Here is a 53,831-nt window from a genome sequence, read left to right on the forward strand (position 1 = left end):
GATCGCCTCAAGCGCGACCTTGGCCTTGAACTCGGCCGTAAACCGTCTGCGTGTCTTCATGCTGGATCGTCCTTTTCATCGGTCGATCCACCTTATGCCCCTGTCTCAGAAACCGGCACCACCTCAGATTTCCAGATGTGGCGCGAGACGGACCGCTGTCAGGAATATCTAGACAGGCTGAGGGAGTGGGAGGATACTACAGGCAGGGAGGTTGTTCCTTTCCTGTATGGTTAGAGGAGGATACACGAGGGGGAGGATTCTTTGTATATTCTTCCTGTTCCTTCCTTCTTCCTCCTTCCCCATACTTATACATATCGATGGGTTAACCCCTACAGCCACCAATGCATCAAGGTAGATTGTGACATCACATCCTCTGGCTCTGCTTTCTACGGCAGACCGATTCCCTAAGCTGCACTTCCTTGGCTCCGTGCTGTTTTTGTGCATTCAGGCATTCGCGCTAATGTTAGTCTTTGAGACGCTAATAGCTACCCTCGTTCCGCTTCCGGATGTCGATCATGCCATGCACCCATTCTTACATCATCGATCTATCCTGACTCACTCGATCCTAGTGCCGGGATGTCTTGCTTTGGTACTATCTCGTCTTTGGTTCATGAAACCTCTTTGTGCATTGTTTTTGGCTGCCACGGCCATAAATCTACTTTCTGATGCTCTTTCCCCTTCCATCGGGTATGGTGCTGTTTGGTTGCCCCCAGGCGCGAATGTCAGCTTGGGTGGTGCTTCCCCTTGGTGGCTTGGTGTCAATGGATTGGTATGTGCTATTGCAGCGATCAGAGTGATGAATGCCTCTTGGAGAACAGAACTTGTTGCCGCCATGTTCATCTGTGCCGCCCTTTATGGATTGGCCAACGAGCAAAGTGTGGCTTCGGCAGCCTTCATCATCGGTGTTTTGCTGATCTGCGCTGGACTGGCGTGGGCAAAAGGATGGCTCAGCCAGAATCCTAAGGTAAAATTTAGTGCGCTTAAAGTAACACGTGATGATCGCCTCCGAAATGCGAAGTTTCATGCAGAGACCGTCGCTATGAAACGTAAGGAGGCCAAGCTTGAAGCTGAGCGGATCAAGGCCGAAGCCTCTGCGGCTTGGGCACGCCGTAGCTGGTTCAGCCGCACTTTTATTCGTATCGGCCGCATGTTCCGAATGATTTGGTATAGCCTGAGAGCGGGCGTTTATGTGTGTCTCTGGGCGATCCAAAACCCAAAGAAAACTCTTGGTTCAACGGCTGCCATTGCGCTGGTGGTCGTATCACTTTACTTTCTTGGCGCATCGGTTCCCGAAACTGCGGAAGGCGTGGCCTCCGCGACAGGCCGAGGAGCCTTAGTGGCGCTTAAGACAGGAGCCGAAGCTGTCGGTGGCGGCGTTTGGGTGCTTCATTCCTCGGGCGGCTACATCCTGAACAGGGGAGGGAAATACGTCGGAGGTACCCTACGCTCGGCCCCGCCCTAACCCTGATGCGGCCTTTGCCCGAGGCACTGACTGTCTCGGGTAACATTGCCATCCCAAGCCCTTGGGGCATCTCTTGGGGCATAACCCCCTCCGTCGCCCAACCGCCATCACGAGGCAGGTCACGAGCCGATCTAGGCTATCCCGTCGAAAAGGCTCGGAGAGATCCCGTCCCTGAGGGAAGAAAATCCCATCTACTCAAAGATTTAGGTGATTTGGCTGGGGCGGTAGGATTCGAACCTACGGTACACGGTACCAAAAACCGTTGCCTTACCACTTGGCCACGCCCCAACTTGTGGAGGCGTATCTAGCCAAGGCGGCGGGGTGGTGCAAGAGGCAAAAGGAAAAATCTTGTGGCTTCCCCGCGGGAGTTTTATGCGCCCGGCATGGAACAGGTTGATACAGTCATTCTTGGTGCCGGAGCGGCCGGACTCTTTTGCGCCGGCTCGATTTTACGGCAGGCGGGAGACCGGGCGGGCAGGGTCGTGGTCCTGGATCACGCCCGCGCACCGGGCGAAAAGATTCGCATCTCTGGTGGCGGGCGGTGCAACTTCACCAATCTCGCGACCGGGCTCGACCGCTTCGTTTCCGGCAATCCGCGCTTTGCGGCTTCGGCCCTGGCCGGGTTCTCGCCGGCGGATTTCGTCGCCATGGTCGATCAGGCGGGCATCGCCTGGCACGAGAAAACCCTGGGCCAGCTTTTCTGCGACGGCAGTGCGCGGCAGATCATCGACATGCTGCTGCATCGGATGCGCGGGGCCGAGTTGCGGTTGGGCACCGCCGTCGAAAAGGTCGAGCCCGCCGAGCGAGGGTTCCTGGTCGCCAGCTCGAAAGGGCCGCTGGCCGCGCGTCGCCTGGTGGTGGCCACGGGCGGCAAATCGATCCCCAAGATGGGCGCGACGGGGATCGGTTACGACATCGCCGCCCGTTTCGGTCTTGCGTTGGTCGAGCCCAGGGCCGGGCTCGTGCCGCTGACCTTTGCCGAGCAGGACCTGGACCTTTGCCGGCCGCTTTCGGGCCTGTCCGTCGCGGCCGAGGTCAGCCATGGCGCCGGGCGGCGGCGCACCCGGTTCCGCGACGGGCTGCTGTTCACCCACCGCGGCCTGTCGGGCCCCGCGATCCTGCAAATATCGAGCTTCTGGCGGCCGGGAGAGGAGATCATCGTCGATCTGGCCCCCGATGCCGAGATCGCGGCGGGCCTGCGCGAGATCCGCGGGCAGGGCGGGCGCATGACCGTGGCCTCGGCCCTGTCGCGCTGGCTGCCCGCCCGGCTGGCCGAAGCGATCGCCGCCGAAGCGGGGCTGGCTGGCGCGCGGCTGGCCGACCAGGGGAATGCCGTGCTCGACCGCCTGGGCGGGCGGGTGAATCGCTGGGTGCTGCGGCCGGTCGGCACGGAAGGCTGGCGCACGGCCGAGGTCACGGTCGGCGGCGTCGATACGCGCGCGCTCGATTCCAGGACCATGCAGGTGAAATCGGTTCCCGGCCTTTATTTCATCGGCGAGGTCGTCGATGTCACCGGCTGGCTCGGCGGCTATAATTTCCAATGGGCCTGGGCCTCGGCCCATGCCGCGGCCCAGGCCATCGCGGCCGGCTGATCAGCCCATCACCGGATCGGATTTCGCCAGCGCGTCGAAGCGCATCAGCGAGGTGATCAGCGCCGGCATCCGGTGCAGATGGATCATGTTCGGCCCGTCCGAAGGCGCGTTGTCGGGGTCCTGGTGCGTCTCGATGAAGACGCCGGCGACGCCGAGCGCCACCGCCGCCCGCGCCATGACCGGCGCGAATTCGCGCTGCCCGCCGGAAGAGCCGCCCTGTCCGCCCGGCTGCTGCACGGAATGGGTCGCGTCCATGATCACCGGCCAGCCGGTCCGCGCCATGATCGGCAGGCTGCGCATGTCCGCGACCAGCGTATTGTAGCCGAAGCTGACGCCACGCTCGGTCAGCAGGATGCGTTCGTTGCCGGTCGAGGCGACCTTTTCGGCGACATTCGGCATGTCCCAGGGGGCAAGGAACTGACCCTTCTTGATGTTCACTGCCGCCGGGGTCTCGCCCGCGGCCAGGAGCAGGTCGGTCTGGCGCGACAGGAAGGCGGGGATCTGGATCACATCGACCACGGCGCCCGCCAGCCGCGCCTGCTCGATGTCATGCACGTCGGTCAGCACCGGGCAGCCGATGCGGCGCCGCACCTCGTCCAGCATGCGCAGCCCCTCGTCGATGCCGATGCCGCGGCGCCCCTTCAGCGAGGTGCGATTGGCCTTGTCGTAGCTGGCCTTGAAGACGAAACCCGCGCCTGCCTTCGCGCAGGATTCGGCCACCGTCTCGGCAATCATCAACGCATGATCGAGGGTTTCAAGCTGGCAGGGCCCGGCGATCAGCGCCAGGGGCTGATCGTTGCCGACGGTGACATTGCCGATCTGGAATTTTTTCATGAAGATACCTGTTCGCGCAGGATCGAGGCCGTCAGCGAGAGCATCAGGTAGATGCCCGAAAACACCAGGAAGGCCACGATCGTGTTCTGGAAAGCCTTGGGATAGGTCGCTTCGTCCGGGGGCACCGGCGCGACCGAGAGCGAGAGATAGCGGACCTGCTTGTTGGCCTCGATCCGCGCGGTCTCCATCTGCGCGGCGGCTGTGGCCAGCAGTTCCTGCCGGGTCATGAGGTCGGATTCGGCGATGCGGATCTCGCCCGAGATGGTGGCCAGCGAGCCGCGGGCGTTGTTGCCCTCGGTCAGCTGGCTGCGGGTCTGGGCCAGCATCTCCTCGAGCCGGCCGATATCGCCCTCGACGCCGGCGACGCGGCTGGCATTGGGGCGAAGGTTCGATTTCAACTGGCCCAGTTCCAGCTTCTTTTCCGCCAGCTGGCGCTCGAGCTCGGCGATATGGCCCATGATGACGCTGCCTTCCGCCGCCGGGTCGAGAACGCCCAGCTTCTGCTGCAATTCCTGCACCCGGCGCTGAGCCAGCAGCACCTTTCTCTCGGCATCCTGATAGCTCTCGACCGCACCCTTCATCTGGTCCTCGCGCAGGCGCGCGGTCATCTGGTCCACCTGGCCCTCGGCATATTTGATCAGCGCCAGCGAGAATTCCTGGCTGAGCTCGGGGTCGGGGGCGATCACTTCCATGTTGATCACGCCCTCGGTCGGATCATAGCCGATCTTCACCGAGTTGCGATAGAGCTTGTAGGCCTGTTCGTTCGTCGCATCAGGCGGCAGGCGCAGGATGGGGTCCATGGCCGGCTCCTGGAAGGCGCGCTTGAAGCCCAGATCCTTGTCGAGCCGCAGCATCGCGTCGCGCGAGGTCAGATAGCTTTGCACCGAGACCGAGTCGGTATTGGTGGCCAACTGCGTTCCACCGAACAGCCCGCCCAGGCCGCCCGGGCTGGATTGCTCGGCCTGCTGGATCTGGAACTGCGAGACGGTGGCGTAAAGCGGCGTGGCCACCGAGGAATAATACCAGCCCGCGATCAGCGTCGGCAGCACGACGAAGGCCGCAAGGCGTGCAAGCAGCATCAACAGCCTGCGGCGGCGACGGCGGGCGATGTCCTGCTGGATGCGGATGATCTCGGCGGCGCGGCGATCCTCGGTCAGCGCCTCGCGCGAGGGCAGGCTGGTGGTGCCGGGCGACAGGGGCATGATCTCGGTGCCGCGGCTGCGGGGGGGCGGGCCGTCACGGCGCGTCGGCACCGGCATGTTGGCGCCGTTGGCGGATGCCGCAGCCTGGGCGCGCGCGCCCTCTTCCGCCAGGATCTTGCCGACCGCGGCGCGGTGGAACGGGTCGATGCCGCGGTCGCGCAGCAGGACCACCGCCTCATGATCGGAAGCGGCCTCGATCTCGTGCATGGCGGCGATGCGGCGTGCCATGCGCAACTGGCGGTCGGTCAGGTTCTCGGCCCGCACCGCGGCGATGCGTTCGGCCATCGGCGGCTTGCCCTGCGCGGCCTCGGCAGGCTTCTTCGCCGCGCCGGGAAAGCGCATGTCGCCGAAACCGTCCTCCTCGGTCGAGAAAAGCTGCTCGGGGTTCTGGCCCGGGCGCGCGGATTCGATGCGCTTCTGGACCTCGACCTGCACTTTTTGCGCCGTGCCGGCTGCGTGCGGGCCCTCGCTGGCTGCCAGCACCGACTCTTCGCGGCTGATGCGATAGGCGCGCGCCTTAGGCGGTGTAGTCATAATATTGCTTGGCCTCTTCGAGGGTTTCGAACTGATATAGCTTGCCATCGCGAAGGACGGCAGCAGAATGGCAGAACTTTTCAATGGTTTGCGCCTGGTGCGACACCACGATCACGGTCGCCGACTTCAGGCGTTCGTAAAGCACCGTTCCCGCCTTGCGGTTGAATTCGGGATCCGTCGTGGCGGGCATGCCTTCGTCGATCAGGTAGATGTCGAATTCCAGCGCCAGCATCAGCGAAAAGGTAAAGCGCGACCGCATGCCGGCGCTGTAGGTGCCGACCGGCATGTCGAAATATTCGTCGATATCGGTCAGCCAGCGGCAGAAGGCTTCGACATAATCCGGGTCGAGCCCGTAGATGCGGGCGATGAAGCGCGCATTCTCGTTGGCGCTGAGCGACGGGGTGATGCCGCCCATGAAACCCAGCGGAAAAGAGACCCGGCATTCGGTGCGGATCGTGCCCTCGTCCGGCTTTTCCAGGCCGCACATCATGTTGATGATCGTGGTCTTGCCGGTACCGTTCGGTGCGAGAATGCCCATCGACCGCCCCAGTTCGATGCGGAACGACGCGCGATCGAGGATCACCTTGCGTTGGGTTCCGGTCCAGAACGACTTGGAGACATTGTCGAATTCGATCATCTGGCCGTCCTGATCCACGCGCATGCGCGGGCTGGTAATGGTTACGAGATACACAATCACTGCCGCAGCCTGAAACCCGCGCCGCGGCAGGCCGGACAATATGCCCGGGGGCCCGCGCTGTCCACCATGGCGATCAATGCTTGACATATCGTGAATGCCCGCCCTTTTCCGCCGGCCCGGATATGCCTATCTGCCGGACATGCCCGCCTCGACCAGCCTTCTTCGCGAGATATCGGCCTGCCGCCTTTGCGAGCAGCGCTTTGCATCGACGGCGACCGGGCACAGTCCGCGCCCCGTGGCCTGGTTCCGGCCCGGCGCGCGCATCCTGGTCGTCGGGCAGGCGCCGGGCATGCGCGTCCATCTGGCGGGGCGGCCCTTTGCCGATCGCTCGGGCGACCGGCTGCGCGACTGGATGGGCGTGTCGGACGCCGAGTTCTACGACCGCTCGCGCATTGCCATCGTGCCGATGGCCTTCTGCTTTCCGGGCTATGACGCCAAGGGCGCCGACCTGCCGCCGCCGCCGATCTGCGCCCGGACCTGGCGCGAACGCGTCATGGCCGAGTTGCAGCCGCAGCTGACGCTGCTGGTCGGCGGCCATGCGCAGCGCTGGCACCTGGGTGCGGCGGCGCGCGGCGGGGTGACCCAGACCGTCGCCGACTGGCGCGCGCATGGGCCGCGCATCTTTCCCTTGCCTCATCCGTCCTGGCGCAATACCGGCTGGTTGCGGCGCAATCCCTGGTTTCAGGCCGACCTGCTGCCGGAATTGCGCGCCGCCGTTGCCGCCCTGTTGAGAGAAGCCGATGACCCCGCTGGATGAACTTTGCCAGGTGCCCTTTCACGAGGCCGATGCCCCCGCCCGCGCGCGCATCCTGTCGCGCCTGGCCGATACCGAGCTTTTCGCCGCGCTGCTGGCCGAACCGGCCGACGACCGTGCCGAGCTGCGGCTGTTCGACCTGCCCGAGGGGCGCTTTGCCCTGGCCTGCGACCGCGAGGAACGGCTGGCCGGTTTCGTCGGCGGCCCGGTCGCCTATCTCGCCTTGCCGGGCCGGGTGCTTGCCGCGGCGCTGGCCGAGGAGGGGCGGGGCCTGCTGGTCAATCCGGGCCATGCCTCGCAGCTGATGCTGGATGCGGGCGTGCTGGGCTGGCTGGTGCAGGCGCTTCAGGCGCGCCCCAGCATGGTGCCGGACGAGGCGGCGCGGCGGCTGGGCGCGCCGTCGCCCGAGGCGGTGGCGCTTCTGGCCGAGCCCCTGGCGCAACGGCTGGGCGACATGGCCGGGCTGGTCGCGCGGCTGGCGCTGGTCGCGGCCGAATGGCAGGACGGGCGACAGGGCCACGCGCTGATCCTGGCCGGCGTCGAGCCGGCCCATGAGGACGCGGTGGCCAAGGCGCTGGCCGAGCTGCTGGCCTTCCTGCCCGAACTGCCCGGCGGCGTGGACATCGGCTTTGCCGGGCCGGATCTGCCCGCCGGGGCGCTGGTCCTGGAACCGCCGCCCCCGCCCCCCGCGCCCGAACCGGCGCGGCGCGATCCCTCGGCCCCGCCGCGACTGCGCTAGAGCGGAGCGGACAAAAGCTTGGCCCGGACAAACGAAAACCCGCCCTTGAGGGCGGGTCTTTGCGTGATCACCGTGAGTTGATCGGTCGCGAGTCAGGCGCCCCAATGGCGGATCGGGCCACAGTCCATATGGACGAAGTTCGAGCGCGAATATTTGCCGACGCCGCCTGCATTGCAGGCCGCCGCGGCCTTGTACATCTGCGAGACCGAGCGCGATTTCAGGCGCAGGTCGGCAGCCTTGCCCACCATGTGGAGCGAGTTCCTGGCCACGCCCGAAGAGCGCGAACGCAGCATGGCGTTGGTCTGCGGCGAGCGATAGCCCGACAGCATCATGTAGGGTTCGTTGGTCTGCAGCAGCCGGTGCGAGGCTGCGGCAATGTCGATCGCGCGCGGGTCGAACCCGATCGCCTGGCCCGTCCGCCAGTCGCGCATGAAGATGTTGATTTCATTGAGGGCATCCCGGATATACTTGCCTTCGACCCAATAGACCGTGTCGATGCTTTCGCCCGTGCGCCCCGAATACATGCGAATGCGGCGGATGTCGCCGGCGCCCCGCAGAAGTCCGAAGGCATTGGCCATAACCGGCGCTGCGGCCACCGTGGTCGCCGCGAAGACGCCAAGGATGCCCCGACGCGAGAGTGATTCAAACGTCATGTCAGATCGCCTGTCCTGCTTTCGTTGTTTTTGCCGCCCGTTGAAACGGCCCGCCCCGGTTTAGCCGGAGCCGGTTAAGAATATGTCACCAGCGCGCGAGCCGAGGGAAGCTTTTCGTTTCGCTTGCAGCAAAGATCCGCCATTCTCGGCAAAAATCCGCCGATATCCGGGTGATTCGGAACCAAATCCGATGTTTTTGCGCAGCCGTGTTTGCGCTGCATCAGTGATGCAAGAAAAAACTTGCCTCGCTGGACCGGAATCGGCGCAAATGCGAAGATTTGCCGCAGACGCAAAGGAACCTTTCAAGTGCGCTTTACCGGGTTGATTCGTGTGATGGTTGTTGCGGCCGCTCTGGCGGCCATGCCGCGCGTTGCGGCGGCGCAGGCCTTGGATGTGGCGCCGGTCGCCGCGCTTCCCGCGCCCAGGCTAAGCTTTTCCGAGCAGGAAATGCAACTGGCCCAGCAGGTTGCCGACCATCCGGGCTTGGCCGATTTCTATGGCACGAACGGGCTGAAGCCGGTCTTTACCGGCGCCGAGGGGGCCGCGCGCCGCGCTGCGCTGATCGAGGCGCTGGGGCAGGCGGCCTCGCACGGGTTGCCGCCCACGCGTTATCGCCAGGCGGCGTTGCGCACCCTCGACCGCGAGGGCGCCGACACGGTCGAGGAAGAGATCCGCTTTGCCCGCGCCTTCGCCGATTGGAGCCGCGACGTGTCGGGCGGGATCCTCGATCCGCGCCGGGTCGAACCCGGCATCAAGCGCGAGGTGCAGCGCCCGCGCACCGGCGATCTGCTGCGCGCCTTTGCCGCCGCCGCCGATCCGGTCGCCATGCTCGCTGCGCTGCCGCCGCAGGATGCGCGCTATGAGGCGCTGCGCCAGGCGCTGGCGCGGCAGTCGCAACTGGTCGCGCCCGGCGATGCGCCGCGAGTGCCCGAGGGGCTGTGGCGCGAGGGGACCAGCGACCCGGCGGTCGCGGCGCTGCGCGTGCGCCTTGCCTCGGTCGGTTTCGCCGCGGTGCCCATGGGCAGCCCGCTGACCTATGACGGGGCGCTGGCGCAGGCGGTCGCCGCCTATCAGAAGGCGGCGGGCCTGCCGGCGGACGGGGTGGCCGGGCCGCGCACGGTGGCGCGGCTGAACCGCGGCACCGGCCCCGAGGCCGAGGCGATCCTGGTCGCGCTGGAGCGGATGCGCTGGATGCGCGGGCACGACCTGAACGCCCGCCATGTCTGGGTGAACCTGCCCGAGTTCAACGCCCGCATCTACGAGAACGGCCGCGAGGTCTTCGAGACCCGCGTGGTCATCGGCAAGGCCAATCGCGAATTCGAGACGCCCGAGTTCAGCGAGACGATGAAATACATGGTCGTCAACCCGCGCTGGAACGTGCCGCGCTCGATCACCGTCAAGGAATACCTGCCGCGGCTTCAGGCCAACCGGCATGCGGTCGGGCATCTCGACGTGGTGGACGGGGCCGGCAATGTCATTGCGCGCGACCGCATCGACTTTCGCAAATACAGCGCCAAGACCTTTCCCTATCGCATGCGGCAGAAACCCAGCGACGACAATGCGTTGGGGCAGGTCAAGTTCATGTTCCCGAACCCGTGGAACATCTATCTGCACGACACGCCGACCAAGCATCTGTTCAACCAGTCCAGCCGCGCCTATTCGCATGGCTGCATCCGCGTCGGCCGCCCGGTCGACCTGGCGCATGAGCTGCTGAAGGGCCAGGTGGAAAGCCCCGAGGCGGTTTTCTCCAAGGCGCTGAAATCCGGGCGCGAGACCTATCTGAACCTGCGCCCGCCCGTGCCGGTGCATCTGGTCTATTTCACCGCCTTCCCCGACGAGAGCGGCCAGATCCGCCGTTTTCCCGACATCTATGGCCGCGATGCGCTGGTGCACGCGGCGCTGGTCAAGGCCGGGCTGGATTCCGCGGCCGCGGATGAATAGATGAACCCCAAGCAAAGGGGAGCCGCATGACACTGACCATCGCCGAACTGGCCCGCGCACTCGATGCCCGCCTCTGGGGCGATGGCAGCCTGATCGTCAACGGCGCGGCCGAGGCCGGCCAGGCAGGAGAGGGCCAGATCGCGCTGGCTACCTCGCCCGCCTATGCCGAGAAGCTCGGCCCCGGCGGCATGGCCCTGCTGGCCGAGGGGGCCGACCCCGAGGCGCTGGGGCTGCGCGCCGCCATCCTGGTCGGCCGGCCGCGGCTGGCCATGGCCGGGCTGACCCGTGCCTTCGATCCCGGCCCCGGCATCGCGCCCGGCATCCATCCCAGCGCGGTGATCGACCCGACGGCCGAACTGCCCGAGGACGCCGCCATCGGTCCCTTCGTGGTCATCGGCCCGCGGGTGCGGATCGGGGCGCGCGCGCGCATCGCCTCGCATGTCTCGATCGGCGCGGATACGGTGATCGGCCGCGACGCGCTGATCCATGCCGGCGTCCGCATCGCCCACGGCGTGACCATTGGCGACCGGGTGATCCTGAACCCCGGCGTCTCGCTGGGCGCGGACGGGTTTTCCTTCGTCACGCCCGAGAAGTCCGGCGTCGAGGAAATCCGCCAGTCCCTAGGCGAGCGGCAGGAGATTCGCCAGCAGCACTGGACCCGCATCCATTCGCTGGGCGGGCTCGAAATCGGCGACGATGTCGAGATCGGCGCCAATTCCACCGTGGACCGCGGAACCATCCGTGCGACCCGGATCGGGCGCGGCACCAAGATCGACAATCTCGTGCAGGTCGGCCACAATTGCGTGGTGGGCGAGGATTGCCTGCTTTGCGGCCTTGTCGGCATCGCCGGCTCGGCCCGGATCGGCAATCGCGTGGTGCTGGGCGGGCAGGTCGGCGTCTCGGACAATATCTTCGTCGGCGACGACGTGATCGCGGGGGGCGCCACCAAGATCTTTACCAACGCCCCCGCAGGCCGCGTGCTGCTGGGCAGCCCGGCGGTGCGAATGGAGACCCATGTCGAGGCGCAGAAGAACATCCGCCGCCTGCCGCGACTCTATGCGCAGGTGGCCGAGCTTCGCGAAACTGTTAAGAAACTGCTCGACAAGGGCGACGTGGAATAGCATTCCCGGGGCAATCGCCCCTGACTGGGACAGAACGGAGGCCGAGATGACAGAAATCCGCGACCGCATCATCCAGATCATCGCAGAACAGGCGATGCTGGACCCGTCCGAGCTGAAGCTCGAGATGTCGCCGCAAGAGATCGGCATCGACAGCCTGGGCCTCGTCGAATCGATCTTCGCCATCGAGGAAGCCTTCGACATCTCGGTGCCCTTCAACGCCAACGAGCCCGAGAAATCCGACTTCGACATCTCGACTCTCGGCGCCATCATCGGCGCCGTGGAAAAGCTGGTCGCTGAAAAGGCATGAACGCCAAGAGGAACAAGGGCGAGAGGCCGCCGAAAACCCCGCGCAAGCCCGGCAAGGTCAAGGGCAAGGTCAAGAGCGCGACCAAGATCGCCCGCACCATGCTGGGCCGCGTCATCATGGGCCGCCACGCCAACGGCATGCGCCGCGTCGCCATCACCGGCATGGGCACCGTCAACGCGCTTGGCCGCGACGTGCCCTCGACGCTGGAGGCGATGCGCGAGGGGCGCTGCGGCATCGGCCCGCTGGATTTCCGCGACGTGGACCGGCTGGCGATCCGCATCGGCGGCCAGGTTCGCGACTGGGAGGCCGAGACCTATTTCAATCGCCAGCAGATCGTCCTTTACGACAAGTTCACCCAGTTCACGCTTCTTGCCGCGCGCGAGGCGGTGGCGCAGTCCGGGCTGGTCTTCGAGGGCGAGCTGGGCCTGCGTTCGGGCGTGGTCCTGGGCACCGCCGCCGGCGGCATGAACACCTGGGACGAGAATTACCGCACCGTCTATGAAGAGGGGAAGAACCGCGTCCATCCCTTCGTCGTGCCCAAGCTGATGAACAACGCGGCCTGTTCGCATCTGAGCATGGAATACGGGCTGCTGGGGCCCAGCTTCACCGTGGCGACGGCCTGTGCCAGTTCCAACCACGCCATGGGCCTGGCCTTCAACATGGTGCGCTCGGGCGCGGCGACGGTCATGCTGACCGGCGGGTCCGAGGCGATGCTGTGCTTTGGCGGCGTCAAGGCGTGGGAGGGGCTGCGCGTCATGTCCAAGGACGCCTGCCGGCCGTTCTCGGCCACCCGCAACGGCATGGTGCAGGGCGAGGGCGCGGGTGTCTTCGTCTTCGAGGATTGGGAGCACGCGGTCGCGCGCGGCGCCGACATCCTGGCCGAGGTGGTGGGCTTTTCCATGTCGGCCGATGCGCAGGACATCGTCATGCCGTCAGCCATCGGCGCCGAGCGCACCATCACCGGCGCCATGCTGGACGCGCATATGCGCCCCGACGAGGTCGGCTATATCAACGCCCACGGCACCGGCACGGCGGCGAACGACAAGACGGAATGCGCCGCGGTGGCCCATGCCTTCGGCCATCACGCCGACCGGCTGATGATCTCGTCCACCAAGTCCATGCACGGCCACCTGATCGGCGGCACCGGCGCGGTCGAGCTGTTGGCCTGCATCATGGCGCTGCGCGACGGCGTGATCGCGCCGACCATCGGCTATGAGGAGCCGGACCCGGAATGCGCGCTGGACGTGGTGCCGAACGAGGCGCGCGAGGCCAGGGTCGAGGCGGTGCTGTCCAACGCCTTCGCCTTCGGCGGGCTGAACGCGGTGATCGCACTGCGCAAGGCGTGACGTCATCATTGCATGAGCGATCAATGCCTTGCCATGGAAAGCTCCAGGCTTTCCAGGTCGGGCTGTGAACCCTCCCTTCGGCTCCGGCCTATTACCGCGCCACCTCTCGCGGGCGCAGCATCAGCCACAACAGCGCACCCCCCGCCAGCACCAAGAAGGGCAGCATGGCCAGGTTGACCGCGTTCCAGCCCGCCTGGGTCGAGCCGCCCATGCAGTTCATCAGCCCGCCCGAGGACAGCGAGGCCAGGAACACCCCGCCGAAGACCACGGCGTCGTTCAGGCCCTGCACCCGCTCGCGTTCCTCGGGGCGATAGGCGCGGGTCAGCATGGCGGTGGCGCCGATATAGCCGAAGTTCCAGCCCAGCCCGAGCAGGATCATGGCGATGAAGAAATGCGCGAGATCGACCCCCGACAGCGCCACCGCCCCGGCGCCAGCCAGGATCGCAAGCCCGACCATGACGATGCGCGTGGCACCGAAGCGGGCGATCAGGTGGCCGGTAAAGAACGAGGGCGCGAACATTGCCAGCACATGGCCCGAGACGATATTGGCCGCGTCCGCCGTCGCAAACCCGCAGCCCACCACGGCCAGCGGGGCTGAGGTCATCACGAGGTTCATCAGCGCATAGGACACCATGCCGCAGATCATCGCCACGGCGATCTGCGGCACGCGCAAGAGTTCGCCCAGCGGCCGGCCCTCGGTCTGGCCGCGGACGGGGGCGGGCGGTTTCGGAATGTCCAGAAAGGCGAAGAGCACCGGCCCCAGCAGGTTCAGCCCGATGATCGCGGCATAGGTGGCCAGGAAGGGGATGGCGGTCACATCCGCTGTCAGCCGCACCAGGAACGGGCCGGTGAAGGCGGCGGCAAGCCCGCCCGCCAGCACCCAGGAAATCGCGCGCGACTGGAACTCGGGCGGCGCGCAATCGGTGGCGGCAAAGCGGAAAAAGCCCTGCGCCGCCATATAGACGCCGGTGAAAAGCGCGCTGGCGGTGAACAGCCAGAAATTGCCGCTGGCCAGCCCATAGGCGGCGATGGCCGCCCCCAGCGCCGCCGAGCCGCAGGACAGGAGGAACCCCGCCCGCCGCCCGTGCCGGCGCATGAAGCCCGACAGCGGCCGGGCAGAGAGCGCCGAACCCAGGATCATCATCGACAAGGGCAGGGTGGCGATGCAGGGGTTCGGGCTCAGCATCTGCCCGGCCAGACCGCCGACGATGAAGATCATCGACATCTGCGCCCCAAGCAACGCCTGTGCCAGCAAGAGCACGATGACGTTGCGCCGGGCGCGGCGCATCGGGTCGGTCTCGGCCAGGGTCATCGCCATGGCGGGACTAGCGCAGGGTGCGCGCGTCGCGGGCGCGGGATTCGATCGCCGCCCAATCGCCGGCGGCCACATCAGCATCCGGCGCGATCCAGCTGCCGCCGACGCAGATCACGTTCGGCAGTGCCAGGTAGTCGGGGGCGTTCTGCAAGGTCACGCCGCCGGTCGGGCAAAAGCTGACCTGCGGCAGCGGCCCGGCCAGCGATTTCAGCGATTTCGCGCCGCCCGCCGCCTCGGCCGGAAAGAACTTCAGCATGGAAAAGCCCATTTCCATCGCCCGCATCACCTCGGATGCGGTGACGGCGCCGGGCAGGAGCGGCAGGCCGATATCCTCGCAGGCGCGCACCAGCCGCTCGGTCGCGCCCGGCGAGACGGCGAAGCTGGCGCCGGCATCCTTCGCGCGTTTGGCGTCGTCGGGTGTCAGCACCGTGCCCGCGCCGACATGGCCGCCCGGCACCTTGGACATTTCGCCGATCACCTGCAATGCGGCGGGGGTGCGCAGGGTCACCTCCAGCACCGGCAGGCCGCCGGCGACCAGCGCCGTTGCCAACCCTTCGGCGCGGGTCGCGTCGCCGACCACCAGGACCGGGATGACCGGGGCGAGTTCACAAAGCGCGCGGGTCTTCTGGGACTGTTGTTCGGGGGTCATGGCGGGCCTCGTTCTTGCGGAAAACTCGCGGCAGGTTACGCTTTTCCGCGCGGCTGCGCAAGGGTGTGTGTTAGCGTTAACTGAGGGCTGGCGCATGGAGACGCCGGAGCAGGGGGCTGTCCGCCCCCTCTTGCGGCTTGCGCCGCAATTCACCCCCGAGGGTATTTCGGCAACGGAAAGCCCGTCAGCCGCCGAAACTGCTGCGCCCGCCCGAGCGCGCGGTGGCCGAGGCGCCGAAGCCGCCGCGCTGGCTGACCTGCGCGGCCGACATCGGCGGCTTGCCGAGGGTCGAGGGGGCGCGCTGAAAGGTCGCGGCCGGCACCTTGCCCGCGCCACGGTTGCTGGCGAAGCTCTGGTCGCCCTTGGGCGTGGAAAAGCGGCCGTCCGCCGTGCGCACCATCGGCTGCGACGAGATGCCGCCGCCGCGCGACAGCATCGAGCCCATCATGTAGCCGACCAGCAGCGGCATGAAGGAAAAGCCGCCGCCCGAGTTCTGCGCCTCCTGGGTCTGGGCCGGATCGCCGCCGCAATTGCCGGCGCCGTGTTCTTGTTCGCAAAGTTCCCTGGACTCGTAGCGCGGGGCGGTTTCAAGGAATTCCTGCTGGGCGGCGGCAAAGTTCTTGCGGCAGTCTTCTTCGGTGAACCACAGCGTTTCCTGCTTGCTGGCGGCGATGCAGCTTTCCAGGTCGGGAAAGCTTTGCGCGTCCATCCGGTCGTCCTCGCAGCCGGCGAGCGCCAGGGTCGCGGTTCCGGCCAGCACCAGCGCGACATGGCGCGAGCGTTTGCGGGGGAGGCGTTCGGTCATGGTCAGCCCTCGATGAAATGCGGCTTGAACCGCGACAGGTTGTGGGTGATGGGCGAGCGGTCCTCGCGCAGGCCGAGGCCGCAGCAGTTCTCGCCGACGATCCAGGCGCCGAGCACCGGGCGGAAGCCGCCGAAATCCGGCAGCCGGGCAAGGCCCTGCACGATCATCGGATGGTGCGAATAGCTGTCGTCGCCGGTGCGCGCCGCCTCGCGGCCGCCTTCGTGGATCACCACCCCTGCGCCTTCGCGCGAGAAGATCGGCTTGGTGACGTGACCCAGCGCCAGTGTTTCCCGCGCGGCCTCGAAAGCCTGAGCCGCCTCGGGGGCGGGATTGCCGCCGGTCAGCGCATCCTGCACATCCGCAAGGAAGAAGGCGGGCAGCAGGTTCGGGTGGCCGGGGAACATCTGCCACAAGAGCGGCAGGATGCCCTTGTTCGACAGGACCGCCTTCCAGGGCGGCTCGATGAAGCGGGTGCCGGAGCTTTGCAGATGCGCGGCGAACTCGTCGCGCAGCATGTCCTCCCACGGATAGAGCTTGAAGAGCGTGCCGATGACGCGGGACTGGTCGTCGGCGAACTGGCCCTCTTCGGTTAGGCCGATCTGGGAAAGCGCGGTGAAATGCGCGCCCAGGCCCGCCTCGCGCGCCGCCCAGGCCAGGGTCTCGACGGTGGCGTAATCCTCGGGGTTGTCGGGATCGGCGGCGAAATGCACCTCTTCGCCGTCGGGGCAAATCTGCGTCCAGCGCGCCACGATCGCCTCGTGGATGCTGTTGAACTGGTCGGCATCGGCGTCGAGCACGCCCGCCGCCTGCTGCTGTTCGAACCAGAGCCACTGGAAGCTGGCGGATTCGTAAAGCGAGGTCGGCGTGTCGGCATTGTATTCCAGCAGCCTGGCCGGCCCGTTGCCGTCATAGGCCAGGTCCATGCGGCCATAAAGCTCGGGCTCGCCCCGTGACCAGCTGGCGGCGATCAGGTCCCAGTGCTGGCGGGGGATGTCGAGCCGGGCCAGCCAGGCCTCGTCGCGCACGGCGCGGTCCACCGCCTCGCGGCACAGCGCATGCAGTTCGGTGGCGGGGGCTTCGATATCCTCCTCGATCTCGCGCAGGGTGAAGCGATAGGCGCTGGTCTCGTCCCAATAGGGCTCGCCGCCCATGTCGGCGAAGGTGAAGCCCAGTTCCTCGGCCTTGTCGCGCCAGCCGGGCCGCTCGGGAAGGGTGCGTTTTTCCATGGTCTCTCCTTCAGCCCGAGATAGGACGGGCGCACGGCCCGGCGCAAGCCTCGGGCGGCGATTTTCCCCGCCGGCCGGGCTTGCGCATCATCGGCACTGCCCGGCCGGCGCGGAACGCGGGGCTTGCGGCAAGCCTTGCTTCGCGCCAATCTGCTACCATTCCAGTCCCGCGAGCGACGGGACGCGACAACAGGGATGTCCCATCATGCAGAACCGCTTTCCGCTTCGCGCGCTGCTCCTGGCCTCGGCCGTGTCCTTGGCCGCGCCGATGACCCTGACCGTGACCGCGGCGCAGGCCGAGACCCCCGCCGACACGCTGGTCATCGCCCATCAGATCGACGACATCATCAGCCTCGACCCCGGGCAGAGCTTCGAATTCTCGGGTCAGGACGTGGTGCACAGCCTTTACGACCGGCTGGTGGATTTCGATCCGCTGGACCTGAACGCCGGGATCAAGCCCAGCCTGGCCGAAAGCTGGGAGGTCAGCGAGGACGGCAAGACCATCACCCTGACCATGCGCGAGGGCGTGACGTTCCAGTCCGGCAACCCGGTCCGGGCCGAGGATGCCGCCTGGTCGCTGCAACGCGCCGTCAAGCTGAACAAGTCGCCGGCCTTCATCCTGAACCAGTTCGGCTTTACCGCCGAGAACGTGGACGAGCGCGTGACCTTCGACGGCAACCGGGTGATCCTGCAACTGGACCAGCCCTATGCGCAAAGCTTCGTGCTGAACTGCCTTGCCTCCGAGGTCGGCTCGGTCATCGACAAGGAAACCGCCATGAGCCATGCCGAGGGCGAGGATTTCGGCAATGCCTGGCTGTCCACCAACGGCGCGGGCTCGGGTCCCTACGCCCTGGGCGCGTGGCGGCCGAACGAGGCGGTGCAACTGGTCGCCAATCCCGATTATTGGCAGGGCGCGCCGACGATGGCCCGGGTGATCGTGCGGCACGTCCAGGAAAGCAGCGCCCAGCGGCTGCTGCTGGAGCAGGGCGATGTCGACGTGGCGCGCAACCTGACGCCGACCGATGTCGAGGGCGTCGCCGGCAATGAAAGGCTGAAGGTCCTGGACGAGCTGCGCGGCCGCATCCTCTACATGGGGCTGAGCCAGAAGGACCCGCTGCTGTCCAGGCCCGAGATGGTCGAGGCGATGAAATACCTGATCGACTACGCGGGCATGGAATCGAGCTTTCTCAAGGGCCAGTGGAAAGTGCACCAGAACTTCCTGCCCGAGGGCTATCTGGGTGCCGCGGACGAAAATCCCTGGAGCTATGACATCGAGAAGGCCCGCCAGATCCTGACCGATGCCGGCATCACCTCGGGCACCGTCAAGACCATCGTGCGCGACATTCGCGAATATGTCGATGCGGCCCAGACCCTGCAAGCCGCCATGGCCCAGGTCGGGCTGACGCTGGAAATCCAGCAGATGACCGGGGCGCAGGTGCTTGACGCCTATCGCGCGCGGCAGGTGCCGATCTTCATCGGCGAATGGGGGCCGGATTACGCCGATCCGAACACCAATGCCTCGACCTTTGCCCATAACCCCAACAACGCCGACGATGCCGGGCTGTCGCAGCTGGCATGGCGCAACAGCTGGGCGGTGCCGCAAGAGATGAACCAGGCCGTCGAGGCCGCCACGCTGGAGGGCGACACCGACAAGCGCGTGCAGATGTATCTGGACATCCAGAGCCAGTATCGCGAGATCGCGCCGATCATCCCGATGTTCCAGAAGATCGAGCAGGTGGTGCTGCAGCAGAACGTGCAGAACTGGACCTCGGGCGGCTCGGTCACCTCGGTCAATTATCGTCAGGTGACGAAGGAATAAGGCGTGGCCCAGCCCGACATCCTCGGTCCGCCGGGACAGGGCGTGCCGCCCCCGGCCGGCGGCATGCCATCGGCCCGCCGGGCGCGGCTGGGCCGGAGGCTTCGCAGCCTTGCCGGCATCGCCCTGTCGCTCGCGCTGACGCTGCTGGGCCTGCTGCTGGTCACCTTCGTCATCGGCCGCATCATGCCGATCGACCCGGTGCTGAAGGTGGTGGGCGAGCGCGCGACCCAGGAGCAATACGACGCGGCCTATCAGGCGATGGGGCTGGACAAGCCGATCTGGCAGCAATTCCTGCGCTACATGGCCGAGGTGCTGCGGGGCGATTTCGGCCGTTCGATCTCGACCGGGCATCCGGTGGCGCAGGACCTGCTGCGGGTGTTTCCGGCGACGGTCGAACTGGCGACGCTGGGCACGCTGATCGGCGTCTGCGTGGGCGTGCCCTTGGGCGTGGTCGCCGCCGCGCGCCGGGGCGGCTGGATCGACCAGGTCGCCCGCGTGGTGGCGCTGGTGGGCTATTCCATGCCGATCTTCTGGCTGGGGCTGATGGGGCTTTTGCTGTTCTACGGCATCCTCGGCTGGGTCGGCGGGCCGGGGCGGCAGGGCATCATCTATGACGGCATGGTGCCCACGGTCACCGGGCTGATCCTGATCGACAGCCTGGTCGCCGGCGATTGGGCCGCCTTTCGCGACGCCTTCAGCCATATCGTGCTGCCGGCCAGCCTGCTGGGCTATTTCAGCCTCGCCTATATCAGCCGCATGACCCGCAGCTTCATGTTGGAGCAGCTTTCGGCGGAATATGTCGTCACCGCCCGGGTCAAGGGCCTTTCCGAGGGCCGGGTGATCTGGGGCCATGCCTTCCGCAACATCCTGGTGCCGCTGATCACGGTGATCGCGCTGAGCTTCGGCTCGCTGCTGGAGGGCTCGGTGCTGACCGAGATCGTGTTCTCATGGCCCGGCATCGGCCAGTATATCACCAAGGCGCTGCTGGCGGGCGACATGAACGCCGTGCTGGGCGGGACCGTGGTGGTCGGCACCTGCTTCGTGGCGCTGAACCTGCTTTCCGATATCCTCTACCGCCTGCTGGACCCGAGGGCGAAATGACCCAGACCACACGCGCATGGCTTCTGTCCGACGCGCCGCAGACCCGGCGGCAGGCTCGGCTGGGGGCGCTTTACCAGGGTTGGCTGACCTTTCGCGCCAACCGGCTTGCCATGGTCGGGCTGGCGATCCTGGTCCTGCTGGTGCTGGTGGCCGCCTTCGCGCCCTGGATCGCACCGCAGAACCCCTATGCCCAGAACCTGGCCGAGCGGCTGCGGCCGCCCTCGGCGCAGCACTGGCTGGGCACCGATGCACTGGGCCGGGACATCCTGTCGCGGCTGATCTTTGGCTCGCGCGTGACGCTGTTCATCGTCGGCACGGTGGCGCTGATCGCGCCGGTGATCGGGCTTTTCGTCGGCACGGTCGCGGGGTTCGCCGGCGGCTGGGTCGACCAGGTGCTGATGCGCATCACCGACATCTTCCTGGCCTTCCCCAAGCTGATCCTGGCGCTGGCCTTCGTCGCCGCACTCGGCCCCAGCATCGGCAACGCGGTGCTGGCGCTGGCCCTTACCTCCTGGCCGCCCTATGCGCGCCTGGCGCGGGCCGAGACGCTGACCATCCGCAATGCCGACTACATCGCCGCCGCCCGGTTGCAGGGGGCAGGGCCGCTGCGGCTGCTGATCGGCCATGTCTGGCCGCTTTGCGTCAGTTCGCTGATCGTGCGGGTGGCGCTGGACATGGCGGGGATCATCCTCTCCGCCGCCGGGCTGGGCTTCCTTGGCCTTGGCGCGCAACCGCCGATGCCGGAATGGGGGGCGATGATCTCGGACGGGCGCAGCTATATCCTGGATTTCTGGTGGGTGGCGGCCATGCCGGGCATGGCGATCTTTGTCGTGTCGCTGGCCTTCAACCTGCTCGGCGACGGGCTGCGCGACGTGCTGGATCCCAAGGGAGGCCGGGAATGAGCCCGCTGCTTTCGGTTCGGAACCTCCGCGTCTCCTTCCCGACCCGCTCGGGCATGTTCGAGGCGGTGCGCGGTGTCAGCTTCGACCTTGGCCGGGAACGGCTGGGCGTGGTGGGCGAAAGCGGTTCGGGCAAGTCGATGACCGGCCGCGCCATCCTCGGCCTCGTCCGCCCGCCCGGGCGGGTCGAGGCCGAGCGCATGGAACTGGGCGGCGAGTCGATCCTGAACCTGCCCGAGGCCCGCATGCGCCGCCTGCGCGGCTCGCGCATCAGCATGGTGATGCAGGACCCCAAGTTCAGCCTGAACCCGGTGATGACCGTGGGCCGGCAGATCATGGAGGGCTACCGCCTGCATACCGGCAAGAGCCGCGCCGCCGCCCGCGACAAGGCGCTGGAGATGCTGGCCGCGGTGCAGATCCGCGACCCCGAGCGGGTCTTTCACGCCTATCCGCACGAGGTCTCGGGCGGCATGGGCCAGCGCATCATGATTGCCATGATGCTGGCCCCCGACCCCGAGATCCTGATCGCGGACGAGCCCACATCGGCGCTGGACGTCTCGGTCAGGAACGAGGTGCTGCGCATCATGGACCGGCTGGTCGGCGCCCGCGGCATGGGGCTGATCTTCATCAGCCACGACCTGAACCTGGTCGCGCAGTTCTGCGACCGCGTCCTCATCATGTATGCCGGCCGCGTGGTCGAGGAACTGCCCGCCCGCGACCTGCACGCCGCGAAGCACCCCTATACGCAGGGCCTCTTGAACAGCCTGCCGCGCCTCGACCGCCCTGTCGAGCGCCTCGCGGTCCTGCAAAGGCAAGAGGGCTGGCGCGACGCCCCGCCGGCGGAAACCCCGTGATGCCGCTTCTTCGTTCCCCAAATACTCATCCGCCCCGGTGCTACCCATGCTGACGGTCGAGAATCTGGATGTCTGGTTCGGCCACGCGCCCGAACGCGTCGATGCGGTGAAATCCGCCAGCTTCACCGTCCCGCAGGGCGAAAGCTTCGGTCTCGTCGGCGAAAGCGGCTCGGGCAAGTCGACCATCCTGCGCGCCATCACCGGGCTGATCGACACATGGTCGGGCCGCGTCATCGTGGCGGGGGAAGCCATCGCCGGCCGCCATCGCTCGCGCGCCTTCCACAAGACGGTGCAGATGGTGTTCCAGGATCCCTATGCCAGCCTGCATCCGCGCCATTCCGTGGACCGGGTGCTGTCGGAAACCCTGCACCTGCAGGGCATGGACCGCATCGACCAGCGCATCACCCGGCTTCTGGACCAGGTCGGGTTGGGGCAGGGCTTCCGTTTCCGCTATCCGCACCAGCTTTCGGGCGGGCAGCGCCAGCGCGTCGCCATCGCCCGGGCGCTTGCGGCCGAGCCGAAACTGCTGCTTCTGGACGAGCCGACCTCGGCGCTGGATGTCAGCGTGCAGGCCGAGATCCTGAACCTGCTCGGCGACATCCGGGCCGAGCGGGGGCTGACCTATGTCATGGTCAGCCACGACCTGGCGGTGGTGGCGCATATGTGCGACCGGCTGGCGGTGATGCGCGAGGGCCGGATCGTCGAGCAGATGGATGCCGCCCGCCTGCGCGCTGGCGCGGCAGAGGGCGACTACGCCCGGGCATTGATCGCGGCCAGCACCGGCTACGCGCGCGAAACCTAGACCGCCACGCCGAAGATCTTGCCGATGCCGGCGGTGACCGCCAGTGCGAAGACGCCGCCCAGGATCACCCGCAGCACCGCCCGTCCGGGCGGGGCGCCGCCGGCCCAGGCCCCCAGCGCGCCCAGCACCGCCAGCGCGACCACCACCGCGACCAGCACGCTGGCGACGACCTGCCCCCCCGGCGCCATGATCGCCGCCAAAAGCGGCACCGCCGCCGCGACGCTGAAGGTCGCGGCCGAGGCCAGCGCCGCCTGCAGCGGATTGGCGTTCGACGCCTCGCTGAGCCCCAGCTCGTCGCGCACATGGGCGGCCAGCGCATCATGCTCGGTCACCTCGCGCGCGGCCTGCAAGGCGGTGCCGGGCGTCATGCCGCGCGATTCGTAGATTGCGGCCAGTTCGTGCAACTCCTCTTCGGGCATCTCCCGCAGGGCTTCGTGCTCGCGGGCGATGTCGGCGCGCTCGGTATCCGATTGCGAGCTGACCGAGACATATTCGCCCATGGCCATGGACATCGCGCCCGCGACCAACCCGGCCGTTCCCGCGATCAGGATCGCCTGCCGCCCCGGATCGGCCGCCGCCACGCCGACGATCAGCGCGCCCACCGAGACGATGCCGTCATTCGCCCCCAGCACCGAGGCTCGCAGCCAGCCCATGCGGCTGACGTAATGCGGATCGTCGGGATGGGCGCTGGGTTGCTTGCTCATTGCGGGCCTCGGCTGCTGTTCCGGGGCCAGCTTAACGGCCCGGACCGCATTTGCCAGCCTTGCGTCCCGCGCTCGGCGCCGTCACGCTGCGGGCTGGCGAATCCCGCCGGGAAGAGAGGCAAGAATGCAGCACGATCCGATCCTGCCGCCGGCTTTGAACCTGATCGGCGGCGCATGGCGACCTGCCGCCTCGGGGCGCGAGATGGCGATGATCTCGCCCATCGACGGCCAGCCCTTTGCCGCCATTGTCGATTCCGGCCCCGAGGACGTGGATGCGGCGATCCGTGCCGCCCGCTTGGCCTTCGAGGGCGACTGGGGGCGCCTGACCGCTGCCGAGCGCGGCCGGCTGATGCTGCGCCTTGCCCTGCGCATCGAGGCCGAGGCGGAAGCGCTTGCGCAGCTGGAAACCCGCGACAACGGCAAGCCCATCGCCCAGTCGCGCGCCGACATGGCGGCCCTGGCGCGCTATTTCGAATATTACGGCGGCGCGGCGGACAAGCTGCATGGCGAGGTGATCCCGTTCCTGAACGGCTATGACGTGATGGCGCTGCGCGAGCCGCATGGCGTGACCGGCCATATCATCCCCTGGAACTATCCGGTGCAGATCTTCGGGCGCTCGGTCGGCGCGGCGCTGGCCATGGGCAATGCGACGGTGACCAAGCCGGCCGAGGATGCCTGCCTGGCCATCCTGCGCATCGGCGAACTGGCGGCCGAGACCGGCTTTCCGCCCGGCGCGATCAATATCGTCACCGGACGCGGCGAGGTGGCGGGGCGGGCGCTGTCCGAGCATCCCGGCGTCGATTTCATCAGCTTCACCGGCTCGCCCGAGGTCGGGCAGGCGATCGGGATCGCGGCGGCGCGCAACCATATCCCCTGCACGCTGGAGCTGGGCGGCAAGTCGCCGCAGATCGTCTTCGACGATGCCGATCTGGAGGCTGCGGCCCCGGTCATCGTCAATGCCATCGTGCAGAACGGCGGCCAGACCTGCTCGGCCGGATCGCGCGTGCTGATCCAGCGCGGCATCTGGGAGCGGCTGACGGCGATGCTGGCCGAACGCTTCGGCGCGGTGGTGGCCGGTCCGGCCGAGGGCGCGCTGCTGGGTCCGCTGATCTCGGCCCGGCAGCAGGCGCGGGTCGAGCGCTATGTCGCCGAGGCCGCAGCCCCGCTGATCGCGCGCGGGACCATCGCCGAGGACGCGCCCGCGGCCGGCTTTTACGTCGCGCCGGCGCTGTTCGGCCCGGTCGATCCCGAAAGCCCGCTGGCGCAGGAAGAGATCTTCGGTCCGGTGCTGGCCGCCATCCCCTTCGACACCGAGGCCGAGGCCGTGGCCATCGCCAACGGCACCGAATACGGGCTGGTTGCCGGCATCTGGACCCGCGACGGCGACCGGCAGGCGCGGATGGCGCGGGCCATGCGCTGCGGGCAGGTCTTCATCAACGGCTATGGCGCCGGGGGCGGGATCGAGCTGCCTTTCGGCGGGGTGCGCAAATCCGGCCATGGTCGCGAAAAGGGCTTCATCGCGCTTCACGAATTCTCGCGGCTGAAAACCGTGGTTCATCGTTTCGCATAAAAAGGGAGAGAGATCATGCGGCTTCAGGGCAAGACGGCATTGGTGACGGGCGGCGCCTCGGGCTTCGGGCGCGGCATCGCCGAAACCTTCGCGCGCGAGGGCGCGCGGGTGGCTGTGCTGGACATTGACGGCGAGGCGGCCAAGGCGGTGGCCTCGGGCATCGGCGGGCCTGCCATCACCTGCGACGTGAGCCGGGGCGATCAGGTCCGCGCGGCGGTGGCCCAGGCGCGCGACGCCTTCGGCAGCCTCGACATCGTGGTGAACAATGCCGGCTGGACCACGCCGAACGGCCCGTTGCTGGACACGGACGAGGCGGCGTTCCGCAAGATCTACGACATCAACGTGCTGTCGATCTTTCACATGACCCATGCCGTGCTGCCGCATTGGCGCGAGCGGGGGCAGGGGGTGATGATCAATGTCAGCTCGACCGCCGGCATCCGGCCGCGTCCGGGGCTGAGCTGGTACAACTCCTCGAAAGGCGCGGTGAACACCCTGACCCGCAGCCTGGCGGCGGAACTGGCGCCCGAGGGCGTCCGCGTGAACGCCATCGCCCCGGTGATGGGCGAGACCGGGATGCTGGAGCGGTTCATGGGCTGCGAGGACACGCCCGAGAACCGCGCCCGCTTCCTTGCCACCATCCCGCTGGGGCGGCTGTCGCAGCCGCGCGACATCGCCAATGCGGCGCTTTACCTTGCCTCGGACGAGGCCGATTTCATCACCGGCGTCATCCTCGAAGTCGATGGCGGGCGGACAGTCTAGTCCGCCCCCCTGAACTAGCCCGCCCCCCTGACTAGCCCGCCCCCTGCGCCCGCCGCGTGGCGATGTTGCGCCACAGGAAGGCCAGCACGAACAGCGCCGTCAGCACCAGCACGATGGTCGGCGCGGGCGCGCTGTTCAGCCAGAAGCTGGCCCAGACCCCGCTGACCGCGGCGAATGCCGCGACTGCGACCGATGTGGCCAGCATCACCGGCAGCCGCCGCGTGACCAGAAAGGCCACCGCCCCCGGCGCGATCAGCAGCGCAACCGCCAGGATGATGCCGACGGAACTGAGCATGGCGACGACCGTGGCCGAGATCATGGCCAGCAGCCCGTAGTTCAGCACGGCCAGCGCCAGCCCCGAGACCCGCGCCTGCACCGGGTCGAAGGCCAGGAGCGCGAAGTCGCGCCATTTCAGGATCAGCGCCAGCCCGACCAGCGCCGAGATGCTGCCCGCAAGGCGCAGGTCCTCCGGCCCGACGCCCAGCATGTTGCCGAACAGGATATGGTCCAGGTGCAGGTCGGTCTGGATGGCGGTGTAAAGCACCACTCCCAGCCCGAACATGCCCGACATGACCACGCCCAGCACGGTATCGGCCTTGACGCGGCTGTTGTCCTGCAACCAGCCGGTCAGGGCCGCGCAGCTTATGCCGGCAAGAAAGGCGCCCAGGATCAGCGGCAGGCCCGCGACATAGGCCAGCACCACGCCGGGCAGCACGGCATGGCTGACCGCGTCGCCCATCAGCGACCAGCCCTTGAGCACCAGGAAGCAGGACAGAAGCCCGGCGGGCAGGGCGATCATCAGCCCGATCAGCGCCGCATCGCGCATGAAGGGAAAGGCAAGCGGCATCGTCAGCCAGTCCATCACGCGGCCTCCTTCAATGCGGCGCGGGCGCGGCGGCGGGCGGCGAAAAGCCCGTGCTTCGGCGCCAGCAGGAAGACGGCCAGGAAGATCGCGGTCTGCAGGCAGACGATCACCCCCCCGGTCGCACCGTCGAGGAAGAACGAGACATAGGCGCCAAGCGCCGAGGTGAGCGAGCCGATCGCCACCGAGATCAGGATCAGCCGCGGAAAGCGGTCGGTCAGCAGATAGGCGGTGGCGCCCGGCGTCACCACCAGCGCAACGACCAGGAAGGCGCCGACGGTCTGCATCGCCGCGACCGTGCAGGCCGAAAGCAGGGTGAAGAACAGCACCTTCAGCGCCTGCGGGTTCAGTCCGATGGTGCGGGCATGGCTTTCGTCGAAGAACACCACCATCAGGTCGCGCCATTTCGCCGCCAGGATCAGCAGCGAGATGCCGCCGATCAGCGCCAGTTGCAGCGTGTCGCCCGGCGTGATCGCCAGGATGTTGCCCATGGTGATGGTCTGCACGCTGACCGCCATCGGGTTGAGCGAGACCATGAACAGCCCCAGCCCGAAGAAGCCGGTGAAGATCAGGCCGATGATCGCGTCCTCGCGCAGGCCCGTGCGCTTGTTCAGGAACAGCATGGTCAGCGCGGCCAGCCCGCCCGACAGGAACGCCCCCAGCGCGAAGGGCAGGCCCAGCATATAGGCGCCGGCGACGCCCGGCACGATGGAATGGCTCAGCGCGTCGCCGATCAGCGACCAGCCCTTGAGCATCAGATAGGCCGACAGGAAGGCGCAGACCCCGCCAACCAGCGCCGAGACCCAGATCGCGTCGGTCATGTAGCTGTATTCAAAGGGGACAAGCAGCGTGCGGATCATTTCGGCGCCGCCTCTTCTTCGCGGGCGCTGCGCTGCTTGTCGTCGTAAAAGACCAGCGGGCGCTCGTCGTCCGACAGCACGGTCAGCGCGCGCGGATCGTCGTCCGCATGCAGATGCCGCGCGCCCAGCACGAAATGGCGCAGCACGCCGCCAAAGGCCAGGCGCAGGTTCTCGGGCGTAAAGACCTCGGCCGTCGGGCCATGGGCCAGCACGGTGTTCTTCACCAGCACCACCCGGTCGCAATATTCCGGCACCGAACCCAGGTCATGGGTCGAGACCAGCATGACCCGGCCCTCGTCCCGCATCTGCTGCAACAGCTCGATGATCGCGGATTCGGTCTTGACGTCCACGCCGGTAAAGGGCTCGTCGAGCAGGATCACCGAGGCGCCTTGCGCCAGCGCCCGCGCCAGGAAGACGCGCTTCTTCTGGCCGCCCGAAAGCTCGCCGATCTGGCGGTGGCGGAAGTCCTGCATGTTCACGCGGGCCAGCGCCTCGTCCACGGCGCGGCGGTCCTCGGGCCGCGCGCGGCGCAGAAAGCCCATATGGCCATAGCGGCCCATCATCACCACGTCCTCGACCAGCACCGGAAAGGTCCAGTCCACCTCCTCGGCCTGCGGGACATAGGCGATCAGGTTGCGGCGCAGCGCCTGCGGCACGGTCATGCCCAGCACCCGCACCTTGCCGGCGGCGGCCGGCACGAAACCCATCAGCGCCTTGAACAGCGTGGATTTCCCCGAACCGTTCACCCCCACCAGCGCCGTGACCGAGGCTTGCGGCACGGTGAAGCTTGCATCCCGCAGCGCCGTAAAGCCGTTGCGATAGGCCACCGTCAGGCCGGAGACCTCGATGCCGGGGGCGTCAGGCATCGGAAAGCCCCCTGACGATGGTTTCCGAAGTCACGCGCAGCAGGTCCAGATAGGTCGGCACCGGCCCGTCCGGCTCGGACAGGCTGTCGACGTAAAGCACGCCGCCATAGCGCGCCCCGGTCTCGGCCGCGATCTGCCTTGCCGGCCGGTCCGAGACGGTGCTTTCCGAAAACACCACCGGAATGTCGTGCTGCCTGATGGCATCGACCACGCGCCGCACCTGCTGGGGGGTGCCCTGCGCATCGGCGTTGATCGGCCACAGGAACAGTTCGCGCAGGCCGAAATCCCGCGCCAGATAGGAGAATGCCCCTTCCGAGGTCACCAGCCAGCGCCGTTCTTCGGGCAGGGCGCGGGCGGCGTCGCGCAGCGGGCCGATGGTCCGCGCGATCTCGCCCTTGTAGCGGCCGGCATTGGCGCGATAGCTGCCGGTGCCCTGGGGATCGGCCTTGGACAGGGCGGCGGCGATATTGTCCACATAGACCAGCGCCGTATCCAGCGCCATCCAGGCATGGGGGTTGGGCTTGCCGTCGTAATGCCCGCCCGAGATCGGCATCGGCTCGATCCCATCGGTCAGCGTGGCCGAGGGCAGGTCGCCCAGGTTGCGCAGGAACTGCTCGAACCACAGTTCCAGGTTCAGCCCGTTGCGCAGGATCAGGCCGGCGTCGCGCGCGCCGATCAGGTCGCTGGGCGTCGGCTCGTAATTGTGGATCTCGGCCCCGGGCTTGGTGATCGAGACCACCTCGGCCCGGTCGCCCGCCACGTTGCGCGCCATGTCGGCGATGATGGTGAAGGTGGTCGCCACCTTGAGCTTGCCCGCCTGCGCCCGGGCAGGCCCGGGGACGATGGCGGGGGCGGCAAGCCCGGCAAGGGCGGCGGTCAGGAATGTTCTGCGCTTCATGGTCCGATTCTTGTGCTCTGGGCTTCGTTCTGCTGCCGTTATCTGCGAACCATTCTCAACTGTCAAGCCAGTTGCAATTTCTTCGCATCTGGGCCAGAAAACCGCATGGAGATCGAAACCCGCGCCCAAGCCTTCGAGGACGCGCTGCGCCGTGCCGGCGTGCGCATCACCCGCCAGCGGGCTGCGCTGCTGCGCGTGCTGGCAGCGGCCGAGGATCATCCCGACGCGACGCAGCTGCATCAGCGCGCCATGGCGGCGGGGGCGGGGGTGTCGCTGGCGACGGTCTATCGCACGCTCTCGGCGCTCGAGACGCAGGGCATGATCCAGAAGCTGGAATTCGAGGGCGAACCCGCCCGGTTCGAGCCCGCCGACGGCCACCACCACGACCACATGATCGATGTCGAGACCGGCGAGGTGATGGAATTCGTCAACGAGCGCATCGAGCGGCTGCAGGCCGAGATCGCCGCCGAGATGGGCTATGAGATCGTCCGCCACCGGCTGGAGCTTTACGTCCGGCGCCGTCGATGAGCTTGCAGGTTTTCGACAAGATCATCTCGGATCGGGGATCGCGCTATGCCGTCTCGGGCGGGCCGGCGCGGACCCGGGCCGAGGCCGAGGCGCTGCTGGCGGAACTGCGGCGCAACAAGCGCTTCGCCAAGGCCACGCACAACACCTGGGCGGCGATCCTGTCGGGCGAGGCGGTGCGCGACGACGACGGCGAAAGCGGGGCCAGCCAGATCATTCTGCAAATGCTGGAACGCGCCGGGCTGACCGATCATGTGGTGATCGTGACGCGCTGGTATGGCGGCAAGCACCTGGGCGGCGACCGCTTTCGCCATGTCGTGGACGCGGTGCGGCACTATCTGGCGCAGGGCGAAGCACGACAGGGCGGGCGCTAACCCTCGCGCCCGATCGCATGGGCCTGCAGCAGTTCCAGCGGCACGATCTCCAGCGTGCGGGCATGGGTCGCCTCCAGCACCACCTCGGGCGCGGCGAATTCCTGCGCCGCCTGCAGGAAGCGCGCGGCGCAAAGGCACCAGCGGTCGCCCGGCTTCAGCCCCTGAAAATGGAACTCCGGCCGCGGCGTGCTGAGGTCGTTGCCCAGGTATTTCGACAGTGCCAGGAATTCCGCCGTCACGATGACGCAGACCGTATGCCGGCCGCGATCCTCGGGTCCGGTATTGCAGCAGCCATCGCGGAAAAATCCGGTTAGCGGCGCCGTCGAGCAGGTCTCGAGCTTGCCGCCAAGGACGTTGAGCGCGGGGTCCATGTCAGGTCTCCTTCGGCTGCCAGTCGATCCAGCGGGCATGGAAATCCGCCCGGCCGAGGCTCCATTCGCGCGCCGCGCCGCCGGTCCAGAGCCGCAGGGCCAGAGCCGCGCCATCGCCGCCGTCGGCCTCCATCGACAGATGCGCCAGGGGGCGTTCGGGGCTGGCCTTCGCCCCGGCGGCCCGCAGCGCGGCCTCGATGCGTTCCCGCGTGGCGGCAGGAAAATATTGCGCCGCAACGGTATGATAGACAAGCCTGCCATGGTCGCAAGGCTCGGCCAGCCGGGCCGGCAACCATTCGCCGGCATCGCCGCGATCCACCTGCGGCGGATGGCGCCCGGCCAGCGCCAGCGCGGCCTGCATCCGCTCCAGCCTCGCGCGCTGGTCCGCCCAGACATAGGAGAGCAGCCGCAATCCGTCCCGAGCCGGATCGAGCGGGTTCAGGTCCACGCCGCGCGCCGCCCCGATCTCCAGCGCGGCAGGGGCCGGTGCGGTGCCGCGCCATTCCGGACTCAACAAGACTTCGGACTCGTCTCCTTCCAGTGGCGGTGGTTGATATTCTGCTGTTCCAGCAACCCTGTAGCGTGGAAAATTCAGGTTGAGTCCAGCACTGGCGCCCAGTTCCAGAAGGTCGAAGCGGTGCCTGCCCAACACGCCGCCGAGAAACCAGCATCCCGCGATCAGCACAGCGGAGCGGGCGACCTCATTGGTCTGCGGCGCATACTCGATCCATTCCAGCATATGCGCTTGATGATTTTGAATTGCTTCGGAAATTCTTTGATGAAGAAAGTCGTCGTCCGCCGCGGCATAGGCCTTTGCCAGCCCCGGATCGCTGCCGTTCAGCACCAGCGCGTGCAGCGCGCCGCAAAGCCGCAGCGGCACCGAGTCGGCGCGGTGGCTGGGATCGCCGGCCCAGGTCCGCACCCGCTGCGCAAGCGCACCGTCATCGCCCGCCAGGATCGATGCCAGTTGCTCGCAGATCCGGGCGGTGAGCGGCGAGCCGAGCGCGCGGCAGGCCTCCGCCTGCAGGGCGAAGGCGTCGCGCCAGCCCGTCACCGGAACCGCTCGGTCAGTGCTCTGAGCCGGTCGGAAAGGCTGGGCGGCTCGGCAATGGGATCGTTGGCGGGTTCCGCCGCGGGCTTTTCCGGCGATCCCTTGCCGGGATTGTCCGGCCGCGTGCCGCTGTTGCGCGCCGGCGCCACCCGTGCCGCGACCGCGTTCATGAAGCGCGCATCGTCGCCCGCGGCCAGCGCCGCCGCCCCGTCCGAGATGCCGCGCAGCAGGTCGTCCAGCCCGGCCTGCTCGGCCTTGGCGAAATCCGACAGCACATAGCCCGCGACGCGGTCCTTGTCGCCGGGATGGCCGATGCCGATGCGCAGCCGGCGATAGCCCTCGCCGATATGCTGGTGCAGAGAGCGCAGCCCGTTATGCCCGGCATGCCCCCCGCCGGTCTTGAGCCGCACCTTGCCGGGGGTGAGGTCCAGCTCGTCATGCAGCACGATCACGTCCTGGGGCGCGAGCTTCAGATAGCGCATCGCCTCGCCCACCGACTGGCCGGACAGGTTCATGAAGGTCGCGGGCTTGAGCAGGGTGACGCGCGTCTCGCCCAGCCTGCCCTCGGCGATCTCGCCCTGAAAGCGGGCGCGCCAGGGCGAAAACCCGTGGTCGCCGGCGATGCGCTCGACCGCCATGAAGCCCACATTGTGCCGGTTCGCGGCGTATTTCGCGCCCGGATTGCCCAGGCCGACGATCAGTTTCATGCGTTTCTCCGTGGCTCGGGCGCCAGATTACCGGCGCCGCCCGGCAGGGGCAAATTTTATCGCTCTCTTGTCCTTCAGGTCCGGCGTTACTAAGACTCTGTCAACCTTTCGCGCCTAAGAGCGGTCAAACGGGACAAGGCCCTTGGGACGAATCGCGAAACGGCAGGCCAGGCAGGGACAAAAGCAAGGACAGACATGCAAGATCCGGCAGAATTCTACATGAACACGCTCGTCCCCATGGTCGTCGAACAGACCAGCCGGGGCGAACGCGCCTATGACATCTTCTCGCGCCTGCTGAAGGAAAGGATCATCTTCCTGTCCGGCCCGGTGCATGACGGCATGGCGACGCTGATCTCGGCGCAGCTGCTGTTCCTCGAGGCGGAAAACCCGACCAAGGACATCAGCATGTATATCAACAGCCCCGGCGGCGTAGTGACCTCGGGCCTGTCGATCTATGACACGATGCAATACATCAAGCCGCGCGTCTCGACCCTCGTGGTGGGGCAGGCGGCTTCGATGGGCTCGCTGCTCCTGTGCGCCGGCCAGCCGGGGCAGCGCTTCTCGCTCCCCAACAGCCGCGTCATGGTCCACCAGCCCTCGGGCGGGTTTCAGGGCCAGGCGACCGACATCCTGATCCATGCGCGCGAGACCGAAAAGCTCAAGCGGCGCCTGAACGAGATCTATGTCAAGCATACCGGCCGCACCCTGGAAGAGGTCGAGCAGGCGCTGGAGCGCGACCGCTTCATGTCGCCCGAAGAGGCCAAGGAATGGGGCCTCATCGACGAGATCTTGGTGGCGCGCGGCAAGGCCGAGCCGGACAAGTGATCACGGCTGCGGGAAGCGGCCGGGGCTGACGTTTTGGGGATTGTGACGGGCCGGGGCGGCCCGTAACATGACGGTGACGCATGGCGTGGTCTGGCCACGTCCGAAACAGGCGGTCGTCCGGCGCTTTTGCCGGGCTCCCGGGACAATACGAGGATCAACTGATGGCCAATCCGACCGGCGGCGACAGCAAGAACACGCTCTATTGCAGCTTCTGCGGCAAGAGCCAGCATGAGGTCCGCAAGCTTATTGCCGGTCCGACCGTATTCATCTGCGATGAATGCGTCGAGCTTTGCATGGACATCATCCGCGAGGAGACCAAGTCCTCGGCGCTGAAATCCGGCGACGGCGTGCCCACCCCGCGCGAGATCTGCAACGTGCTGGACGATTACGTGATCGGCCAGGAACATGCCAAGCGCGTGCTTTCGGTGGCGGTCCACAACCATTACAAGCGGCTGAACCACAGCTCCAAGACCGATATCGAGCTGGCCAAGTCGAACATCCTGCTGATCGGTCCGACCGGCTGCGGCAAGACGCTGCTCGCGCAGACCCTGGCGCGCATCCTGGACGTGCCCTTCACCATGGCCGACGCGACCACGCTGACCGAGGCCGGCTATGTCGGCGAGGATGTCGAGAACATCATCCTGAAGCTGTTGCAGGCCAGCGAATACAACGTCGAGCGGGCGCAGCGCGGCATCGTCTATATCGACGAGGTCGACAAGATCACCCGCAAGTCCGACAATCCCTCGATCACCCGCGACGTCTCGGGCGAGGGGGTGCAGCAGGCGCTTCTGAAGATCATGGAGGGCACGGTCGCCTCGGTGCCGCCGCAGGGCGGGCGCAAGCATCCGCAGCAGGAGTTCCTGCAGGTCGACACGACCAACATCCTGTTCATCTGCGGCGGTGCCTTTGCCGGTCTGGACCGGATCATCGCGCAGCGCAACAAGGGCACGGCCATGGGCTTCGGCGCCGCGGTCAAGGAGGATGACGACAAGGGCGTGGGCGAGCTGTTCAAGCAGCTTGAGCCCGAGGATCTGCTGAAATTCGGCCTGATCCCCGAATTCGTCGGCCGCCTGCCGGTGATCGCCACGCTGGGCGACCTGGACGAGCAGGCGCTGATCACCATCCTGACCCAGCCCAAGAATGCGCTGGTCAAGCAGTATCAGCGGCTCTTCGATCTGGAGAGCGTGAAGCTGACCTTCACCGAGGATGCGCTGACCGCCATCGCCAAGCGCGCCATCAAGCGCAAGACCGGCGCCCGCGGGCTGCGCTCGATCATGGAGGACATCCTGCTCGACACCATGTTCGACCTGCCCGGCATGGACAGCGTCGAGGAGGTGGTGGTCAACGAGGAGGCGGTGGACAATCCCACGGCCAAGCCGCTGCTGATCCACACCGATTCGAAGAAGGAAACCGCCAGCGCCGGCTAAGCGCGCCGCCGCCGGGACAATAGCCGGCGGCTTTGGTGGCTTTGGCCGGCGCTTAACGATAAGGCTGGAGGGGTCGGGCAGTACCATCCGGGGAGAGGCTGACGGTGCGGAAAGCCTGCGTCGATCTGTCTCGCGAAGGCCGGTTCGCCCCGGTCTCTCTGGACCTTCGCCGCAACTTGCGCCATATCTCGACCACACCCGATTGATGAGGTTCGCACCCATGTCGTTTCTGCTGCGCTTTCTGACTTGGTGGAACAGCCAGACCCTGAACACCCAGGTCTGGACCAAGCTTTACGGCGAGAAGGTCGGCGAGGACGATCAGGGCAACGTCTATTACCAGTCCGGCGGCGGCAAGCGGCGCTGGGTCATCTATAATGGCGAATCCGAGGCAAGCCGCATTTCGCCCGAATGGCACGGCTGGCTGCACCACACCTACAAGGAGCCGCCGACCGCCGCCCCGCTCGCGCACAAGCCCTGGGAAAAGCCGCATGAGCCGAACCTGACCGGGTCGCCGGGCGCTTATCATCCGGCGGGCTCGCTCTATCGCGCGCAGCCTGTCGAGCGCCGCGACTACGACGCTTGGCAACCCGAGTAGGCGCATGAACTCCGCCGCCGAACGGGCCGAGCTTTGGGTTGGCGCGGCGGTTCTGGCCGTGGCGGCCGGGTTTTTCGTCTGGTCCACCGCCGGCAGCAGGCTGGGCGTGTCCCTGGCGGGCGGCTATGAGTTGCGCGCGGCCTTTCCCAATGTCGACGGCATCGAGGTCGGCACCGATGTCCGGGTCGCCGGCGTCAGGGTGGGGCGCGTGTCGGCCGTCGATCTGAACCCGCAGACCTACCATGCCGAGGCGCGGCTGCGCCTGCCCGACAGCATCCGCCTGCCCAGCGACAGCGCGGCGCTGATCCAGTCGGACGGGCTTCTGGGCGGGGCCTATATCGAATTGCAGCCTGGCGGCGCCCCCGACGACCTGGCGCCCGGCGACGAGATCGAGGATGTGCAGGGCGCTGTCAGCCTGATTTCGCTGATGATGAAATTCGTGGATGCGCAAAGCACGGATGACAGCCCATGACCGACCTTCTGACCCGCGCCTGCCTGTGCCTGCTGCTGGCCGCCAGCCCCGTCCTTGCCCAGGAGGAGCCGGCCGAGGACCAGCAGTTGATGATCGACCCGGCCTTCAGCGACGATCCCGAGGCGGTCGTTCCGGCCGAGCCTTCGGCGGCCGAGCGCCAACGCGCGGCCGAGGCCGCACGCGGGCCCGAGACGGCGCGAGGCACCGGGGCGCAACTGCGAGGCCTCGACAAGATTACCGGCAGGACGCAGGATTTCACCCTGGCCGTAGGCGAGGTGGCCGAGTTCGGCCGGCTTCAGCTCAGCCTCGCGGAATGCCGCTATCCGGCGGCGGACCCGACTTCGGATGCCTATGCCGAGCTGACGATCACCGACAGTCAGGCCAATGCGCGGCTGTTTTCGGGCTGGATGATCGCCTCGTCGCCGGCGCTCTCGGCGCTGGACGATTCCCGCTACGATGTCTGGGTGATTTCCTGCAACAGGGCCTGAACGTCGGGCAGGGCATGGGCGGTGAAGCCGGCGGGAATCCGTAACGCGGCCGCCAGCCTCCGGCGATATTCAAGTCGTGGAATGGCCCGACCGCCCATCGAGGCCAGATGCGGGTTCGGATACTGCGTGTCCCAAAGCGTGAAGCCGCAGCGCGCCAGATGCGACGACATCCAGATCAGCGCCGCCTTGGAGGCGTTGCTGCGCCGCGAGAACATGCTTTCGGCAAAGAACGCCCCGCCCAGCGTCAGGCCGAACATGCCGCCGATCAGGTCCTCGCCGGCACGGATCTCCAGCGAATGCGCATGACCCATGCGGAACAGATCCTGATAAAGCGCAAGGAGCGGCGCGTTGATCCAGGTTTCCTCGCGATCGGCGCAGCCCGCCACCACGCCGGCGAAATCATTGTCGATCGTCGCGCGCCAGTCGCAATGGCGCAGGAAACGCCGCATCGAGCGCGAGACATGCACGCCCCCCACTGGCAGGATGCCGCGCAGCGCCGGCTCGAACCAGTAAAGCTGGGGTGCCGAGGCGGATTCCGCCATCGGAAACACCCCCTGCGCATAGGCGGCCAGCATCCGTTCGGCGGTCAGGCCCCCGCTCATGCAGGGACCGCCTGTCGCGCCGGCTGCCGCATCGCTCAGGCGCTGACGGCCATCTCGGCCAGCCAGCGCTCCAGCCAGTGGATCGAATACTCGCCGTTCTGGATGTCGGGATTTTCGATCAGCGCCCGGAATAGCGGCACGGTGGTGTCGATCCCGTCCACGATCAACTCGCCCAAGGCGCGGTTCAGCCGCGCCAGCGCCTCGGGGCGGTCGCGGCCATGCACGATCAGCTTGCCGATCAGGCTGTCGTAATAGGGCGGGATGCGATAGCCGTCATAGATCGCCGAATCCATCCGCACGCCCAGGCCCCCCGGCGCGTGATATTGCGAGATCGTGCCGGGCGAAGGGGTGAAGTTCGGCAGCTTCTCGGCGTTGATCCGCACTTCGATGGCATGGCCGTGGATCTGCAGATCCTCCTGGCGGAACTCCATCTCCTCGCCGGCGGCGACCAGGATCTGCTGGCGCACCAGGTCGACGCCGAAGATCGCCTCGGTCACCGGATGCTCGACCTGGAGGCGGGTGTTCATCTCGATGAAATAGAACTCGCCGTCCTCGAACAGGAATTCGATGGTGCCGGCGCCGCGATAGCCGATCTTGGCCATGGCATTGGCGCAGATGCCGCCGATGCGGGCGCGCTGCTCGGCGGTGATGACCGGGCCGGGCGCCTCTTCGAAGACCTTCTGGTGGCGGCGTTGCAGCGAACAGTCGCGCTCGCCCAGATGCACGGCGCGGCCGCGGCCGTCGCCAAAGACCTGGACCTCGATATGGCGCGGGCGCTGCAGGTATTTCTCGATATAGACCTCGTCGTTGCCGAAGGCGGCCTTGGCCTCGGCGCGGGCGGTGCGGAAGGCGGTCTCCAGCGCGGCCTCGTCATGGGCGACCTTCATGCCACGCCCGCCGCCGCCGGCAGTGGCCTTGATGATGACCGGATAGCCGATCTGGGCGGCGACCTGCCGCGCCGCAGCCACGTCCGCCACGCCGCCGTCCGAGCCGGGCACCACCGGGATGCCCAGCGACTTGGCGGTTTCCTTGGCGGTGATCTTGTCGCCCATGATGCGGATATGTTCCGCCGAGGGGCCGATGAAGGTGATGCCGTGATCCTCGACCATCTGCACGAAGCTGGCGTTTTCCGACAGGAAGCCATAGCCGGGATGCACGGCCTGGGCGCCGGTGATCTCGCAGGCCGAGATGATGGCGGGCTGCGACAGGTAGCTGTCGGTCGAGGGCGGCGGGCCGATGCAGACGGATTCGTCGGCCATGCGCACATGCATGGCATCGGCATCGGCGGTGGAATGCACCGCGACCGAGGCGATGCCCATTTCGCGGCAGGCGCGGATCACGCGCAGCGCGATCTCGCCTCGGTTGGCGATCAGGATCTTGTCGAACATCCGCGCCTCACTCGACGACCATCAGGGGCGCGCCGAACTCGACCGGGCTGCCGTCGTCGACCAGGATGCGCTTGACCGTGCCCGAGCGGGGCGAGGGGATGTGATTCATCGTCTTCATCGCCTCGACGATCATCAGCGTCTCGCCCTCCTTGACCTGCTGGCCGATGGTGACGAAGGGCGTGGCACCGGGCTCGGGCGCCAGATAGGCGGTGCCGACCATGGGCGAGGCCACGACGCCGGGCAGGCTGGCCGGATCCTCGCTGGCGGCCGGGACCGGGGCGGCAGGCGCCGCCGGGGCAGCGGGTGCGGTGGGTGCTGGGGCGGCGGCGGGCGCGGCCACGGTCTGGATGATCTGCTTGTTCTGCTTGGAAAGGCTGACGGTCAGCCGGTCGTTCTCGTCATATTCGCGCTTGACGGTCAGTTCGGTCAGCTCGTTGCGATTGAGCAATTCGGCCAGCGCCTGGATGAAGGCGACATCGCCCTCGTGATGACGTTTTTCGTGACCAGCGTTTTTGGATTCGTCGCTCATGCCGTCCTCTGGATGTCGTTTTCGGGGCCCGCGTTCTGCTTGCGCGGCGGATTTGGGCGCACTTATAGACCGTCGGACAACCCAAGGGAAAGGGATTCGCCGCCTAGCCCCTGCGTTTCCAGCGCCGATGCACCCAGAACCATTGCTCCATATGCGCACGGACCAGCCGCTCCAGATCGTCGTTCAGCGCCTGCATCATGGTTATCGGATCGCTGTGCGGAACGGGTTCGCCGACCTCGACGCGAAAGCTCAGCCCGTCGGGCTGGCGCACCCCGGCGATGGGCAGGATCAGCGCATCGTAGCGCAGCGCCAGTTCCGCCGGGGTCAGCACGGTCTTCGACGGCAGGCCGAAAAAGCGCAGCTCGGTGCCGTGGCCGTCGAACTGGTCGAAGCCCAGCGAAAGCCAGCCGCCGCCCTTGAGAAAGCGCAGCATGGCGGCCAGCCCGGCGCGGCCGCGCGGGAACATCGGCTCGGCGATGGCGCGCATGGCGGGGATGTAATGGCGGTTGAAGGCCTCGTTGTTCATCGGCCGGTAAAGCGCGCCCACCGGCCAGCCGCGCCCGGTCAGCGCCGCGCGCATGGCATCGTAGTTGCCGAAATGCGCCACGGCCAGAATGACCGGCCGGCCTGCCTGCGCGGCCTGTTCCAGCGCCGGCAGGCCGGGGCCGGTCAGGGGATCGGTCCGGTGGATGCGGTCGGTGAACTCGGTGCCGGAATAGATCTCGGCCAGCGAGCGGCCGGCATTGTCCGGCACCGCGCGGGCCAGGCGGCGGACCTCGGAGGCCGAGAGGTCGGGGCGCGCCATGGCCAGGTTGGCGCGGATGCGCCTGCGCCAGCCGGCGAGGGGGCCCAGCACATGGGCGAAGAACCAGCCCATGGCGGGGATGCGCCGCTCATAGGGCAGGATGCGGGCCAGGCCCATGATGGCAAGGAAGGCGCCGTTGGCGATGCGGTCGCGCAGCGGCGCGGCGTCCTGGGTTTCGGTCTCGCTCATCGCGGTCCTGCTTCTGGGCTTCGGTTCATGCGGGCCGATGCATGGCGCGGGCCTCGCGCATCCAGACATATATGCCCGCGACCACGATGATCAACGCACCGACAAAGGTCCAGAGGTCGGGCAGGGTGCCCCAGAAGAGCCAGCCCCAGAACCCGGCCCAGATCAGCCCGGTATAGCCGAAGGGGGCGATGGCTGCGGCCTCGGCCAGCGAGAAGGCCCGGATCAACAGAGCCTGCGCCGCCGTACCGAGCCCGCCGAGCAGCAGGAAGGCCCAGATGTCCCCGGCCGCGACGGGCTGCCAGAAGAAGGGCACCGCGAGCGAGGAGAGGATCGAGCCGACCAGCGCCGACCACAGCACCGAGGTCGCGGTGGAATCGCTGCGCGCGATACGGGTCAGCAGGGCGCCGGCCGCATAGGTGAAGGCGGCGACCAGCGCCAGCAGCGCGGCGGGATGGAACACGCCCGCGCCGGGGCGGATGATGATCACGGCGCCGCACAGCGCGGCGAGAATGCCGAGGACGCGGCGGATGCCGATCGATTCGCCCAGGAAGATCGCCGCGCCCAGCGTGATCAGCACCGGGTTGATGTCCATGATCGCGGTGGCCTCGGCCAGGCCGATGAATTGCAATGCGCTGAAGAACAGCAGGATCGAGGCCAGTTGCGTCACGCCGCGAAAGAACTGCACCACCGGGCGGCGGGTGGCCAGGGTGCTGCGCAGCCTGGGCGCGAAGATCACCGCGACGATGGCCAGGTTGGTGACGAAGCGCACCCAGACCACCTGCACCGGATGGTAGAGCGTCGAGAGATGCTTGCCGGTCGCATCCATGAGCGTGAACAGCAGGATCGCCAGCAGCAGAAGCAGGATGCCGCGCAATTGCGTCGAGCGGGCCGGATCGCCGGCGGGTGCGAGGATCGGTGCCACTGCGCCGGGATCGGCTTTTGGCGGGGTCATGCTGCTTCCTTGGGCCTGGGCGCCTTGGGGCGGGCTGGTGCGCCTCCCGGGTGCCGTCGCATGAGTATTTGGGAAACGGTGAAAAACCGGGCGAGCAGGGCGCCCCTGGGCGCTGTCGCATGAGTATTTGAGGAACGAAGAAGCGTGCGGGCCGCGCCTTGGAGAGCGCGGCCCGGTGTCTGGATCAGCCCAGCAGGCGGCGGGCTTCGGCGGCGGCCGCCTCGGCGGTGATGCCGAACTCCTTGTAGAGCACCGGCGCCGGGGCAGAGGCGCCGAAGCCGGTCATGCCGATGAAGCCCGAAGTCTCCTCGCGCCCGCGCTCGCCCAGGAGCAGCCAGTCCCAGGGCTGGCGCACGGCGGCCTCGATGGCGACGCGCACCGTGCCGGCGGGCAGGACTTGCTGGCGGTATTCGGCATCCTGGTCGCGGAACAGCTCCATCGACGGGACCGAGACGACGCGGGTGGGCACGCCCTCGGCCTCCAGCGCATCGCGTGCGGCGACGGCGATCTCGACCTCGGAGCCCGAGGCCATCAGGATCACCTTGGGCGCGGCGCTGGCCTCGCGCAGGGTATAGGCGCCGCGGGCGGTCAGGTTCTCGCCCGCCTGTTCGCGCAGCATCGGCAGGTTCTGGCGCGACAGCGCCAGCACGGCCGGGGTGGATTCGCTCGACAGCGCGATTTCCCAGGCCTCGGCGGTCTCGATCAGGTCGCAGGGTCGCAGGGTCAGCGTGTTGGGCGTGGCGCGGCAGATCGCCAGATGCTCGACCGGCTGGTGGGTCGGGCCGTCCTCGCCCAGGCCGATGCTGTCATGGGTCATGACATAGGTCACCGGCAGGCCCATCAGCGCCGAGAGCCGCATGGCGCCGCGCGCGTAATCGGTGAAGCACATGAAGGTGCCGCCATAGGGGCGCAGCCCGCCATGCAGCCAGAGGCCGTTCATCGCTGCCGCCATGCCGTGTTCGCGGATGCCGTAGTTGATATAGCGGCCCTTGCGGTTTTCCGGCGAGAAGGTGCCCAGATCCTTGGTCCTGGTGTTGTTCGAGCCGGTCAGGTCGGCTGAGCCGCCGATGGTTTCGGGCAGTTCGGGGTTCACCACCTCCAGCACCATCTCGCTGGCCTTGCGGGTGGCGACCTTGGGCTTGCTGTCCAGCGCCTGCTGTTTCAGCGCCGCGATGGTCGGGGCAAGCCGGTCGCTGACGCCGCCCGAGATGCGGCGGGCGAATTCGTCGCGGTTCTCTGCCGCATCGACGCGGGCGGCCCAGGCTTCGCGTGCCTCGCGGCCCTTGGCGCCGATGGCGCGCCACTCGGCCAGGATGTCCTCGGGGATGACGAAGGCGGGCGAATCCCAGCCCAGCACCTCGCGCGCGGCGACGATTTCCGCCGCCCCCAGCGCCGAGCCGTGCACGCCCGAGCTGTCCTGCTTGTTCGGCGCGCCGTAGCCGATGATGGTCTTGCAGGCGACCAGCACCGGGCGGTCGTCCTTGCCGCTGGCGGCATCGGCCAGTGCGCGCTCGATATCGGCCGGGTCGTGGCCGTCGCAGGACAGCGTGCGCCAGCCCGAGGCCTCGAAGCGTTTCAGCTGGTCGGTCGAATCCGACAGCGACACCCGGCCGTCGATGGTGATGTCGTTGTTGTCCCAGAGCACGATCAGGTTTCCGAGCTTCTGGTGGCCGGCCAGGCCGACGGCCTCCTGGCTGATGCCCTCCATCAGGCAGCCGTCGCCGGCGATGACCCAGGTCTTGTGGCTGCACAGCCCCTCGCCGAACTGGGCGCGCATCGCCTCTTCGGCGATGGCGAAGCCGACGGCGGTGGCGATGCCTTGGCCCAGCGGGCCGGTCGTCGTCTCGACGCCCTCGGCATGGCCGAATTCCGGGTGGCCGGCGGTGATCGAGCCCCATTGCCGGAAATTGCGGATCTGGTCGATCGACATCTGCTCGTAGCCGGTCAGGTAGAGCAGCGAATAGATCAGCATCGAGCCGTGGCCGGCCGACAGCACGAAGCGGTCGCGGTCGAACCAGTTCGGTGCGGCGGCGTCGAATTTCAGATGGTTGCGGAACAGGACCGTGGCGACGTCGGCCATGCCCATCGGCATGCCGGGATGGCCCGAGTTCGCGGCCTCGACGGCGTCCATGGAAAGGGCGCGGATCGCGGTGGCGAGGCGCCAGTGAGCGGGATCGGCCTTGCGGCGGTCGGCGATGTCCATATCGGGATTCCGTGCTGTTGTATGGCGGCACGTCCTGATAGGCAGGAGGGCGCGCGGTTGCAACCCGCCACGGGATCGGAGGGGACGGTTTCGCATGACACAGGGCCAGGCCATCGTCGGTTTCCGGCAGGATCGGATCGGGGCGCGGCTGATCTGCATGCTCAACGTCATGCGCCTGTCGCGCAAGTTCGGCGTCCCCGGCCGCTATCTCTGGCTTTCGCAGCCCGACGGCCCCTATCCCGAGCTGGTCGACCCGCGCGACTTCCTGGCCTCCGAATTCGTGGCCGCGCATATCGATATCGTCGCGCATGCGCCCGAGCGGTCGGGTCTGCGCAACCTGCCCGCCGCGGCGCCAGGCATGAACGGCGCCGGCTTCGCCCGCACCCTGGCCGAGGGGCAGCGCTATGAATGCGACGCCATGTCCGAGATCGTGCGCTTCATGGACGAATCCGAGGCCGAGGCGGCGGAGGGGCTGCGCGCGGCGGCGGCCGAGCTTGCCCTGTCGCCACGCCTGACACGGGCGCTGGCGCGGGCGCGGCGCATCCTGGCGGGGGTGGGCGGCGGCCAGCCGCTGGCCATCCATGTGCGGCGCGGCGACATCCTGGACGGCGATCCGTGGTCCTATTCCTCCTGGGCGTCGAAATATGTGCCCGACGAATTCTTCCGCGCCTTCGTCGCGGACAGGGAGGGGCCGGTGATCGCCTTTTCCGACACCCTTGCGGCGGTCGGGCATCTGCGTCGCGGCGATCCGCGCATCCTGCCCGTGAACGAGTTGCTCGACCATGGCCGGCTCTCGGCGGCCGAGCGGGACCTGCTGGAACTGCTGCTGATGGCCGGTTGCGCCGAGGTGGGGGCGCCCAGCCACAGCGCCTTTTCGCGCGCGGCGGCGATGATCGGGCACTGCCGGATCGTGGCGTTGCCCGGCGCGCTGCCCGCCGATGCGCAGCTTGAAAGCCATGATGCGCTGCTGGACCGGGTGATCGCACGGCCGGACAGCTTCTTCGCACCCGGCGACCTGGCGCAAAGCGTAAGCTATGCCGCGCGCCACGCCGCAAGCTGCGGGCGAGGCACCGAACTGGTCGATGCGCTGGCCGGTCGCCTCGATCTATTGGAGCGCTTCCCGTTTCTTTATCGCGAGCTTGCGTTGCTGGCCTGGTCGGCAGGGCGCAGGCGACAGGCGCGGGAACTGGCGCAGCGGGGCCTGGCGGTGCCGTCGATGCGCAACCGCGACAAGCCGCAATGCCGGCAGGTGCTGCTGGTGACCGGCGGGCGGGGCGGGGATGCGGACGGGTCCGGCGGCGGTCTGGACGCGGGTTTTCTGGACATGCTCTTTGCCGGGCGCGCGGCCGAGGGGCCGATCATGCCGGGGCTGGCGCATCGGCTGATGCGCGAGGGCGCCGCCGCGGGCCGGGCACTTGGCTTTGCGCCCGAACTGCTGGCGGTTCATGCCCAGCCCGATCCGGTTCGCGGCAAGGGCCGGATCCTGCCGCTTTGGGTGCTGCGAATCGATTGGTCGGAATTCGTGCGCGATCCGGGGCCGCAGCGCGAAATGCTGCTCTGGCCCGACCTGTGGCGCAAGCTTGAGCCCTTTGGCGAGCGTCTGGCGGGGATCGAGGCGGGGCTGGCCAAGGGCGGCAATCCCGTGCTGGATGACAAGGATGCGGCATGGCTGGGCTTTTGCGCCTCGGTCCTGAGGCTGCATGGCCGGCTGAATCGCGCCTTTGCGATCCTGCACTGGCTGGACGCGGCGCGACCCGGCAGGATGCTGACGCGCAAGCGGCTGGCCGATGCCTGTTTCGCTGCCGGGAATCGCAAGGCCGGCTGGCGCTGGCTGGATGCGGCGCTGGAGACGGCGCCCGACCAGCCGCTCTTGCGGCTGTCGGCGGCGCTGCGCGCGGTGGAAGGGCAGGACCGCGCAAGGGCCGAGGCGCATCTGCGCGCGGCCGAGGCGGTCTGGCCGGACCTGCGCCTGACCGAAACCCTGCACCGCGCATTGCGCAGGCAGATGCGGGCCGGGGCGCCGGCGGATGCCGCAGCCGATGTCGCGTGCGCCGGATGATCACGCGATCGTCATAAAGCATTTGCCAAAAGCCGGCCGCCGTCGCACCCTTGCAGGAAAAGCAGCGAATTTTCCAACGATGGGGGCATCATGGCCAAAACCGCAACTCCGGTGGTCGATCCGGTAGACGAGATCCTGCCGCCGCTGCGCATGACGACCCTGGGCTTGCAGCACGTTCTGGTCATGTATGCCGGCGCGGTCGCCGTGCCGCTGATCGTCGGGCGGGCGCTGCGGCTTTCGCCCGAGGACGTGGCCTTCCTGATCTCGGCCGACCTCTTCTGCTGCGGCATCGCCACCATCATCCAGTCGCTGGGCGTCACGCGCTGGTTCGGCATCCAGTTGCCGGTGATGATGGGCGTCACCTTCGCCTCGGTCGGGCCGATGGTCGCCATGGCCAATGCCTATCCGGGGCCGGAGGGCGCGCGGATGATCTTTGGCGCCATCATCGGGGCGGGGATCGTCGCCATGCTGATCGCGCCCTTTGTCGGGCGAATGCTGAAATTCTTTCCGCCGCTGGTCACCGGCACCATCATCCTGGTGATCGGCGTCACGCTGATGCGGGTGGGGATCAACTGGATCTTCGGCAACCCGGTCGGCCCGACCGCGCCCAAGGTCGTCGATCCGGTTGCCATGGGCTGGCTGAACCAGCTGCGCGAACTGGCCGGAACCGGCGCCGTGCCGGCGCTGCCCGAGGGCTTTGCCCCCGCACCCAGCGTGCAGAACCCGCTTTATGCCCAGCCCGTCAACATCGTCATCTCGGGCGTGGTTCTGGTCGCGATCCTGGTGATCGCGCGCTTTGGCCGCGGTTTCGTTGCCAATATCGCGGTGCTCCTGGGCATGCTGATCGGCGCGGCGCTGACCATCGTGCTGGGTCAGATGACCTTCGAGAAGGTGGCCGAGGCGCATTGGTTCGGCATCGTCGCGCCCTTTCATTTCGGCACGCCGATCTTCGACCCGGTGCTGATCGTGACCATGGTGCTGGTGATGATCGTGGTGATGATCGAATCGACCGGCATGTTCCTGGCCCTGGGTGAGATGACCGGGCGCGAGATCACGCCGCAGCGTCTGACCGCCGGCCTGCGCACCGACGGGTTGGGCACGCTGATCGGCGGCATCTTCAACACCTTCCCTTATACATCCTTCAGCCAGAACGTCGGCCTTGTCGGCGTCACGGGGATCAAGAGCCGCTTCATCTGCGTCGGGGGCGGGCTGATCCTGATCCTGTTCGGGCTGGTGCCGAAGATGGGCGCGGCGGTCGAATCGCTGCCGACCCCGGTTCTGGGCGGCGCGGGGCTCGTCATGTTCGGCATGGTCGCCGCGACCGGGATCCGCATCCTCTCGACGGTGGATTTCGCCGGCAACCGCAACAACCTGTTCGTGGTGGCGGTGGCGCTCGGCTTCGGGATGATCCCGCTGATCGCCCCGGACTTCAAGCAATGGATGCCGCATGCCATCCACCCGCTGGTCGAATCGGGCATCCTGCTGGCAACCATCGCGGCGGTGGCGCTGAACGCCTTTTTCAACGGCACCGGCGGCAGCGTCGAGGACGCCAAGCGCGCCGCCGGCATGGCCGATCACTGATCGGGGGCGGGCTCGCTCGCCGGGGGCAGCTCCAGCGGGCGGATGCGCAGCCGGGTGATGCGGTTTTCCCGCCGCGACAGCACCTCGAAGCGGTAGCCATGGAACGAGAACACCTGGCCCGCCGAGGGGATCGACTGGGCCATGTGGATCACCAGGCCGGCGACGGTATTGGCCTCGTCGTCGGGCAGGGTCCAGTCCAGCGCCCGGTTCAGGTCGCGGATGGTCATCGCGCCGTCGACCAGGTACTCGCCCTGCGCATTCGGCACCAGGGTCCGGGCGGCGTCCGTGTCGTGCTCGTCGGTGATCTCGCCGACGATCTCTTCCAGGATGTCCTCCAGCGTGATCAGCCCGCGCAGGCTGCCATATTCGTCCACCACCAGCGCGAAATGCGTGCGCCGCTTCATGAACTCCTGCATCTGCTCGTCCAGCGGCGTGGTGTCGGGCACGAAATAGGGCGGCATGGCGATGCTGAGAACGTCGAAGCCGCGCAATGCCTCGGGGCCGCCCTCCTGCATGGCCCGGCGCACGCCGCGCAGCAGATCCTTGGCATGGATCACGCCCACGACGTTCTCGCGCTCGCCGCGATAGACGGGCAGGCGGGTATGCGGGCTTTTCAGCACCAGATCCAGCACCGCGTCGGCGGACAGGCCGGCATCGATCATCTCGATGTTCGAGCGGTGCAGCATGATCTCCTCGACCGAACGCTCGCCCAGGTCCAGCGCGCCCATCAGCAGGTCGCGCTCTTCCTTCTGCACGGCTCCGCTGGATTGTGCGACGGCCAGCGCGTCGGCGATCTCGTCCTGGACCGAAAAGACCGGGCCCGTGCCGCCGGCGCGGATGCCCAGGGGCGCCAGCAGGCCGCGCGCGATCAGCCGCACCGTCCAGACCACGGGCGCAAGGATCCGGGCCAGCACCCCCAGCGGCCGGGCGATGCGGCCGGCCATTTCCTCGGGGGCGATGCGGGCCAGGCTGCGGGGCAGCACCTCGGCCAACACCAGCAGCAAAAGCGCCAGGACCAGCACCGCAAGCGCCATCCCGCCCCAGCCCGAGATGCGCAGGCCAAGCGCGGCGGCAAGGCTGGTGGCCAGCAGCTTGACCAGATTGTTGCCGACAAGGATCGCGCCGTTCAGGTTTTCGCTGTTCTCCCTGGCCTCCAGCGCCTCGGCCGCCCGCGGGTCGCCCTTGTCGGCGCGGGCGCGCAGCTTGCTGCGGCTTGCGGCACCCAGCGCCGTCTCGGCACCCGAGAAAAAGGCCGAAAGCGCCAGGAGCAGCAGGATCGCCGCGATGATCGGCCAGAAGGCCGGATCATGGGCGGGCAGGGCGTCCGGGACAGTCGGGGACATCATTGCTCGTTCTCGTCCCGGCGGCCCTTGGCCAGCGGATGGTGGTTCAGCACCAGATCGCGCATCCGCGTGTCCATGACATGGGTATAGATCTCGGTCGTGCCCAGATCGGCATGGCCCAAGAGCGTCTGGATGGCGCGCAGATCCGCCCCGCCTTCCAGCAGATGCGTGGCAAAGGCGTGGCGGATGACGTGGGGCGAGACGCGGGCCGGGTCGATCCCCGCCGCCAGCGCCAATTGCCCCAGCAGCGCGTTCATCGCCTGCCGGGTCATGTGCCCTTCGCGGCTGGGGGCGGGAAACAGCCAGCGTGCGCCCTTGCCGGCGACAAGCCGGCCCAGCGGGCTTTCCGCCGGCGCGTCGTCGCGCCGCTTCAGCCAGGCGGCCAATGCCCGGCGGGCGGGCTCGCTGAGTGGCACCATGCGTTCCTTGCCACCCTTGCCGCGGATGAGCAGCAGCGCCGGATCGCCGCGGCAGGCCCCGACCGGCAGCGAGACCAGCTCGCTGACCCGCATGCCGGTGGCATAGACCAGTTCGACCAGCACCAGGTTGCGGGCGCGCTCGGTTTCGTTGCGGCCGATGCGGGGCAGGGCGTCCAGCATGGCCTGCACCTCGGCGCGGTCAAGGACCTTGGGCAGGCGCTGCGCACGCCCCGGCCCGCTGATGCGGCCGGCGGGGTCGTCCTCGCGCCAGCCCTCGTCCAGTGCGAAGCGGGTCAGTTGCCGGATCGCGGACAGCCGCCGCGCCCGCGTCGCCCGCGACAGGCCCTGGGCATCGCAATGGGACAGGTAGTCCTCGACCCCCTCGCGCGGGACGGTCAGCAGCGTCTCATTCCGGGCGGCCAGCCAGTCCACGAAATCCCGCAGGTCGCGGCCATAGGCCAGAAGCGTGTTGCGCGCCGCCCCCGCCTCGGCTGCCTGCGCGTCGAGAAAGGCCGAGATCCGGCCCCGGTCGTCGAGGCGGCCGCGGCTCATGGCATCCCGGCGCCGGGCGCGGGCGCCATCATCGGGGCCAGGATCAGCTCGACCGCGGCCTGGCGTGCGATCTCCTGCTGGCCCAGCACCCGCAGCACGCGCAGGCCCTGCGCGGCGCGCGGCAGGTCGCCGTCAAGCCCGGCATCGACATCCGCGATGGCGGCAAGCAGCGCCTCGCCCCGCCGGCCGGCCAGGATCAACTGCGCCGCATTCTGCGGCAGGTTTCGCTCCGAAGGGCCCAGGAAGGCTGGGAAAAGATCGGCTGCAAGCGGCTCTCCCTCGCCCGGGGGCGGCGCGGATTCGGGCTCGCCCTCGGCAAAGCGCAAGAGCCACAGGTCGAAGGCTTGGGCATCGGCGGGCGGAGCCTGCACCACCTGCGGCTGCGCGGCCTGCAAGGCCAGCCACAGCGCGATCCGGCCGGCGCGGCCCTCCATCCCCAGGGCGCCGACCTCGGCCCCGACCATTTCGGCCAACGCCGGGCCCAGCCCCGCGGGGACCATGGCGTCGAAGGCGGGCGGCAGGGTTCGCGCCACGGCCCCGGCATCGCGCAGCAGCAGCGCATCGGCCAGCGCCTGCACGGCACCGGCGCGATCCCAGACCCCGCCCGAGGCGGCGGGCTTCTGTTCCAGGTAGATCATGCGCAGCTGCGAGGCCGGGATCGCCCCCGCCCGCGCCAGCCGCTCGGCCGCGTCCAGCCGGGCCTTCCAGCCCTCGTTCTGGTCCAGGTCGGCCAGCGCGAAGGCCAAAGGCAGGTTGGAGGAGGGCAAGGGCTGGCCGATCGCCTCGTGCAGGCGCAGTTCCAGCGGCGTGACCACCGTCGGCGGAACGAGTTCCTCGGCGCCGTCGGAATAGCTGTCGTCCAGATATTGCGCCAGCAGTTCGGCCATCTGCGGATCGATCCGCCCCATGGCATGGGCGCCGTGAAAGACCAGTGCCGCCGCCGCCCAGTCGCCGCCAAGCGCCAGGCAGAAGATGCGGGCCGGAAAGCTGGGCGCGACGCCGGGGGTGCGGTCCATGATCTCGCAGGCATGGGCCTCGTCGCCGGAAAGCAGGGCGATGTCGAAAAGGCGCCGGAACCGCTCGGGGTCGCCGGGGCCGGCGGCTTTCAGCAGTTCCTTGGCGGCGCCCGTGGCGCCCATGTCCAGAAGCTTGTCGACGCGGGCCAGGAACAGCGCGCCTTCTTGCCCGGCCTCGGTCCGCGGCGGGCGCAGTTGCGCGGCCAGCAGCCGCCGTTCCAGCCGGCGCAGCGCCGGCAGGCGCGGGTTCGAGCCGCGGATCTGCCGCACCAGCACCGCCGCGTCGCTGTCGCCCCAAAGGTCCGGCGGCAATCCGGCGGCGCGAGGCGAGACCGTGCCTTTGCCGTCGGGATTGCCCTCGCCCAGCCGGGTGACGCCGACCGGCTCGACCGCGCCGGTGGGGGCGATGTCGCGCTTGGACCGGCGCTGAAGTTCGGGCGGGCGCGGATCGCCGGGCCGCCAGGACGAGATGTTGTCGGGTTCCTGCACGCTGCCCGACAGCCAGTCGCTGGCCGAAAGCGGCGGCTTGGCGGCGGCCGGCAGGGCAAGCCCCAGCCCCGCCGCCAGGGCGCAGGCGAGGCGAAGGCCGTCAGTCGAGGTCATTCTGCCCCGCTTCCGCGCCGTCGGCCGCCGGGGCGGGCTGGACGGCATCACTGTCTTCCGGGGCTGCCGTGGGGGCGGTCTGGACGGAGGCCGAGATCGGCGCCGGGCGTTCCGCACCCAGGTTCAGCTCGACCGGCATCCGCATCTCGCGGGGGTCCGAGCTCATGTCGCCGAAATAGGCATAGCCGGTCAGGCCCGCCAGAATCAGGATGACCAGAACCACCACCACCTTCAAAAGCCGCATGAAACGTCCCTTCCGCCTCGATATGCCCGTGCCGGTCTGTCGCCGGCTCGTGCGAAATATATATGGCATTTCCCGAAAGATCACGCCATCAGTCTCTCCGGTTGCAAGAGGCGGGATCCGGGTGGTGATGCGGCGTAACATCGTGCTGATCGGAATGATGGGGGCGGGCAAGACCGCGATCGGGGGCGAACTTGCCCGCCGGTTGCGCAGGCCGTTCTCGGATACCGATGCCGAGATCGAGCGCGCCGCCGCCATGACCATCCCCGAAATCTTTGCCCGCGACGGCGAGGAATTCTTTCGCGCCCGCGAATCGGAGGTGCTGGGCCGGGTCCTGGCCTCGGGGCCGGGCGTCGTCTCGACCGGCGGCGGCGCCTGGCTGCGTCCCGAGAACCGCGCCCGCATCGGCGAAGACGGCGTCTCGGTCTGGCTGGACTGCGATCTGGAGACGCTCTGGCATCGGGTCCGGCACCGCCCGACCCGGCCGCTGCTTCAGACCCCCGATCCGCGCGGCACGCTGGAGCGGCTGCTGGACGAGCGCAGCCCGGTCTATGCGCTGGCCGACATCCGCGTCCCCGCGCAGCGCGGCGACAGCATCGAACAGACGGCGGACCGCGTGCTGGACGCGATCCGCGCGCATGATCCGGCGATCCTGGAGGGCAAATGAGCATCGACACCGTTCACGTTGATCTGGGCGCGCGTTCCTATGACGTGCGCATCGGCCAGGGCCTGCTGGCGCGGGCGGGCGAAGAGATCGTGGCGCTGGCCGGACCGCGCCGCGTCGCCATCCTGACCGACGAGACGGTGGCGGCGCTGCACCTGCCGGCATTGCGCGAATCCCTGGCCGGGCGGGGGATCGCGGCGCCGGCGCTGGCCCTGCCGGCGGGCGAGGCGACGAAATGCTGGGCCGAGCTTGGCCGCGCCGTGGAATGGCTGCTGGCCCAGAGGATCGAGCGCAAGGATCTGGTGATCGCGCTGGGTGGCGGGGTGATCGGCGATCTGGCCGGCTTTGCCGCCGCGATCCTGCGTCGCGGCGTGCGCTTCGTGCAGATCCCGACGACGCTTCTGGCGCAGGTGGACAGCTCGGTCGGCGGCAAGACCGGCATCAACAGCCCGCAGGGCAAGAACCTGATCGGCGCCTTTCACCAGCCGGCGCTGGTTCTGGCCGATATCGACGTGCTGACCACGCTGAGCCCGCGCGACTTCCGGGCCGGCTATGGCGAAGTGGCGAAATACGGGCTGCTGGGCGACGAGGATTTCTTCGAATGGCTGGAAGCCAATGCCGCGGGGCTGGCAAGCGACCCGGCGCTGCGCCAGCGCGCCGTGCGCCATTCGGTCGAGATGAAGGCCGGCATCGTGCAACGCGACGAAACCGAGCAGGGCGAGCGTGCGCTGTTGAACCTCGGCCATACCTTCGGCCATGCGCTGGAATCGGCGACCGGCTATTCCGACCGGCTGCTGCATGGCGAGGGAGTGGCGATCGGCTGCGCGCTGGCCTTCGAGCTTTCGGCGAAGATGGGGCTTTGCAGCCAGGAGGCGCCGTCGCGCGTCGCCGCACATCTTGCCGCCATGGGCATGCCCGCGCGCATCGCCGACATTCCGGGCGACCTGCCCGATGACGAGGCGCTGATCGGTCTGATGGCCCAGGACAAGAAGGTGCAGGACGGCCGGCTGCGCTTCGTGCTGGCGCACGGCATCGGCCGGGCCTTCGTTACCGATGCGGTCGATCCCGCCTTGCTGCGGCAGGTGCTGGCGCAGTCGCGCTAGGGCTGCGGGCCGCCGGTTTCGGCCTTGGTTTCGTCCTCGTCCTCGGTTTCGATGGGCGGCTCGGTGCGGTTGCGGGGCGGCACCACCTCGTCATGGCCCAGCTTGCGGTCGCGGTCGCGGCGCAATGCGGCCCGGCCCAGCATCAAGAGCGTGATCGGCGTGGTGATCATGATGAAGATGCCGATCATCAGCTCGTGCACCACCGCGCGGCCCTCGAGCAGCGAGAACATCAGCATCGATGCCAGGATGATCAGCAGCGTGCCGTAGCTGTAGCCCAGCGTCGGCGCATGCAGTCGCTGGTAGAAGCTTTTCAGCCGCACCAGCCCGACCCCGCCCAGCAGCGTCAGCGTGGCGCCGATCACCACGAACAGCGCCACGATGAGCGCGGCCCAGGGCGGCAGCTGCTCCAGATGCATCATTCGATCACCTCGCCCCGCATCAGGAACTTGGCCGCGCAGACCGTGGTGACGAAGCCCAGCACGGCGATGACCAGCGCGCCTTCGAAGAAGAAGACATTGCCATTGCCCATGCCGATGACCAGAAACAGCAGCATGGCGTTGATATACATGGTGTCCAGCCCCAGCACCCGGTCCTGCGCGCGCGGACCCAGCAGCATGCGCCAGCAGGCCAGCGCCAGCGCCAGGATCAGGGCGATCTGGGCATAGCCCAGGGCGAAACGCAGGATCTCGGCCGTCATTCGAATATCTCCATGAGCAGGGCCTCGTAGCGGTCGCGGATCAGGGTTTGCCAGTCGTCGTCGCTGCGCAGGTCGAGGACATGCAGCAGAAGCCGGCCTTCCTCCTGGTCGAACTCGATCCAGGCGGTGCCGGGGGTGCCGGTCAGGATGATCGCCAGCACCGCGATGGCGTTGGGATCGCGCATGCGCAACGTCAGCTCGACGAAGCCCGAATGGTATTTCGGATGGTCGGGGCCCAGGATCAGCACCCGCGCCACGGTGATGTTCGAGCGCAGGATGTCCACCGCCACGATCGCCATCAGCTTGGGGATCGCCAGCCAGCGCCGAAAGACCGGCTTCGGCGGGTGCAGATGCTCGACCGACCAGCCCGCCCACAGCGCGATCAGCGTGCCAAGCAGCAGGTGGCCCAGCGTGAATGCGGTCAGAAACAGCCACATCACCACCAGCGCGGCCGAAAGCACGGGATGGGGCACCAGCCGGCTCATTCCGCCTTCTCCTGCGTGGTCTGGGTTTGGGTCTGGGGCTGGGGATCGGGGGCGAGGCTTTGCACGGGCGCGGCGCGAACGTCCTGGGCGCCGGCCAGCACCGCCCTGCGATAGACGCCGGGCTCAAGCAGCGCGCTCGCGGTGGCATTGGTATAGCCGAGCAGCGCATCCGAGCGCACGGTCTGCAAGCCGATCATGCCCAGCAGCAGGACCACCGGCACCACCTCCAGCGCCAGGATGCGCGGGGCCGGGCCTTCCTCGGCCCAGAAGCGGCGGATGCCGAAGCGCATCAGCGCGATCAGCGCCCCCAGGCCGGACAGGATCAACATGGCGGCATAGGCCCACAGGATCACCGGCAGATGGCCCGAGGTGGGCAGGTTGTCCTGGACCGCGC

Annotated in this window: 57 protein-coding genes and 1 tRNA gene (1 of these 58 running past the window's edge); 27 read left to right on the plus strand and 31 right to left on the minus strand. The window is 67.9% G+C overall.

Annotation, left to right across the window (positions count from 1 at the left end; translation table 11 throughout):
- Together QPR87_RS10480 and QPR87_RS10485 are read left to right on the plus strand one after the other, a co-directional pair.
- Positions 1-234: hypothetical protein (locus tag QPR87_RS10480; protein WP_285049531.1), on the plus strand; the 234-nt coding region annotated here is incomplete at its 5' end.
- A gap of 226 nt (positions 235-460) precedes the next feature.
- Positions 461-1,462 carry a hypothetical protein gene (locus QPR87_RS10485; protein ID WP_285049532.1) on the plus strand — a complete coding sequence of 334 codons (1,002 nt, stop codon included), beginning with the start codon at positions 461-463 and terminating at the stop codon, positions 1,460-1,462.
- Between the two features lie 213 nt (positions 1,463-1,675).
- On the opposite strand, the gene QPR87_RS10490 is transcribed toward QPR87_RS10485, so the two are convergent.
- A tRNA-Gln gene (locus QPR87_RS10490) sits at positions 1,676-1,750 on the minus strand.
- 95 nt (positions 1,751-1,845) lie between these two features.
- Here QPR87_RS10490 and QPR87_RS10495 point away from each other — a divergent pair.
- Positions 1,846-3,054, plus strand: coding sequence for a BaiN/RdsA family NAD(P)/FAD-dependent oxidoreductase (locus tag QPR87_RS10495; protein ID WP_104492631.1), 1,209 nt, complete (start codon positions 1,846-1,848; stop codon positions 3,052-3,054).
- Here the strand turns inward: QPR87_RS10495 and kdsA are convergent, their stop codons facing one another.
- Genes kdsA through QPR87_RS10510 form a run of 3 tightly spaced genes read right to left on the minus strand, consistent with a single transcriptional unit; the run spans position 3,055 to position 6,261 of the window.
- Positions 3,055-3,888, minus strand: coding sequence for a 3-deoxy-8-phosphooctulonate synthase (gene kdsA / locus QPR87_RS10500; RefSeq protein ID WP_285049533.1), 834 nt, complete (start codon positions 3,886-3,888; stop codon positions 3,055-3,057).
- Complete coding sequence (locus tag QPR87_RS10505; protein WP_285049534.1) at positions 3,885-5,624, minus strand: KpsE/RkpR family capsule polysaccharide export protein; 1,740 nt, start codon at positions 5,622-5,624, stop codon at positions 3,885-3,887. Before QPR87_RS10505 ends, kdsA begins: the two co-directional genes overlap by 4 nt.
- Positions 5,608-6,261 (minus strand): ABC transporter ATP-binding protein, encoded by a 654-nt coding sequence (locus QPR87_RS10510; RefSeq protein ID WP_011747558.1) that lies wholly within the window; start codon positions 6,259-6,261, stop codon positions 5,608-5,610. The genes QPR87_RS10505 and QPR87_RS10510 overlap by 17 nt, the downstream gene beginning before the upstream one ends.
- A gap of 154 nt (positions 6,262-6,415) precedes the next feature.
- On the opposite strand from QPR87_RS10510, the gene QPR87_RS10515 reads away from it, so the two are divergent.
- The gene (locus QPR87_RS10515; RefSeq protein ID WP_502921605.1) at positions 6,416-7,078 is read left to right on the plus strand and encodes a uracil-DNA glycosylase family protein; all 663 of its coding nucleotides are present in this window, start codon (positions 6,416-6,418) and stop codon (positions 7,076-7,078) included.
- Complete coding sequence (locus QPR87_RS10520) at positions 7,062-7,814, plus strand: SseB family protein (RefSeq protein WP_285049535.1); 753 nt, start codon at positions 7,062-7,064, stop codon at positions 7,812-7,814. The genes QPR87_RS10515 and QPR87_RS10520 overlap by 17 nt, the downstream gene beginning before the upstream one ends.
- 92 nt (positions 7,815-7,906) lie before the next feature.
- Here the strand turns inward: QPR87_RS10520 and mepK are convergent, their stop codons facing one another.
- Positions 7,907-8,467 (minus strand): peptidoglycan L,D-endopeptidase MepK, encoded by a 561-nt coding sequence (mepK, locus tag QPR87_RS10525; RefSeq protein WP_011747561.1) that lies wholly within the window; start codon positions 8,465-8,467, stop codon positions 7,907-7,909.
- A 333-nt stretch (positions 8,468-8,800) separates the two neighbouring features.
- Between mepK and QPR87_RS10530 the strand changes: the two genes are divergently transcribed.
- The 4 genes from QPR87_RS10530 to QPR87_RS10545 all read left to right on the plus strand — a co-directional run bounded on the left by QPR87_RS10530 (position 8,801) and on the right by QPR87_RS10545 (position 13,182).
- On the plus strand, positions 8,801-10,408 hold the full coding sequence (locus QPR87_RS10530; RefSeq protein WP_285049540.1) for a L,D-transpeptidase family protein: 1,608 nt from the start codon (positions 8,801-8,803) through the stop codon (positions 10,406-10,408).
- A 26-nt stretch (positions 10,409-10,434) separates the two neighbouring features.
- Positions 10,435-11,529, plus strand: coding sequence for a UDP-3-O-(3-hydroxymyristoyl)glucosamine N-acyltransferase (locus QPR87_RS10535; protein WP_285049542.1), 1,095 nt, complete (start codon positions 10,435-10,437; stop codon positions 11,527-11,529).
- Between the two features lie 46 nt (positions 11,530-11,575).
- Positions 11,576-11,836, plus strand: coding sequence for an acyl carrier protein (locus QPR87_RS10540; RefSeq protein ID WP_041529833.1), 261 nt, complete (start codon positions 11,576-11,578; stop codon positions 11,834-11,836).
- 137 nt (positions 11,837-11,973) lie between these two features.
- Positions 11,974-13,182, plus strand: a complete 1,209-nt coding sequence (locus QPR87_RS10545; protein ID WP_041530143.1) for a beta-ketoacyl-[acyl-carrier-protein] synthase family protein — start codon at positions 11,974-11,976, stop codon at positions 13,180-13,182.
- 91 nt (positions 13,183-13,273) lie between these two features.
- Here the strand turns inward: QPR87_RS10545 and QPR87_RS10550 are convergent, their stop codons facing one another.
- The 4 genes from QPR87_RS10550 to QPR87_RS10565 all read right to left on the minus strand — a co-directional run bounded on the left by QPR87_RS10550 (position 13,274) and on the right by QPR87_RS10565 (position 17,177).
- Positions 13,274-14,500 carry an MFS transporter gene (locus QPR87_RS10550; protein WP_011747567.1) on the minus strand — a complete coding sequence of 409 codons (1,227 nt, stop codon included), beginning with the start codon at positions 14,498-14,500 and terminating at the stop codon, positions 13,274-13,276.
- A 7-nt stretch (positions 14,501-14,507) separates the two neighbouring features.
- The gene (gene eda / locus QPR87_RS10555) at positions 14,508-15,146 is read right to left on the minus strand and encodes a bifunctional 4-hydroxy-2-oxoglutarate aldolase/2-dehydro-3-deoxy-phosphogluconate aldolase (RefSeq protein WP_011747568.1); all 639 of its coding nucleotides are present in this window, start codon (positions 15,144-15,146) and stop codon (positions 14,508-14,510) included.
- 184 nt (positions 15,147-15,330) lie between these two features.
- The gene (locus tag QPR87_RS10560; RefSeq protein WP_011747569.1) at positions 15,331-15,951 is read right to left on the minus strand and encodes a DUF1190 domain-containing protein; all 621 of its coding nucleotides are present in this window, start codon (positions 15,949-15,951) and stop codon (positions 15,331-15,333) included.
- A 2-nt stretch (positions 15,952-15,953) separates the two neighbouring features.
- The gene (locus QPR87_RS10565; protein ID WP_285049545.1) at positions 15,954-17,177 is read right to left on the minus strand and encodes a glutathionylspermidine synthase family protein; all 1,224 of its coding nucleotides are present in this window, start codon (positions 17,175-17,177) and stop codon (positions 15,954-15,956) included.
- Between the two features lie 205 nt (positions 17,178-17,382).
- On the opposite strand from QPR87_RS10565, the gene QPR87_RS10570 reads away from it, so the two are divergent.
- The 5 genes from QPR87_RS10570 to QPR87_RS10590 all read left to right on the plus strand — a co-directional run bounded on the left by QPR87_RS10570 (position 17,383) and on the right by QPR87_RS10590 (position 22,652).
- Positions 17,383-18,996, plus strand: coding sequence for an ABC transporter substrate-binding protein (locus QPR87_RS10570; protein WP_011747571.1), 1,614 nt, complete (start codon positions 17,383-17,385; stop codon positions 18,994-18,996).
- Positions 18,997-19,059: 63 nt separating this feature from the next.
- Positions 19,060-20,097 carry an ABC transporter permease gene (locus QPR87_RS10575; protein ID WP_285049658.1) on the plus strand — a complete coding sequence of 346 codons (1,038 nt, stop codon included), beginning with the start codon at positions 19,060-19,062 and terminating at the stop codon, positions 20,095-20,097.
- Positions 20,094-20,999, plus strand: coding sequence for a nickel transporter permease (gene nikC, locus QPR87_RS10580; protein WP_104492346.1), 906 nt, complete (start codon positions 20,094-20,096; stop codon positions 20,997-20,999). The genes QPR87_RS10575 and nikC overlap by 4 nt, the downstream gene beginning before the upstream one ends.
- Entirely contained in the window at positions 20,996-21,850 is an 855-nt protein-coding gene (locus QPR87_RS10585) for an ABC transporter ATP-binding protein (protein ID WP_104492349.1), read from the plus strand. Before nikC ends, QPR87_RS10585 begins: the two co-directional genes overlap by 4 nt.
- A 46-nt stretch (positions 21,851-21,896) precedes the next feature.
- Positions 21,897-22,652, plus strand: coding sequence for an ABC transporter ATP-binding protein (locus QPR87_RS10590; RefSeq protein WP_104492351.1), 756 nt, complete (start codon positions 21,897-21,899; stop codon positions 22,650-22,652).
- Here QPR87_RS10590 and QPR87_RS10595 read toward each other — a convergent pair.
- Positions 22,649-23,356, minus strand: a complete 708-nt coding sequence (locus QPR87_RS10595) for a VIT1/CCC1 transporter family protein (RefSeq protein ID WP_011747576.1) — start codon at positions 23,354-23,356, stop codon at positions 22,649-22,651. The genes QPR87_RS10590 and QPR87_RS10595 overlap by 4 nt on opposite strands.
- A 124-nt stretch (positions 23,357-23,480) precedes the next feature.
- On the opposite strand from QPR87_RS10595, the gene QPR87_RS10600 reads away from it, so the two are divergent.
- The gene (locus tag QPR87_RS10600; RefSeq protein ID WP_285049551.1) at positions 23,481-24,926 is read left to right on the plus strand and encodes an aldehyde dehydrogenase family protein; all 1,446 of its coding nucleotides are present in this window, start codon (positions 23,481-23,483) and stop codon (positions 24,924-24,926) included.
- A gap of 15 nt (positions 24,927-24,941) precedes the next feature.
- On the plus strand, positions 24,942-25,685 hold the full coding sequence (locus QPR87_RS10605; RefSeq protein ID WP_011747578.1) for an SDR family oxidoreductase: 744 nt from the start codon (positions 24,942-24,944) through the stop codon (positions 25,683-25,685).
- 31 nt (positions 25,686-25,716) lie between these two features.
- Here QPR87_RS10605 and QPR87_RS10610 read toward each other — a convergent pair whose 3' ends face one another.
- Genes QPR87_RS10610 through QPR87_RS10625 form a run of 4 tightly spaced genes read right to left on the minus strand, consistent with a single transcriptional unit; the run spans position 25,717 to position 29,171 of the window.
- Complete coding sequence (locus tag QPR87_RS10610) at positions 25,717-26,547, minus strand: metal ABC transporter permease (protein ID WP_285049552.1); 831 nt, start codon at positions 26,545-26,547, stop codon at positions 25,717-25,719.
- Positions 26,547-27,407: a metal ABC transporter permease gene (locus tag QPR87_RS10615; protein WP_011747580.1), complete on the minus strand. Its 861-nt coding sequence runs from the start codon at positions 27,405-27,407 to the stop codon at positions 26,547-26,549. Before QPR87_RS10615 ends, QPR87_RS10610 begins: the two co-directional genes overlap by 1 nt.
- On the minus strand, positions 27,404-28,273 hold the full coding sequence (locus QPR87_RS10620; protein ID WP_104492360.1) for a manganese/iron ABC transporter ATP-binding protein: 870 nt from the start codon (positions 28,271-28,273) through the stop codon (positions 27,404-27,406). The genes QPR87_RS10615 and QPR87_RS10620 overlap by 4 nt, the downstream gene beginning before the upstream one ends.
- Positions 28,266-29,171 (minus strand): metal ABC transporter substrate-binding protein, encoded by a 906-nt coding sequence (locus QPR87_RS10625; protein WP_011747582.1) that lies wholly within the window; start codon positions 29,169-29,171, stop codon positions 28,266-28,268. The genes QPR87_RS10620 and QPR87_RS10625 overlap by 8 nt, the downstream gene beginning before the upstream one ends.
- Positions 29,172-29,276: 105 nt before the next feature.
- On the opposite strand from QPR87_RS10625, the gene QPR87_RS10630 reads away from it, so the two are divergent.
- Positions 29,277-29,699 carry a Fur family transcriptional regulator gene (locus QPR87_RS10630; protein WP_104492364.1) on the plus strand — a complete coding sequence of 141 codons (423 nt, stop codon included), beginning with the start codon at positions 29,277-29,279 and terminating at the stop codon, positions 29,697-29,699.
- On the plus strand, positions 29,696-30,070 hold the full coding sequence (locus QPR87_RS10635) for a YigZ family protein (RefSeq protein ID WP_285049553.1): 375 nt from the start codon (positions 29,696-29,698) through the stop codon (positions 30,068-30,070). Before QPR87_RS10630 ends, QPR87_RS10635 begins: the two co-directional genes overlap by 4 nt.
- Here the strand turns inward: QPR87_RS10635 and QPR87_RS10640 are convergent.
- From QPR87_RS10640 to pth, 3 genes are read right to left on the minus strand one after another with little or no spacing between them, the layout of a single operon-like run.
- Positions 30,067-30,441 (minus strand): DUF2237 family protein, encoded by a 375-nt coding sequence (locus QPR87_RS10640; RefSeq protein WP_285049554.1) that lies wholly within the window; start codon positions 30,439-30,441, stop codon positions 30,067-30,069. The genes QPR87_RS10635 and QPR87_RS10640 overlap by 4 nt on opposite strands.
- A 1-nt stretch (position 30,442) precedes the next feature.
- A complete protein-coding gene (locus QPR87_RS10645; protein WP_285049555.1) occupies positions 30,443-31,495 on the minus strand; it encodes a DUF2332 domain-containing protein in 1,053 nt (350 codons plus the stop codon).
- Positions 31,492-32,199 carry an aminoacyl-tRNA hydrolase gene (gene pth, locus QPR87_RS10650; protein ID WP_285049556.1) on the minus strand — a complete coding sequence of 236 codons (708 nt, stop codon included), beginning with the start codon at positions 32,197-32,199 and terminating at the stop codon, positions 31,492-31,494. Before pth ends, QPR87_RS10645 begins: the two co-directional genes overlap by 4 nt.
- A gap of 195 nt (positions 32,200-32,394) precedes the next feature.
- On the opposite strand from pth, the gene QPR87_RS10655 reads away from it, so the two are divergent.
- The 5 genes from QPR87_RS10655 (at position 32,395) to QPR87_RS10675 (ending at position 36,006) form a co-directional block, all read left to right on the plus strand.
- Positions 32,395-33,024: an ATP-dependent Clp protease proteolytic subunit gene (locus QPR87_RS10655; protein ID WP_011747588.1), complete on the plus strand. Its 630-nt coding sequence runs from the start codon at positions 32,395-32,397 to the stop codon at positions 33,022-33,024.
- 161 nt (positions 33,025-33,185) lie between these two features.
- Positions 33,186-34,451, plus strand: a complete 1,266-nt coding sequence (gene clpX, locus QPR87_RS10660; RefSeq protein WP_011747589.1) for an ATP-dependent Clp protease ATP-binding subunit ClpX — start codon at positions 33,186-33,188, stop codon at positions 34,449-34,451.
- Positions 34,452-34,671: 220 nt separating this feature from the next.
- Positions 34,672-35,046, plus strand: a complete 375-nt coding sequence (locus QPR87_RS10665) for an NADH:ubiquinone oxidoreductase subunit NDUFA12 (RefSeq protein ID WP_285049557.1) — start codon at positions 34,672-34,674, stop codon at positions 35,044-35,046.
- A gap of 4 nt (positions 35,047-35,050) precedes the next feature.
- Entirely contained in the window at positions 35,051-35,518 is a 468-nt protein-coding gene (mlaD, locus tag QPR87_RS10670) for an outer membrane lipid asymmetry maintenance protein MlaD (RefSeq protein ID WP_285049558.1), read from the plus strand.
- Positions 35,515-36,006 carry a DUF2155 domain-containing protein gene (locus QPR87_RS10675; RefSeq protein ID WP_285049559.1) on the plus strand — a complete coding sequence of 164 codons (492 nt, stop codon included), beginning with the start codon at positions 35,515-35,517 and terminating at the stop codon, positions 36,004-36,006. The genes mlaD and QPR87_RS10675 overlap by 4 nt, the downstream gene beginning before the upstream one ends.
- Here the strand turns inward: QPR87_RS10675 and aat are convergent.
- The 6 genes from aat to tkt form a co-directional block, all read right to left on the minus strand.
- Positions 35,970-36,608, minus strand: a complete 639-nt coding sequence (aat, locus tag QPR87_RS10680) for a leucyl/phenylalanyl-tRNA--protein transferase (RefSeq protein WP_285049560.1) — start codon at positions 36,606-36,608, stop codon at positions 35,970-35,972. The genes QPR87_RS10675 and aat overlap by 37 nt on opposite strands.
- A gap of 35 nt (positions 36,609-36,643) precedes the next feature.
- Positions 36,644-37,996 (minus strand): acetyl-CoA carboxylase biotin carboxylase subunit, encoded by a 1,353-nt coding sequence (gene accC / locus QPR87_RS10685; protein ID WP_011747594.1) that lies wholly within the window; start codon positions 37,994-37,996, stop codon positions 36,644-36,646.
- Positions 37,997-38,003: 7 nt separating this feature from the next.
- Positions 38,004-38,525, minus strand: coding sequence for an acetyl-CoA carboxylase biotin carboxyl carrier protein (gene accB / locus QPR87_RS10690; RefSeq protein WP_285049561.1), 522 nt, complete (start codon positions 38,523-38,525; stop codon positions 38,004-38,006).
- Positions 38,526-38,628: 103 nt separating this feature from the next.
- Entirely contained in the window at positions 38,629-39,519 is an 891-nt protein-coding gene (locus tag QPR87_RS10695) for a lysophospholipid acyltransferase family protein (RefSeq protein WP_285049562.1), read from the minus strand.
- A 25-nt stretch (positions 39,520-39,544) separates the two neighbouring features.
- A complete protein-coding gene (locus QPR87_RS10700) occupies positions 39,545-40,471 on the minus strand; it encodes a DMT family transporter (protein ID WP_285049563.1) in 927 nt (308 codons plus the stop codon).
- Positions 40,472-40,655: 184 nt separating this feature from the next.
- Positions 40,656-42,674, minus strand: coding sequence for a transketolase (gene tkt, locus QPR87_RS10705; RefSeq protein ID WP_285049564.1), 2,019 nt, complete (start codon positions 42,672-42,674; stop codon positions 40,656-40,658).
- A gap of 94 nt (positions 42,675-42,768) precedes the next feature.
- Between tkt and QPR87_RS10710 the strand changes: the two genes are divergently transcribed.
- Positions 42,769-44,733 carry a tetratricopeptide repeat protein gene (locus QPR87_RS10710; RefSeq protein WP_285049565.1) on the plus strand — a complete coding sequence of 655 codons (1,965 nt, stop codon included), beginning with the start codon at positions 42,769-42,771 and terminating at the stop codon, positions 44,731-44,733.
- Between the two features lie 90 nt (positions 44,734-44,823).
- Positions 44,824-46,314 carry a nucleobase:cation symporter-2 family protein gene (locus QPR87_RS10715; protein ID WP_285049566.1) on the plus strand — a complete coding sequence of 497 codons (1,491 nt, stop codon included), beginning with the start codon at positions 44,824-44,826 and terminating at the stop codon, positions 46,312-46,314.
- Here the strand turns inward: QPR87_RS10715 and QPR87_RS10720 are convergent.
- From QPR87_RS10720 to QPR87_RS10735, 4 genes are read right to left on the minus strand one after another with little or no spacing between them, the layout of a single operon-like run.
- Positions 46,308-47,660, minus strand: coding sequence for an HlyC/CorC family transporter (locus QPR87_RS10720; RefSeq protein ID WP_502921606.1), 1,353 nt, complete (start codon positions 47,658-47,660; stop codon positions 46,308-46,310). The two genes, QPR87_RS10715 and QPR87_RS10720, sit on opposite strands and share 7 nt — an antisense overlap.
- Positions 47,657-48,628: a tyrosine recombinase gene (locus QPR87_RS10725; protein ID WP_285049568.1), complete on the minus strand. Its 972-nt coding sequence runs from the start codon at positions 48,626-48,628 to the stop codon at positions 47,657-47,659. Before QPR87_RS10725 ends, QPR87_RS10720 begins: the two co-directional genes overlap by 4 nt.
- Positions 48,625-50,247, minus strand: a complete 1,623-nt coding sequence (locus tag QPR87_RS10730) for an amino acid adenylation domain-containing protein (protein WP_285049569.1) — start codon at positions 50,245-50,247, stop codon at positions 48,625-48,627. The genes QPR87_RS10725 and QPR87_RS10730 overlap by 4 nt, the downstream gene beginning before the upstream one ends.
- Positions 50,234-50,491 (minus strand): hypothetical protein, encoded by a 258-nt coding sequence (locus tag QPR87_RS10735; RefSeq protein ID WP_285049570.1) that lies wholly within the window; start codon positions 50,489-50,491, stop codon positions 50,234-50,236. Before QPR87_RS10735 ends, QPR87_RS10730 begins: the two co-directional genes overlap by 14 nt.
- A 127-nt stretch (positions 50,492-50,618) precedes the next feature.
- On the opposite strand from QPR87_RS10735, the gene QPR87_RS10740 reads away from it, so the two are divergent.
- Together QPR87_RS10740 and aroB are read left to right on the plus strand one after the other, a co-directional pair.
- Positions 50,619-51,155, plus strand: coding sequence for a shikimate kinase (locus QPR87_RS10740; RefSeq protein ID WP_011747605.1), 537 nt, complete (start codon positions 50,619-50,621; stop codon positions 51,153-51,155).
- A complete protein-coding gene (gene aroB, locus QPR87_RS10745; RefSeq protein WP_285049571.1) occupies positions 51,152-52,255 on the plus strand; it encodes a 3-dehydroquinate synthase in 1,104 nt (367 codons plus the stop codon). Before QPR87_RS10740 ends, aroB begins: the two co-directional genes overlap by 4 nt.
- Here aroB and mnhG read toward each other — a convergent pair.
- The 4 genes in view from mnhG to QPR87_RS10765 are tightly spaced (each overlapping or abutting the next) and all read right to left on the minus strand, a layout consistent with a single transcriptional unit that may run on beyond the window.
- The gene (mnhG, locus tag QPR87_RS10750) at positions 52,252-52,674 is read right to left on the minus strand and encodes a monovalent cation/H(+) antiporter subunit G (RefSeq protein ID WP_011747607.1); all 423 of its coding nucleotides are present in this window, start codon (positions 52,672-52,674) and stop codon (positions 52,252-52,254) included. The genes aroB and mnhG overlap by 4 nt on opposite strands.
- The gene (locus QPR87_RS10755) at positions 52,671-52,952 is read right to left on the minus strand and encodes a K+/H+ antiporter subunit F (RefSeq protein WP_011747608.1); all 282 of its coding nucleotides are present in this window, start codon (positions 52,950-52,952) and stop codon (positions 52,671-52,673) included. Before QPR87_RS10755 ends, mnhG begins: the two co-directional genes overlap by 4 nt.
- Positions 52,949-53,437, minus strand: coding sequence for a Na+/H+ antiporter subunit E (locus QPR87_RS10760; protein ID WP_011747609.1), 489 nt, complete (start codon positions 53,435-53,437; stop codon positions 52,949-52,951). Before QPR87_RS10760 ends, QPR87_RS10755 begins: the two co-directional genes overlap by 4 nt.
- Positions 53,434-53,831, minus strand: partial view of a monovalent cation/H+ antiporter subunit D gene (locus QPR87_RS10765; RefSeq protein ID WP_434555562.1) — the final stretch only. 1,333 nt of this gene lie beyond the right edge of the window; the window shows 398 of its 1,731 coding nt (coding positions 1,334-1,731); its start codon lies off the right edge, out of view — the gene reads right to left on this strand; the stop codon is at positions 53,434-53,436. Before QPR87_RS10765 ends, QPR87_RS10760 begins: the two co-directional genes overlap by 4 nt.

Source organism: Paracoccus sp. SSJ, from assembly GCF_030234105.1.
Taxonomy (GTDB): domain Bacteria; phylum Pseudomonadota; class Alphaproteobacteria; order Rhodobacterales; family Rhodobacteraceae; genus Paracoccus; species Paracoccus denitrificans.

Excerpts from the sequence above, each read along its gene's own strand:
- QPR87_RS10590 (WP_104492351.1), top strand. The coding sequence starts at position 21,897 with ATGCTGACGGTCGAGAATCTGGATGTCTGGTTCGGCCACGCGCCCGAA.
- QPR87_RS10615 (WP_011747580.1), bottom strand. The coding sequence starts at position 27,407 with ATGATCCGCACGCTGCTTGTCCCCTTTGAATACAGCTACATGACCGAC.
- QPR87_RS10495 (WP_104492631.1), top strand. The coding sequence starts at position 1,846 with ATGGAACAGGTTGATACAGTCATTCTTGGTGCCGGAGCGGCCGGACTC.
- mnhG (WP_011747607.1), bottom strand. The coding sequence starts at position 52,674 with ATGATGCATCTGGAGCAGCTGCCGCCCTGGGCCGCGCTCATCGTGGCG.
- QPR87_RS10635 (WP_285049553.1), top strand. The coding sequence starts at position 29,696 with ATGAGCTTGCAGGTTTTCGACAAGATCATCTCGGATCGGGGATCGCGC.
- QPR87_RS10740 (WP_011747605.1), top strand. The coding sequence starts at position 50,619 with ATGCGGCGTAACATCGTGCTGATCGGAATGATGGGGGCGGGCAAGACC.
- QPR87_RS10735 (WP_285049570.1), bottom strand. The coding sequence starts at position 50,491 with ATGCGGCTTTTGAAGGTGGTGGTGGTTCTGGTCATCCTGATTCTGGCG.
- QPR87_RS10545 (WP_041530143.1), top strand. The coding sequence starts at position 11,974 with ATGCGCCGCGTCGCCATCACCGGCATGGGCACCGTCAACGCGCTTGGC.
- QPR87_RS10610 (WP_285049552.1), bottom strand. The coding sequence starts at position 26,547 with ATGGACTGGCTGACGATGCCGCTTGCCTTTCCCTTCATGCGCGATGCG.
- QPR87_RS10755 (WP_011747608.1), bottom strand. The coding sequence starts at position 52,952 with ATGACGGCCGAGATCCTGCGTTTCGCCCTGGGCTATGCCCAGATCGCC.
- QPR87_RS10520 (WP_285049535.1), top strand. The coding sequence starts at position 7,062 with ATGACCCCGCTGGATGAACTTTGCCAGGTGCCCTTTCACGAGGCCGAT.
- QPR87_RS10550 (WP_011747567.1), bottom strand. The coding sequence starts at position 14,500 with ATGGCGATGACCCTGGCCGAGACCGACCCGATGCGCCGCGCCCGGCGC.
- QPR87_RS10570 (WP_011747571.1), top strand. The coding sequence starts at position 17,383 with ATGCAGAACCGCTTTCCGCTTCGCGCGCTGCTCCTGGCCTCGGCCGTG.
- QPR87_RS10710 (WP_285049565.1), top strand. The coding sequence starts at position 42,769 with ATGACACAGGGCCAGGCCATCGTCGGTTTCCGGCAGGATCGGATCGGG.
- QPR87_RS10730 (WP_285049569.1), bottom strand. The coding sequence starts at position 50,247 with ATGACCTCGACTGACGGCCTTCGCCTCGCCTGCGCCCTGGCGGCGGGG.
- QPR87_RS10515 (WP_502921605.1), top strand. The coding sequence starts at position 6,416 with ATGCCCGCCCTTTTCCGCCGGCCCGGATATGCCTATCTGCCGGACATG.
- mlaD (WP_285049558.1), top strand. The coding sequence starts at position 35,051 with ATGAACTCCGCCGCCGAACGGGCCGAGCTTTGGGTTGGCGCGGCGGTT.
- nikC (WP_104492346.1), top strand. The coding sequence starts at position 20,094 with ATGACCCAGACCACACGCGCATGGCTTCTGTCCGACGCGCCGCAGACC.
- QPR87_RS10575 (WP_285049658.1), top strand. The coding sequence starts at position 19,060 with ATGCCATCGGCCCGCCGGGCGCGGCTGGGCCGGAGGCTTCGCAGCCTT.
- QPR87_RS10565 (WP_285049545.1), bottom strand. The coding sequence starts at position 17,177 with ATGGAAAAACGCACCCTTCCCGAGCGGCCCGGCTGGCGCGACAAGGCC.
- QPR87_RS10620 (WP_104492360.1), bottom strand. The coding sequence starts at position 28,273 with ATGCCTGACGCCCCCGGCATCGAGGTCTCCGGCCTGACGGTGGCCTAT.
- pth (WP_285049556.1), bottom strand. The coding sequence starts at position 32,199 with ATGAAACTGATCGTCGGCCTGGGCAATCCGGGCGCGAAATACGCCGCG.
- kdsA (WP_285049533.1), bottom strand. The coding sequence starts at position 3,888 with ATGAAAAAATTCCAGATCGGCAATGTCACCGTCGGCAACGATCAGCCC.
- QPR87_RS10605 (WP_011747578.1), top strand. The coding sequence starts at position 24,942 with ATGCGGCTTCAGGGCAAGACGGCATTGGTGACGGGCGGCGCCTCGGGC.
- QPR87_RS10640 (WP_285049554.1), bottom strand. The coding sequence starts at position 30,441 with ATGGACCCCGCGCTCAACGTCCTTGGCGGCAAGCTCGAGACCTGCTCG.
- QPR87_RS10665 (WP_285049557.1), top strand. The coding sequence starts at position 34,672 with ATGTCGTTTCTGCTGCGCTTTCTGACTTGGTGGAACAGCCAGACCCTG.
- mepK (WP_011747561.1), bottom strand. The coding sequence starts at position 8,467 with ATGACGTTTGAATCACTCTCGCGTCGGGGCATCCTTGGCGTCTTCGCG.
- accB (WP_285049561.1), bottom strand. The coding sequence starts at position 38,525 with ATGAGCGACGAATCCAAAAACGCTGGTCACGAAAAACGTCATCACGAG.
- QPR87_RS10530 (WP_285049540.1), top strand. The coding sequence starts at position 8,801 with ATGGTTGTTGCGGCCGCTCTGGCGGCCATGCCGCGCGTTGCGGCGGCG.
- QPR87_RS10715 (WP_285049566.1), top strand. The coding sequence starts at position 44,824 with ATGGCCAAAACCGCAACTCCGGTGGTCGATCCGGTAGACGAGATCCTG.
- clpX (WP_011747589.1), top strand. The coding sequence starts at position 33,186 with ATGGCCAATCCGACCGGCGGCGACAGCAAGAACACGCTCTATTGCAGC.
- QPR87_RS10760 (WP_011747609.1), bottom strand. The coding sequence starts at position 53,437 with ATGAGCCGGCTGGTGCCCCATCCCGTGCTTTCGGCCGCGCTGGTGGTG.
- QPR87_RS10630 (WP_104492364.1), top strand. The coding sequence starts at position 29,277 with ATGGAGATCGAAACCCGCGCCCAAGCCTTCGAGGACGCGCTGCGCCGT.
- QPR87_RS10725 (WP_285049568.1), bottom strand. The coding sequence starts at position 48,628 with ATGAGCCGCGGCCGCCTCGACGACCGGGGCCGGATCTCGGCCTTTCTC.
- QPR87_RS10625 (WP_011747582.1), bottom strand. The coding sequence starts at position 29,171 with ATGAAGCGCAGAACATTCCTGACCGCCGCCCTTGCCGGGCTTGCCGCC.
- tkt (WP_285049564.1), bottom strand. The coding sequence starts at position 42,674 with ATGGACATCGCCGACCGCCGCAAGGCCGATCCCGCTCACTGGCGCCTC.
- QPR87_RS10720 (WP_502921606.1), bottom strand. The coding sequence starts at position 47,660 with ATGATGTCCCCGACTGTCCCGGACGCCCTGCCCGCCCATGATCCGGCC.
- aroB (WP_285049571.1), top strand. The coding sequence starts at position 51,152 with ATGAGCATCGACACCGTTCACGTTGATCTGGGCGCGCGTTCCTATGAC.
- QPR87_RS10675 (WP_285049559.1), top strand. The coding sequence starts at position 35,515 with ATGACCGACCTTCTGACCCGCGCCTGCCTGTGCCTGCTGCTGGCCGCC.
- QPR87_RS10560 (WP_011747569.1), bottom strand. The coding sequence starts at position 15,951 with ATGACCGAACGCCTCCCCCGCAAACGCTCGCGCCATGTCGCGCTGGTG.
- QPR87_RS10600 (WP_285049551.1), top strand. The coding sequence starts at position 23,481 with ATGCAGCACGATCCGATCCTGCCGCCGGCTTTGAACCTGATCGGCGGC.
- QPR87_RS10485 (WP_285049532.1), top strand. The coding sequence starts at position 461 with ATGTTAGTCTTTGAGACGCTAATAGCTACCCTCGTTCCGCTTCCGGAT.
- eda (WP_011747568.1), bottom strand. The coding sequence starts at position 15,146 with ATGACCCCCGAACAACAGTCCCAGAAGACCCGCGCGCTTTGTGAACTC.
- QPR87_RS10700 (WP_285049563.1), bottom strand. The coding sequence starts at position 40,471 with ATGACCCCGCCAAAAGCCGATCCCGGCGCAGTGGCACCGATCCTCGCA.
- accC (WP_011747594.1), bottom strand. The coding sequence starts at position 37,996 with ATGTTCGACAAGATCCTGATCGCCAACCGAGGCGAGATCGCGCTGCGC.
- QPR87_RS10510 (WP_011747558.1), bottom strand. The coding sequence starts at position 6,261 with ATGATCGAATTCGACAATGTCTCCAAGTCGTTCTGGACCGGAACCCAA.
- QPR87_RS10655 (WP_011747588.1), top strand. The coding sequence starts at position 32,395 with ATGCAAGATCCGGCAGAATTCTACATGAACACGCTCGTCCCCATGGTC.
- QPR87_RS10585 (WP_104492349.1), top strand. The coding sequence starts at position 20,996 with ATGAGCCCGCTGCTTTCGGTTCGGAACCTCCGCGTCTCCTTCCCGACC.
- aat (WP_285049560.1), bottom strand. The coding sequence starts at position 36,608 with ATGAGCGGGGGCCTGACCGCCGAACGGATGCTGGCCGCCTATGCGCAG.
- QPR87_RS10535 (WP_285049542.1), top strand. The coding sequence starts at position 10,435 with ATGACACTGACCATCGCCGAACTGGCCCGCGCACTCGATGCCCGCCTC.
- QPR87_RS10505 (WP_285049534.1), bottom strand. The coding sequence starts at position 5,624 with ATGACTACACCGCCTAAGGCGCGCGCCTATCGCATCAGCCGCGAAGAG.
- QPR87_RS10595 (WP_011747576.1), bottom strand. The coding sequence starts at position 23,356 with ATGAGCAAGCAACCCAGCGCCCATCCCGACGATCCGCATTACGTCAGC.
- QPR87_RS10695 (WP_285049562.1), bottom strand. The coding sequence starts at position 39,519 with ATGAGCGAGACCGAAACCCAGGACGCCGCGCCGCTGCGCGACCGCATC.
- QPR87_RS10540 (WP_041529833.1), top strand. The coding sequence starts at position 11,576 with ATGACAGAAATCCGCGACCGCATCATCCAGATCATCGCAGAACAGGCG.